The following is a 56,266-nucleotide window of genomic DNA, read 5'->3' on the forward strand; positions in this document are numbered from 1 at the left end:
GCTAGGACCATCGATAGGATAGGTTGGGTCTAATTCAAAACTGCGCCAAACAAATTCGGCTTCTACTTGCAGTTCAGTTAAGGCTTGCAATAAATTGGCTTTGCCGATATAGCAAAACGGGCAGACATAATCTGACCAAATTTCAATTTTCATCATGGTTCATTGCTTTAGTGACATCATCAAGACTCAAACATACCACAACACGCTTTAATACGCAGTTATTGTATTTAAATCAAATTTGGACATTTGTTTGATTCTGTTCAGTAGTCACAAACGGGAGTATCATGATTTTGCTAACCAATGTCATAAATGGATTACATTAAGCGCAGCAGTCAATGAAATATATAAAAATAATATGAATTGGATCAATTATCTACAAAGAGGGTTGAAAATGACGAAGCAATATCTGCATGATCTCAATCAACGTGGTATGACGGCATATATTACCCATGGTAAGTGTTTGGAACACAATATGGGTGAGGGCCATCCTGAAGGACCTGAGCGTTTGGCTGCCATTAAAGACCGTTTGATGGCTTCGCAAATTTTCGACTTTTTGCATGAAATTGAAGCACCCGAAGTCAGTGATATTCAATTATCACGTGTGCATACACCGCGTTATTTGTCTTATTTGGAATCGGTACAGCCGCATGTGGGCACGTTTCGTGTCGACACCGATACGGCGATGAACAGTGCGACTTTGAATGCTGCCAGACACAGTGCAGGAGCGGTGATTAAGGCGGTTGATATGGTCATGAAAAAGCAAGCACCGAATGCATTTTGTGCCATTCGTCCGCCAGGACACCATGCTTGCAGCGACAAAGCCATGGGTTTTTGTTTTTTCAATAATGTGGCTGTTGGGGCGATGCATGCCATTGCTGAGCATGGTTTGGAGCGGGTGGCGATTTTGGATTTCGATGTGCATCATGGTAATGGCACAGAAGAGATTTTCAAAGACGATGAACGGGTCATGTTGCTGTCTTTATTCCAACATCCATTTTTCCCGTATAGCGGCGACAAAGCCTTGGGCAGTAATCCCAATATTGTCAACACACCTTTAAAATCAGGCACGCATGGGCAAGAGGTGCGTGAAGTGGTCGCAGATTTGTGGCAATACAAATTGGAGGAGTTTCAGCCGCAAATGGTGTTTATCAGTGCAGGATTCGATGGGCATTTGGAAGACGATATGGGCAATTTTGGCTTGGTTGAAGCGGATTACAAATGGATCACTGAGCGCATTGTGAAGTGGTCAAAAAAATGGTGCGATGGGCGTATTGTGTCGGTTTTAGAAGGTGGTTATGATTTGTCCTCGTTGGCGCGCAGCGTGGCGGTACATGTCAAAGTTTTGGCAGATGCTTAAAAATTGATTGCTTAATATCCAGATATAAAAAGCGTCCTGTAAAGATTACAGGACGCTTTTTAATCATTTTAAACTTGGTTTAAGAGTTCAAAGCCTCTGCCAAATCAGCATCGTTCATCAAATTCAATGCTGCCAATGGGTCGTGGTTTTCGTCCACACCATCGATGGGTTTTTGGTCGCCATGCAATTTGATGGTCAAGCGCAAATCGTTGACCGAGTCGGCATTGCGCAAAGCCTCTTCGTATGAAATTTTGTCTTGCATATACAAATCAAACAAAGCTTGGTCAAAGGTTTGCATGCCCAATTCGCGCGATTTTTTCATGATTTCTTTGATTTCACCGGTTTCACCTTTGAAAATCAATTCAGAAATCAATGGACTATTGAGCATGATTTCAATTGCAGCTGCACGTCCTTTACCGCCTTTGCGTGGAATCAAACGTTGTGAAACCATGCCACGCAAATTCAAAGACAAGTCCATCAGCAATTGTTGGTGGCGTTCTTCTGGGAAGAAGTTAATGATGCGGTCAATCGCTTGGTTGGCGCTGTTGGCATGCAACGTGGCCAAACACAAGTGACCCGTTTCGGCAAACGCCATCGCGTGTTCCATCGTTTCCGCATCGCGAATCTCACCCATCAAAATCACATCAGGCGCTTGGCGCAAGGTGTTTTTCAAAGCAATTTCCCAATTGTCGGTATCAATGCCCACTTCACGCTGCATCACCACGCAGTTTTTGTGTGGATGTACAAATTCCACAGGGTCTTCGATGGTGATGATGTGACCGTGTGAGTTTTCATTGCGATAGTCTACCATCGCCGCGAGCGTGGTGGATTTGCCCGAGCCTGTGCCGCCCACCAAAATACACAAACCACGTTTGGCCATTACCACATCTTTTAAAATTTCAGGCACACCCAAACCATCAATGGTCGGCAATTCGGTTGGAATCACACGCAATACCATCCCTGCCGAACCTTGTTGTACAAAAGCATTGACACGAAAACGACCAATGCCATTGGGAGAAATGGCAAAATTACATTCTTTGGTGGTTTCAAATTCCTTGATTTGATTTTCCGTCATGATGGATTGAACCAATGCCAAAGTATGCGTCGCTGTTAAATTTTGCGGACCCATTTTGGTCATTTTGCCATCAATTTTCATAGCAGGAGGGTAGTTCACCGTAATGAATAAGTCACTGCTTTTTTTGGATAACATGAGTTTGAGCAATTCACAAACATATTGATAGGCTTGCTTGCGATCCATAGGTGGGATTTCCTTTACATTGATACAGCATTATTCCAGTAATACAAGTTTTATTTTGATATTTCGGATGGGATATTACTGGCAATTTTGGAAGTTTTAAATGAGTGGGAGTGATTTTTTATGAAAAACATATGGCGCTGATCGCTACCATTAATTAATTTGTCATTAATTAAAGTATTTTTAATATTGGATTTGTTTAATTTTGATTAAAAATCAATGCTTTAAATTCAAATAAAGCATGATGTTAAGTTGAATGGAAAAAAGAACAAATACCAATATTTGTTGCGGTATTTGTTCTTTTTTTAAACCGATGTGATCGATTAATGCATGTGCCAACCATGGCTGGCAATAAACGATTGCCCTGTTAAGGCTGAAGTAGGAAAGGCGGCTAAAAACAATGCCAATTGGGCGATGTCATCGGTGGTGGTGAATTCGCCATCTACGGTTTGACCGAGCATGACATTTTTAACCACTTCTTCTTCGCTGATACCACGTTCAAGCGCTTGTTCGGGAATTTGTTTTTCCACCAACGGTGTCTTAACAAAGCCCGGACACACCACATACGAACGCACATTGTGTGGTGCACCTTCTTTGGCCAAAGTCCGCGCCAAACCCAATAAACCATGTTTGGCGGTAACATAAGGCGCTTTTAAGGGCGATGCCAAATGCGAATGCACCGAACCCATGTAAATGACTGTGCTAGGTTCTGTTTGTTGGTGCATGTGTTTTAAGGCCGCTTGCGTGGTCAAAAATGCACCGCCTAAATGAATATTCAGCATTTTTTGCCATTGCGAATAAGGCATGTTGGCAATCGAATCGATGATTTGGATGCCTGCGTTGGATACCAAGATATCATAGCGACCAAATGCGTCGACCAATTTTTGTGTACCCGCTATCACTGCTTCTTCATTGGTGACATCCATTTCAATGGCAATGGCTTTGCCGCCTGCTGCGTTGATGGCATCGGCGGTGGCTTGTGCGCCAGCCAAATTCAAATCGGCAATGCCAACGGCTGCACCTGCTTGTGCAAAAGTTTCGGCAATGTCACGCCCAAGACCGCTTGCAGCACCTGTGACCAATGCTACTTGCCCTTGTAATTGAGTGCTTAATTGTGTTGGCATAAAGCTTCCTTTTTCAATATGTGAATGACAGTGCTTTGAGTATCAAACTGGCAATTGAGCGTCCTGTAAAGCTTACAGGACGCTTGATGGCTTGAATTTAAACTAAAACAGGGACGGCAGTAGCATTTTGTAAGTCTTCCAAACTCACGCCTTCTGCCAACTCTACCAATTTCACACCTTCAGTGGTAATGTCTAACACACCCAAATCGGTGATGATGCGGTTGACCACGCCTTTGCCGGTTAAAGGCAAAGTGCAACTTGGCAAGATTTTGGATTCGCCTTTTTTGGTGCAATGCTCCATCAACACAATCACGCGTTGTACGCCGCCTACCAAATCCATCGCACCGCCCATGCCTTTGACCATTTTCCCCGGTATCATCCAGTTGGCCAAATCGCCATTGCCCGCGACTTCCATCGCGCCCAAAATCGCCAAATTCACCGCACCACCGCGTATCATCGCAAACGATTCTGAGCTTGAAAAAAAGCTTGCGCCTTGGCGTGCGGTCACGGTTTGTTTGCCTGCATTGATTAAGTCGGGGTCTATGGTGTCTTCGGTAGGAAATTCGCCAATGCCCAGTAAGCCGTTTTCAGATTGCAACCACACATCCACGCCTTCGGGAATGTGATTGGCGACCAAAGTCGGCAAGCCTATGCCCAAATTCACATAAAAGCCGTCCTGTAATTCTTGTGCAGCGCGAGCTGCCATTTGATCGTGTGTCCAAGCCATTGTGTATCCTTTCTTAAGCGTCACGCAAAGTGCGTTTTTCGATGCGTTTTTCAGGGTGGGCATTCACCACAATGCGTTGTACGTAAATGCCGGGCAAGTGAATGTGGTTGGGGTCTAATTCGCCAATTTCCACAATTTCTTCCACTTCCACAATGGTAATGCGTCCGCTCATGGCACATTCTGGGTTGAAATTTCGTGCCGTTTTATTGAAAATCAAGTTGCCCGCTTTATCGGCTTTTTGTGCTTTGACCAAAGCCACATCCGCGGTTAAGGTTTCTTCTAAAATGTATTCTTGACCGTTGAATATTTTAACGTCTTTGCCTTTGGCAATTTGTGTGCCTACGCCTGTTTTGGTGAAAAAGGCAGGGATACCAGCGCCGCCTGAGCGCAATTTTTCCGCCAAAGTGCCTTGTGGCGTCAATTCTACTTCCAATTCGCCTGCCAAATATTGGCGTTCAAATTCCTTGTTTTCACCGACATAAGAAGCAATCATTTTTTTAATTTGGCGGGTTTCCAACAGCAAACCCAAGCCAAAACCATCGACACCTGCGTTGTTGCTGATGCAAGTTAAATCGGTTTTGCCACTGTCACGCACTGCCACAATCAGACTTTCAGGAATGCCGCACAAACCAAAACCACCCACAGCCACAGTCTGACCGTCGGCAATGACATCAGCCAAAGCAGTGGCTGCATCAGGATAAAGCTTATTCATTCAGACTCCTCAATTTCTTTGATTTTCTTTGTAGGTATGAATTACGCAAAGTATTTTGCCAACTTTACTAGATGGAAACCTTAACACCGAATCAACAACATGGAAACCGTCTTATACAATTTCGATACATATTGTATCAAAATAAAAAGCCACTCTTGCGAATGGCTCAGTCGGTTGCTGTTTAAAAGCAGATGGATTAACGCTCGCTGACATGGCTCACAGCAGGCTCTGCTTGTGGCACAGGTACAGTGCTGTTTTTATCAGCCACTTGGCGGCGAGTGTGTTGTAAGGCTTGAAAGTTTTGCATTCTGCGACGGTGTTGCATGATCTCTATCCTTTTCTTATTTATTATCATTAATGGTTCAGATGCGTGGCATCTTAACCGTCATTGATGACAAAATCGTGACCAAATCAGTCTATAAAATCAATTGTCTGTCATCAACAGTTGGTTGCGCAGCTGTCTTGCTGCATCAATCAACTCTGTTGCTACCATACCAATAGGTCCAATCTGTTGTAAAGACAAAATTTCAGCTGCAACGCCATGTAACCACACAGCTGCGCAAGCCGCTTGAGCGCAATCCATGCCTTGAGCAAGCAAACTGACCATCATGCCAGCCAAAACATCACCACTGCCTGCCGTTGCCAAACCTGCATGACCACTTTCATTTAAATAGTATTGAGTATCAGTGATTTGTACCAAAGTTTGATAGCCTTTTAAGACGCTGATACAGTGGTATTGCTGATATAAATTTAAAGCAGCGAGCGTCCGCTGTGCTTGAATCTCAGCGGTTTGCTGTTGCAACAATCTTGCTGCTTCTGTGGGGTGAGGGGTGATGATGTGGTTTGAGTTTAATAAAGTGTGAAATTTTGTATACTTCGCCAATAAATTTAACGCATCCGCATCCCAAACAATGGGTTTGTGTAATTGATGTTCAGACAATGTTTGTAAAATATGGCAAGCATTGTTATCTGTACCCATTCCGCATCCTATAAGCCATGCGTTAATGTCTTGTTGTTGCAACAATTGTTGGGCAGTGTACAACATAATTTCAGGCTGGCTTTCCAAAACAGGCATGGGCAAGCTGTTTTGCACAAAGCCAATTTTGACTTTGCCTGCACCCAATTTCAGGGCGGCTTTGGCAGCCATAATGACCGAACCACTCATACCAACATTGCCGCCAATGATGCCAACTGTACCATGAGTGCCTTTGTGGCTGTCTTTTGCACGAGGTTTGAGCACATCAGGAAAATGTTGCTGCGCAAAACTGCGGTAAATATGCCAAGGAATGTTCATAAATGAAGCGTCCTGTAAATCAATGAGCTATAAAAAAAGCAGCCCGTAGGCTGCTTGCAAGCATACACTTTATTTTTTCAGTTGGGCATGTAAGTCTTGTGCCCATTGGTAAGCTTGATTAGCGTCCTGTGCCAATGTGGTGAAATGGCCCATTTTACGACCTTTACGAGCCGATTTTTTGCCATACAAATGCAAATGGCTGGCTGCGTGTTGTTGCAATGGCAACCAATTGGGTTCAGAACCATCTTCGCCCCACACATCACCCAAAATATTTGCCATAGTGCAAGGCGATAACAACGATGTGTCGCCAGGATTCAGGCCGCACATCAAACGCACTTGTTGTTGAAATTGATCGGTCACACAGGCATTGATGGTATGGTGTCCTGAATTGTGCGGACGAGGGGCGATTTCATTGACCACCAATTGTGCATCATCGCCCACCACAAACATTTCTACCGCCAATACGCCTACATAATTTAATTCATCTGCCAAGCGTTTGGCCATGTCTTTGGCTTGTTGTTGCAAAGATTCAGGCAAGCGTGCAGGCACAATCGAATATGCCAAAATGCCATCAATGTGTTCGTTTTCAGCAGGATCAAAACACATGCTGGTGTCGTTATTCAAACGACACACAATCACCGAAATTTCGCTACGCAAATCCACCATTTTCTCAAGTACACACGCCACGCCTTGGTGTTGTTTGAAAGCGGCCACCAATTCAGACAAGGTTTTGACACGAATTTGACCTTTGCCATCGTAGCCTAAAGTCGCTGTTTTCAAAATACCTGGTAAAAATGCTTCCGATGCATCGGAAATATCAGATTCTTGTTCTATCACTTGGTAAGGTGCAGTTTGCAAACCTGCTTTGGCAATCCATGCTTTTTCCAAAATGCGGTTTTGTGCAATCGCCACACAATCGCCACTAGGAGAGACGGTGGTGTGTTGCGCCAAAGAACGCATCGCATCGGCATTAACGTTTTCAAACTCGGTGGTCACCGCTGCGCATTGTGCCAATTGTGCCAAAGCAATGTCATCGGTGAAAGCAGCGCACAAATGTTCGTCGGCAAATTCAGCCGCAGGTGCCAATGGATCGGGATCGAGTACCACCACTTGGTAGCCCATGGTTTTGGCTGCTACGGTGAACATGCGACCTAATTGGCCGCCGCCTAAAATGCCCAAACGAGCAGGAGGTAAGATGGGGGTAGAAATGTGCATGGTGTCGTTTACTTATTCAATTTGAAAATGCAGATAGGGTTTACAGGACGCTGATGACACCGCAACGCTGAGAGTGGTCAGGTGTACAAGCGTCCTGTAAGGTCTTACAAGTCAACAGCAGGTAAATCCATGGCCAAAACCGTGTCGGTTTGTTTTTGACGGAAGTCTGCTAATTTTTGAGCCAATTCAGGGTTTTCATTGGCAAGCAAAGAAATGGCAAACAAAGCGGCGTTCGCAGCACCCGCTTCACCAATGGCAAAAGTTGCTACAGGTACGCCTTTGGGCATTTGGACAATCGACAACAAAGAATCTTCACCACGCAAATATTTACTTGGTACAGGCACACCCAAAACAGGCAAAGTGGTTTTAGCCGCAACCATGCCAGGCAAATGCGCCGCACCACCTGCGCCTGCAATGATGGTTTTCAAACCACGTTCGCGCGCTTGTTCGGCATATTCAAACATCAAATCAGGGGTACGATGCGCTGACACGACTTTGCATTCAAAAGCCACACCAAATTCTTGTAAGAAGGCGGCGGCATATTGCATGACGTTCCAGTCACTGTTGCTGCCCATAATAATGCCCACTTGTACCATTAGAGTTTTCCTTAACTTATCGTAATTGCTGCGCAGCCATACGAGCGGCGGCGCTGTGAGGATAAAGCACACGCACACGTTTCCATGTTTCACGGGCGATGTCTTTTTGCTGCATATCGTATTGGCATTGACCAACACTGTAAAGCGCTTCCGCTGCCCGAATGTGGGTAGGGAAACGTTGTTGAAATTGGCGTCCGATGGTGATGGTGGACTCACATTGTTTGAGTTGTTTGTGCGACAGCATCAACAAATACATGCCGTTAATGGCATCAGTTGAGCCACTGCCACCACTGTTGTATGGCTTGAGAGTTTGTATGGCTTGGGCGTATTGTTTTTTTTGATATTGTGCATATGCACGAGAATAAGTGGCATCGTGCGGCAAGTCGTTGTGTGTTTCGATGTCAACGGTTTTGACATGAATGCGTTGATTTTTAGCAACGTGCTCCATGTTTTGATTCAAAGCCACTTGTTGGCGTTGCAAAGCACGCATTTGTTCTTGCATTAAAAACAGATTTTGCTCTAGCAATTTCACATGCTCTTGCAAAATTTCCACTTCATCAATGTCATCCATATCATCGTGATGTGCTGGTGCTACGGGAGTCGATGCAGATGCAGTGGGCAAAGGGGGCGTATGTGTGGAAGTGTTGAACGATGAAGGCGCCGTCATTTGGCTACACGCGTTGATGCTCATCATGGTTGCCAAAATCACACTCAAACGCCTTATCATGATGTCAACCTTGTGGATGTTTAATCAGTAAAGTCATGCCATCGCCAACAGGCAAGGTAATGGCCATGTAACGAGGATCTTGCGGCATATTGCGATTGAATTGCTGCAAAATCGCGACGCTCGGTGGACTGTGTTCATCAGCGTCCTGTAACACACGACCGCCTAGTAAAACATTGTCTATGGCAATGATGCCGCCATCTCGAACCAGTTGCAAACACAAGTCTACATATTCAGGTGTGGGCGCTTTGTCGGCATCAATGAATGCCATGTCAAACGTGCCTGCCATGCCTTCGTCTAGCAACTCTTCTAAACTGAATAAGGCAGGCTGTAAACGCAATTGAATTTTATCGCTGACACCTGCTTCTTGCCATGCTTCTTGTGCCAAAGCGGTGAAGCTGGCATTCAAATCACAGGCAACAATGCGGCCATCTTCAGGCAAAGCCAAAGCCATCGCAGTGCTGCTATAGCCTGTGAACACGCCCAATTCTAAATAACATTTCACGCCTGTGAGCTTGGCTAACCATACCAATACCAATAATTGCGCTTGCTCAGGTGCCAAACTCATTTTGCCCAAGCGATGACCTTCGTTGCGCTCACGCAAGCGTTTTAAAATGTTCGGTTCGCTAGGACCAATAGCATGTAAATATTGCGCCAATTCAGGAGCAATACTCCAAGAAGCCACTGTCACAACAATTACTCAGCGCTAGGTTGGTAAGTGTAAGCTGGCTTTGGCAATTCAGCGGCTTCGAAGTCGGCTTGTTCTTCGTTTTTCAAAGTCACGTCCCACAATTTGGCACGATTGGTCAGGCGCTCAGCGGCCACATCTGGATTTTGCTCCAAGTATTCATTCATGAATTTGGTGAAATCTGATTGGTAATTGTACATAGTTGGCTCTGTCTTATCATGCTCAAGCTATGGCTTGAGCCAGCAAAAAATAAAGGCGTATTATAACCAAACTTCAGGCCACTAGGTAGCAGCTTGCAGCATAAATTGGCGTGGTTCGCATGAAAACCGAGCAATTGACGTATAATGAGCCCACTATATTTACTGTGATGCTGTTTGCCAGCATCGATACACATGAATTCAAAAAAGAAGTTATCCCCTTTGTTGACCACTGATTTACCATCGTTACCTGTCCATATTTGGGATGGTAATGAGTTTGGTTTGAGCTTGTCGCGCCTAAGCCATGCAGCGCAAAAAGTGGTCAAACAATTACATCAATCTGGCTATGATGCCATGGTGGTCGGCGGCGGTGTACGTGATTTATTGGTGGGTCAATCGCCTAAAGATTTTGATATCGCTACCAATGCCACGCCAGAAGAAGTCAAGGCAGTGTTCAAACGCAGCCGCATTATTGGTCGCCGTTTTCGCATTGTGCATGTGATGATGGGTGCTGAAACCATCGAAGTGACTACTTATCGTGGTGGCGATCAGATGCAGCAAAATGAGCAAGGTCGCATCATGCGTGACAACACGTTTGGCTCGCAAGCTGAAGACGCTTTGCGTCGTGATTTTACATGCAATGCTTTGTATTACGATGCCATCGCCAATCAGGTTATTGATTATCATCATGGTATGGCGGACATTCAAAAACGCCGCTTGGTGATGATAGGCGAGCCTAAGCAGCGTTTTCGCGAAGACCCTGTGCGAGTGTTGCGTGCTTTGCGTTTGTCGACCAAATTAGGCTTTGAATTGGATGATGCCATCGCCAACGTGATGGCAGAGTGTGCGCCGTGGCTTGCCGCTGAACCGCCTGCACGTTTGGTCGATGAGTTGATCAAATTGTTATTGTCTGGTCATGCTTTGGCGTGTTTGCAAAATGTTCGCCGTTTTGGCATACAAGCGAATGTGCATCCGTTTTTACAAGTATTGATGACACAAGACTTGAACGAGCCTTTTATTCAGTTGGCTTTGAAAAATACCGACTTGCGTATCAAACAAGGCAAACATGTGTCGGTAGGTTTTTTATTGGCAGCATTGTTGTGGCCTAAAGTGCGAGACCAGTGGCAATTTTTTATAGCAAGCGGCCTGAAAAAATCTATGGCTTTGAGTGCGGCTGTGGAATCGGTGCGAGAAGAACTCGATGGTAGTCGCTGGGGTTTGCCACATCGTATGACGGCTATGTGCCGTGAGATTTGGCAATTGCAATCGCAATTTGACAATCAAAAAGGTCAGCGTCCTTATCGCTTGATTGCACAACCACGTTTCAGAGCGGCGTACGACTTTTTGTTGTTGCGCTATGAGGTAGGAGAAGCTGATACTGAGGCGGCGCTGTGGTGGCAGCGTTTCCAAGAAGTATCGACTCATGAACGTGAGGCCATGGTGGGTACTGCGGCGCGCCCTTATTCCGAAGCGGTAGAAGCAGTGGTTATAGAACAACCTAAAAAACGCCGCCGTCGCCGTCGTCCGAAAAACACTTCTATGATTCATGAAAATTAAACTATGTTGAAATATACTGCTTTGATTGCTTTGGGCAGCAATTTGTCTGAGCCTGTTGCTCAAGTGCAACGAGCCATTGATTGCTTGAAAAAGCATAATGCAATTGACATTATTGCGTCCTCTCGTTTATACCGTACAGCGCCTGTAGGTTATTTAGATCAGCCTGACTTTATTAATGCTGCAGTGCAAATAGAAACCACGCTTGAACCCATGTTATTGTTACAACTTCTGAATCAAGTTGAAGCAGATTTTGGACGTGAGCGGACATTTCAAAATGCGCCACGTACTTTGGATTTAGATATCATTGATTACGCAGGTCAAATTTGGAATACAGAGCGTTTGACTTTACCGCATCCTCGCGCGCATGAGCGTGGTTTTGTATTGATGCCTTTACATGACATTGTGCCAAATGTTTATTTAGGTGAAAAAGGCAGTGTTGCGGATTTATTGGCGCAAGTAGATGTCAGTGACATTGAGTGTTTGCACGATGTAATGTGAAGTAAATACAATAACTTGGATAGAAACGGGAGTTGAGTGATGGATTACCGCTATTTGGTCGTAGAAGGTTCAATTGGAAGTGGTAAAACGGCTTTGAGTCGTAAATTGGCCGAGCGTTTTGAGTGCGAGCTGCTGAGTGAGGCCCCAGAGCAAAACCCGTTTTTGACCAAGTTTTACTTGAATGCGACGAATCATGGTTTGGCTACACAATTGCATTTTTTGATGGAGCGAGCTGCGGCGGCGACCATGGTTTTAGAAGAAGATCGCCAACAACAACGGGTTGTCAGTGATTTTTTATTGGAAAAAGATCAAATATTTGTGCCGATTGTCTTGCAAGATGATGAGGCGACCTTATATTGGCAAGTCAAACAGCAAGTTTTGCCTGAATATCCGGTACCGGATTTGGTCATTTACTTGCAAGGCAAGCAAGATGCGAATAAACATTCGGGTAGTACTGCACAATCAGCGCATTATAAATTATTCCCGAATGGTTATATGAAACAAGTGGATGAGGAATACAGCCATTTTTTCCATTTGTACACTCATGCACCTTTGTTGATTGCCAATACCGATGAATTGGATTTCATTCACAATGAAGACCATTTTCAAATGTTGCTCGATACCATGCACAATATGCGTGGTTCACGTCATTATTTGAATTTGAATGAAACCACCACGTATTAAAAAATATAAAGAGTCACGATGATTACTGTAAGTACTTTATTAAAAATGAAACAAGCTGGTGAAAAAATCACCATGTTAACTTGTTATGAAGCCAGTTTTGCCCGCTTGATGAGTGATACTGGTGTGGATATGTTACTCGTGGGCGATTCTTTAGGCATGACGGTACAAGGTCATGATTCTACTTTGCCAGTTTCTTTAGCAGATATGGTTTATCACACCAAAGCGGTGGCACGCGGTAATCAAAATGCGATGATTGTGACGGATTTGTCGTTTGGCTCTTATCAGCAAAGCAAAGAGCAAGCATTTGCAGCCGCTTCTGAATTGATGGCGGCAGGTGCGCATATGGTCAAATTAGAAGGTGGTGCTTGGATGGCTGAAACCACTGAATTTTTGCAAATGCGTGGCATTCCTGTGTGTGCACACATTGGTTTGACGCCACAGTCTGTGCATGCGTTTGGCGGTTACAAAGTACAAGGTAAAGGCGATGTGGCTGCCAATGCTTTGAAAGCCGATGCCCAAGCCCATGCGGATGCAGGTGCTGCTTTGGTATTGATGGAATGCGTACCAGCGGCTTTGGCTGCTGAAGTGACTGCTTCTTTGGCTTGCCCGACCATCGGTATTGGTGCTGGCGTCGATTGTGATGGTCAAGTATTGGTGATGCACGATATGTTGGGTGTGTATCCTGGCAAAACAGCACGTTTTGTGCGCAACTTCATGCAAGGGCAAAACAGCATTCAAGCTGCAGTCAAAGCTTATGTGGATGCGGTCAAAAAATCTGAATTCCCTGCTGCAGAGCATCAATTTAGCGAGTAAGATAAAGTTTATCTGAGCAAAATCAGGCTACCAATGAATCATTGGTGGCCTTTGTCTTTCATAAAAATAGGAAATCGTGATGCAAATTATCACAAGCATTCAGGATTTGCGCGCTTGGCGCAAAGCAGCGGGCGTGGTGGCGTTTGTGCCAACCATGGGCAATTTACATGATGGTCATTTGGCTTTGGTAGCCGAAGCGAAAAAACATGCTGAAAAAGTCGTAGTCAGTATTTTCGTGAACCGTTTGCAGTTTGGTCAAGGCGAAGACTTCATGTCTTATCCGCGTACTTTGGATGCTGATGCTGAAAAATTACAGGCCGCAGGTGTCGATGTTTTGTTTTCGCCAAATGAAACAGAGTTGTATCCACATGTGAGCCAACACTATAATGTCGAGCCACCAAATATTCAAAATGAATTATGTGGTGTGTTCCGACCGGGTCATTTCCGTGGTGTGGCAACAGTGGTAACCAAATTATTCAATATTGTCAAACCTGATGTCGCTTGTTTTGGCAAAAAAGATTACCAGCAATTGGCGGTGATTCGAGGCTTTGTTGAAGACTTGAATATGGACATTAAAATTGTTGGCGTGGATACAGGTCGTGCGGCGGATGGTTTGGCTTTGTCCAGTCGCAATGGGTATTTGAGTGAAGCCGAACGCGCACAAGCGCCACAGTTGTATCAAGCTTTGACACAAATGGCTGCCCAAATTCGTTCAGGTCGCCAAGACTATGCCAAACTGGAGCAACAAGCAGTCAAAACTTTGACGGAACAAGCTTGGGTTGTGGATTACGTGGAAGTACGCAATACGCATGATTTACAGGTCGCTCATGCGGGCGATGCTCACGTGGTGATTGTGGCAGCGGCTCGTTTAGGCAACACGCGTTTGATTGATAATTTAGAAATACATTTAGAAGGGTAAGTGATGAATTGCAAGCAATGGATGGTAGCGGCGGTAGTGTCGGCAATGGCTATGCCTGCATGGGCGGTGACAGAAACCAATTTGGTTGGAAGTTGGGCAATGCCCGTGCCAAACAATGCTCAATGTTCTGAATATTATCGTTTTGAAGCCGATGGAAATTTGCAAATTAACAGCGCTTTAGAGCGTATCAGCGCGCGCTATGAAGTGAAAAATACAGCGGGATTGCCGCAAATGAATGTGGTGTTTGTAGAAGACAATGGCATGGTAGATTGTTTTGGAAACGGTGCTAACCAATCAGGTCAAAGTACCACCCATTTTTTAAAATGGGAAAACGCCAATCATGTGCGTTATTGCTCTGATGCATTGGGTCAAAACTGTCCTGTGAGTTTGTACCGTCAGTAAATGTATGGATTAAACCAAGCCATCTTTGTGAAAAGGTGGCTTTTTTGTATTTTTGTACAGAAGTGTACTAAAACCATGCTTCAATCATGTTCAGTGTGAAAACAGGATTTAGCATCGCTTGTGTGGATTGCTTAAAGCATAAACAGAGGCTTATGTTACAATAACGCCATTATTTAAGACTAAAGATTTTCAGGACGCCTTATGAGTTTGAAATGTGGCATCGTTGGCTTGCCTAACGTGGGTAAATCAACTTTATTCAATGCATTGACCAAAGCCGGCATCGAAGCGGCAAACTACCCATTTTGTACCATTGAGCCTAATGTCGGCATCGTAGAAGTACCCGATGCACGCATGGATGATTTGGCTAAAATTGTGAATCCGCAAAAAATGCAACCTGCGATTGTAGAGTTTGTGGACATTGCTGGTTTGGTAGCAGGTGCGAGCAAGGGCGAAGGTTTGGGCAACCAATTTTTGGCCAATATCCGTGAAACCGATGCGATTGTGAACGTGGTACGTTGTTTTGAAGACGACAATATTATTCACGTAGCAGGCAAAGTGGACCCGATTTCTGACATCGAAACCATCGGCACCGAATTGGCTTTAGCGGATTTGGCATCGGTTGAAAAATCGATTTTGCGTGAAGGCAAAAAAGCCAAATCTGGCGATAAAGATGCACAAAAATTGGTAGCAATTTTAGAACGTCTGCAAGCGCATTTGGACCAAGGTCAACCTGTGCGTTCGGCAGGTTTGGATGCGGATGAGTTGGCGATTATCAAGCCGATTTGTTTGTTGACGGTGAAACCTGCGATGTATGTGGCAAACGTGTCAGAAGACGGTTTTGAAAACAATTCATTGTTGGATGCTTTGACCGAATTGGCGAACAAAGAAGGTGCGCCTGTGGTAGCGGTTTGTGCGGCAATGGAAGCGGAAATTGCGGATTTGGATGACGCGGACAAGAACGAATTTTTGCAAGAAATGGGCTTGGAAGAACCTGGTTTGAATCGTTTGATTCGTGCTGGCTATGATTTGTTGGGCTTACAAACTTATTTCACCGCTGGTGTGAAAGAAGTGCGTGCTTGGACGATTCACAAAGGTGATACTGCACCACAAGCGGCAGGCGTGATTCACACTGACTTTGAACGTGGTTTCATTCGTGCGCAAGTAATTGCATTTGATGATTACATCGCTTTGGGTGGTGAGGTGAAAGCCAAAGAAGCTGGTAAGATGCGCGCTGAAGGCAAAGAATATGTGGTGGCAGATGGTGATGTCATCAACTTCTTATTCAATGTGTAAAGCATTGTGAAAAAAAGCGCCTGATTGAGGGCGCTTTTTTTAATTGAAATTCAACTGAGGGAGCGGTGATGAGTACGATTATTTATTTTCATGGTTATCAATCTGATTGTAAAACGGAGAAATTTGACCGCACCAAAGCATTTTTTGCCGAGCATGGCATACAAGTGGTGGGCATGGAACTCGATTATGAAAACACTCCACCGAATGCGATTGATAAAATCATTGATTTGATTTTCAAGCGGCATGAAATCATTGGTTGTATTGGCTGTAGCTTGGGTGGTTATTGGGCCAATCGTGTGGGTGTCTTACGCAAAGTAGCGGTGGCAGTTGCCAATCCTGCTATCGAATTTTACCAAACCAAATGCAAAGACATTGAAGCTTTGGCCGAGTATAAACAAGAAAAAGCTTATACCGAATCGAATGGTGCTAAGCGTTTGGTGATGTTGGGCACTGCTGATGAGGTATTGGACTATCGTGTGGCACAAAAAGCATTCCCTGCTCAAGAAGTGAAATTAATCGAAGGTGGCTCGCATTCGGGCTATGATTTCTTAGATGCGTTTTTACAGGCCGCTTTGAAAACCTTTCAATGAATGGGTTTTTATTCATAATGAGTGAACTTTAAGTGAATTTGGTTTCTAATTCATTTTGATATCATGATGAAGGAGTATGACTATGGCAGCTTATCAAGTGGGTATGGTGGTCGGTAGTTTGCGCCAAGATTCTTTCAATTTGAAATTGGCCAAAGCATTGGCAAAATTGTTTCCAAGCGAGATTGAAATTTCTTTTGTCGATATCAGCCAGTTGCCCTTGTACAACCAAGACTTGGACAATCAGCCGACCGAAACAGTCAGCACTTTCAAGCAAGCTGTGGCTGCGCTACAAGGTGTGGTGTTTGTAACGCCAGAACACAATCGTTCTATTAGCGCAGCTTTGAAAAACGCTTTAGATCATGGCTCTCGTCCTTACGGTAAAAGCGTTTGGGCAGGTAAAGTTGCAGGTGTGATAGGTACATCGCCAGGAGCAATAGCAACGGCAGTAGCGCAACAACATTTGCGCAACATCGTGGCAGCTTTGGACATGCCGACGGTGAATCAGCCTGAAGCTTTTGTACAATGGACTGATGATTTGATGGATGCCGAAGGTGTTTTCAATAAGCGTAGCGCTGCATTTTTGCAACAATGGGTCCATGCTTATGTCGCTTTATTGAAACAACAGGCAGCGTAAACAATTTGAAGCATCATAAAGCGCGCTAAAATAGCGCGTTTTTGATTTTTAAAGTGTGAATAATGTTGACTAAAACCGCAGTGGTATTGATTTTATTGGTGTTTTCAAACTTGTTGATGACCATCGCTTGGTATTGGCATTTGAAACCTGGTGGTGCAGAAATGCCGCTGTGGAAAATCATTTTGATTTCATGGACGATTGCTTTGTTTGAATATTGCTTGGTTATTCCTGCTAATCATTTTGGCAGTGAATGGGGCATACGACCCTTTCAATTGAAAATCATGCAAGAAGTGGTCACGCTAACAGTATTTGCTTTTTTTGCTGTATTTTATTTGAAAGAAGGCTTTAAACTCAATTATTTGATTAGTTTTGGGTTTATTTTAGGGGCTGTGTATTTTGCATTTAAAAAATAAATATTTAGGCTTGAAACCATAAAGGGGAAAACCAAATGCATTATCGCGATTTATTCATTGTGTCATCGGCATTGGTCACACAATATGGTCTGTTCCCGACTGAAGAACGTTTGGCGCAAACGATGGCAACATTGGACAGCATTCGCCAAATGGCACCGCATGCAGACATTATTGTGATGGAATTGTCGCGTGAACGTATTCCCCCGCAATATGAGCAAAATTTTATGCAACATGGCGCGAACCATATTCTGCATTTCTCTCAACATCCAACCATACAACACAATTACGCCATTTGTTCGCCTGAGACAGATCCGATGGGTAATGTGATTAAAAATTTGAATGAAATGGCAGGCATGCACGGTTTATTAGAATGGGCGCGTTTGAATCAATATTTGGATGGTTATCGCCGTGTGTTTAAGGTTTCAGGCCGCTATCGTGTGTGTGCACCTTTTTCACAAGATTTTTACAACCATGAACAATTTGCCCATAAAGCCGCTTTTTTGTGTCGTACCGATGGTTTTTTACCTTTACACAATAGCGGTGGAACCAAAATGCATTATATGACACGCTTGTGGAGTTTTGACCCTGTGTTGATGCCCAAATTTGAAGCATGGTTTGAGGCCATGTGTGACATGATGTATAAGCGTTTGGAGCTAGACGGTTATATTGATATTGAACATTTATTGGCTTTGGTTGTGCCGCGCCAATACTGTGTTTATTTGTCGCGTGTTGGCGTGGCGGGCATGGTGGGATTGAATGGAAACATGATTGTTGAATAGTTTGTTTGCGCATAAGGTTAGCCCAAGTGCTCACTATCCTGTAAAATGAACGCCGTTTACATATTTATTTACAGCTTTCAGGTCGCCTGAAAGCTTTTTTAACACTGTTTTTGAAGATAAGTTAACGATGAGCGGATTGATCAATGAATTACAACAACGTGGTTTGATTGCACAGACTACGGATGCTGAAGCCTTACAACAATTGTTAGACGATGGCCAAATTTCTTTGTATTGCGGCTTCGATCCTACTGCTGACAGTTTGCACATCGGTCACTTATTGCCAGTATTGGCTTTGCGCCGTTTTCAATTGGCAGGTCACAAACCGATTGCATTGGTTGGCGGTGCGACAGGCATGATTGGTGACCCAAGTTTTAAAGCAGTAGAACGCAGTTTGAATACGCCTGAAACCGTGGCAGGTTGGGTGCAAAAAATTCGCAATCAATTGACGCCATTTTTGTCGTTTGAAGGCGATAATGCGGCGGTGATGGCGAACAATTACGATTGGTTCGGCGGCATGGGCTGCTTGGACTTTTTACGTGACATCGGTAAGCATTTTTCTGTCAACGCGATGATGAACAAAGAATCTGTGAAGCAACGCTTGAACCGTGACGATGTCGGCATTTCGTTTACCGAATTTGCATACAGCTTGTTGCAAGGTTATGACTTTAGCGAATTGAACAAACGCCACGGTTGTAAATTGCAAATTGGTGGCTCTGATCAATGGGGTAATATTACCGCAGGTATTGATTTAACCCGCCGCTTGAACAAAGACAGCGTGTATGGTTTGACTTTGCCATTGGTGACCAAATCTGACGGCACCAAATTCGGTAAAACCGAAGGTGGTGCGGTGTGGTTGGATGCTAGCAAAACCTCGCCTTACCAATTTTACCAATTTTGGTTGAAAGTGGCCGATGCGGATGTTTATAAATTCTTGAAGTTCTTTACTTTCTTGAGCGTAGAAGAAATCAATGCGATTGAAGCTGCTGACCAAGCCAGCGGTACTAAACCTGAGGCGCAGCGCATTTTGGCAGAGCAAATGACGCGCTTGATTCATGGCGAAGAAGCATTGGCAGCTGCCAAGCGTATTTCTGAAAGTTTGTTTGCTGAAGACCAAAGTGCATTGACCGAAAGCGATTTTGAGCAATTGGCATTGGATGGTTTGCCTGTGTTTGAGATGACTGGCAATGTGAATGTGGTGGAAGCATTGATTGTCAGCGGCTTGGCGAAATCCAATAAAGAAGGTCGTGGTTTTGTTGCCAGTGGTGCGGTGGCGTTGAATGGCGCGGCTGCTGCGCTTAACAATCCTGAACACGCACCTGAAAAACCAGACGATGCTTATTTGTTGACCGATGAGCACAAACGCTTTGGTCGTTATACCATCATTCGTCGTGGTAAAAAATTGCATGCTTTGTTGGTGTGGCAATAAACATTATTGTCATATTTGAATGACATCATAAAGCGTCCTGTAAAGTTTACAGGACGCTTTTTATTGTTAACCAAGAGTAAAAGAGCATTGCATCAATCCAACTTGTTGATTGGCGCAAAACCGTTTACATTACTTAGTTTGTGTCATATATTTTGTTTGTAGCAACACATGTTGCAGTGACCACCATTACCATACTAAAAAAGGACGTTCTCATGAAAAAAAGTGCATTATTGGGTTTGGCAACAGTGTTGATGACTGCGGCTTTGTCTGTGCAAGCTGCGCCAGTGAAATATGAATTTGACCCTGAACACACTTATCCAAGTTTTGAAGCCGATCACATGGGTGGTTTGTCGGTTTGGCGTGGCAAGTTTAATAAAACCAGTGGCTTTGTCACCATTGATACCGCGAAAAAAACGGGTGAATTAGAAGCGGTTATTGACATGAATTCTTTTAATTCAGGTCATGAGGGTTTTAATACCCATGCCAAAAGTGCAGACCTTTTGGATGTGGCAAAATACCCAACCGCGGTTTACAAAGGTCGTTTAACCGATTTTGAAGATGGCAAACCAGGCAAAGTAGTAGGTCATTTGACTTTGAAAGGTGTGACCAAACCTGTGAATTTGGATATTGAAAACTTCAAATGCATGGAAAATCCGATGACCAAAGCTTACACTTGTGGCGCGGATGTAGAAGGTGAGTTTGACCGTGATGCATTTGGTGTGGATTATGCTAAGAAGTTTGGTTTTAACATGAAAACCAAATTGAAAATTCAAGTAGAAGCCATTCGCAAATAATAGATGGCTTTTTAGTCTAAAACAGGGTGTTTGCCAGAGGCAAGCACCCTGTTTTTATGATAATAGCCAGTGCAATGGATTTCATATTCATTTCACGCAGGACTATGCTTGCTTCATGTTAGGATGGAACATCTTTTTACCTTGGCACAAGGAGTGGTTATGTATGTGCGCAAACGCAGTACGTATCTCAATTGGGTGGTTGGCTTTGTCATTGTATTGATATTAGGCTTTCTCGTTCACCAGTTAAGTACCATTTTAACGCCTTTCATTGCTGCAGCTATTTTGGCTTATATTTTAAATCCTGTGGTCAATCAATTGACTAGGCGTAAATTGAGCCGCAACTTTTCGGCCATTTTGGTGACTTTATTTGCTATTTTTATTGTGGTGAGTCTCATTTTGTTCATCATTCCGATGATGTTGAAGCAATTTGAGGCAGCATGGCAAAAATTGCCTGATATGGTGCGTTATATTGAAACGGCTTTGTTGCCATGGGTGAATCAGACTTTCCATGTTCAGTGGGGTTTGGACAGTAAATTTGTCATCAAATATGTGACTGAAAATGGTGAGCAAATCCGCACAGGTGTGACCAAAATCATGCCATTTTTGGCCAATCAAGGTGGACATTTGGTCGTGATGCTGGTGAATTTGTTTTTATTGCCGATTTTACTGTATTACTTTTTAGTGGATTGGCCACGTTGGTCGGCAGGACTGGTGAAGATGATTCCGCGGCGTTATTTAGAGCGTTTTAGCCGCATTGGTCATGAAATCGATGAAACCTTGAGCGAGTATTTGCGTGGTCAGTTGTTGGTCATGATTTTGGTCGGTTTGATTTATGGCGGTGGTTTGGCTTTAATCGGATTGGATTCGGGCTTTGCCATTGGCATGATTGCAGGTATGTTGGTCATTATTCCTTATTTGGGTGCGTTTATAGGTTTATTGTTGGCTACCATGGCAGCTTTATTGCAGTTTGGTAATTTGAGTGGCTTATTGTCTGTTTGGGCGGTATTTTTAGTGGGGCAAAGTTTAGAAAGCTATGTCATTACGCCAAGATTTGTAGGTGAGCGCATAGGCTTATCACCATTGTTGGTGATTTTTGCATTGATGGCTTTTGGTCAGCTCATGGGGTTTGTCGGTATGTTATTGGCTTTGCCGTTGGCCGCTATTTGTTTGGTCTTATTCCGCGAATTGATGCAAAACTATTATAAAAGTCATTATTATCGTCGTTAAGATGTTTCTTAATAGGATGGCGTGCGGTTGCTTTGCTAGGGGGCGCACGCTACAATAAGCCTCATGTGTTTCTTTTTATTTCATGAAATCTCTATATTGTGTCTCAATTGATTTTGAATTTTGAGCATCAAGTTTCTCCTGATTTTACCAAATTTTTAGGACAGGCGAACCGCGAACTTTTGCAAGTCTTACAAGATCAGCAAGAGCGTTTGATCTATGTATGGGGCGCAGAGGGGCGGGGAAAAAGCCATTTCCTCAAAGCATGGGTGGCTCAGGCTGTGAGTCAAGGGCATTCGGCACAATATTGGGATGCCAAGACCAAACCTTTTGCCCTCGCATCGGCTCAAGCCCAATATATCGCCATTGATGCCATTGAGTTTCTCGATAGCACCGAACAGCAAGATTTATTCCATTTATTTAACCAAATTCGTGATGGCGGGTTTGGTTATTTGTTAATGTGCGCCAACATTCCACCGTTACAATTGTCTTTGCGTGAGGATTTGCGCACCCGCATGGCTTATGCTTTGGTCTATGAGCTTAAAGCCATCAACGACGATGAAAAGCTGGCGGCTTTACAAGATTTGGCGCAATCTCGCCAATTGGCCATTAGTGACGATTTATTCAAATTTCTGCTGTTGCATTGGCGCCGTGACATGGATTCATTGGTGACGATGGTACAGCAACTGGATGATTACTCCCTGATGACGGGACGACACATTACTTTACCTTTACTGAAAAAACTGCTTGAAGACCAAAATGAATCTAGCCATATTTGACCTTGACCACACTTTAATTGCCAGCGATTCAGACAATGAATGGCCAAAATATTTGATGCACAAAGGCATCGTTGACAAAGCCTTCGTAGAAAAGAAAAACGATTATTTTTACCAGCAATATTTGCAGGGTCGTTTGAATGTGGATGAGTTTTTAGAGTTTCAATTAGAACCTTTAACCCATTACAGTATGGAACAGTTGGCGGTGATGCATGAGGAATTCATGTGTGAGTTCATTCGTCCAACCATTACTGAGGTGGCGCGCGAATTGGTGGCTAAACACCAGCGAGCGGGTGATGATTTGTTGCTGATTTCGGCAACCAACGAATTCATCATTACGCCGATTGCGAACGAATTTGGCATTACTGAAGTCATTGGTGTGACTTTAGAAATTGGTGTAGATGGGCGTTATACAGGCAATTATATCGGCGTGCCGAGTTATCAAGGCGGTAAAATTGTTCGTTTAGAGCAGTGGCTACAAGAAAAAGGCAAAACGCGTTCTGATTATGACGATATTTATTTCTACAGCGATTCACGCAATGATTTGCCTTTGCTGCAAGATGTGAGCCGTCCTGTAGCGGTCAATCCTGATGACATTTTATTGGCACATGCCACCGAACACGGTTGGGAGATTGTGCACACACATTAAAGGTGAATGAACATGGCACGCAGACTGTATCGACAAGGGTTATGGGCTGTGTGTTGTGTGATGGGTAGCATGTCTGCATGGGCGAGCGATTTGCCATGTGAGGCGCAAGTGTTACAAGGTTTGGGTTGGCAAGCAGTTTCGCAAGCGGTGCAACCTCGCTTACAGGACGCTTCCATATGCAATATGCCCCATTTACAAGCCGCTCAAAGCCAATCAAGTCTGCATTATCCCAGTCATTGGCATCAGAATGTCGCAGTGTTACAGGCCGCTTTGAACAGCCAAGCCAGTCGCTGCGCTTTTCAATTTAAGATGTCTGCGGCGGTTCAGTCTGCCACACAAAAATTAAGTTTGAATACAGGTTTTCGTTTTACTGCTGTGCAAGCCTCTTGGGTCAATTTTGGCGCAAATGAGCGGTTGTTATGGCGGCAAACACAAAGTTTTGGGCGGCGTTTTGAGCCTCAATATACCCATAGCGACGCTTTTGAAGTATTTTATTCTGGCAAAGTGCGTACCGAATGCAGTACAGGCCGCCAAATTGCCCAAATAGCTACTTTGCGTGAATTGTTTGGAGATGAAGATTTCAATCGTGTGTTTACTGCTGCAGAATTAAGCATAGGCAGGTCAATTTCTTTGCATGACACTGACAGTATTTTATTGGGACGCCATAAAGGTGAGTGGTTTCAGGATGGCTCTGGTCGCAAAACGGCTGCTTTAGGGCGGCAGGCATGGCTAGGTGCACCGGGAATGATTGTGCATGTAAAAGATGCTTCGTATTTGGATGATATCAGCAATCAAGCAGAGAATTTTGTTGTGGTGGCGGTCAGTGCTGCTGCGCAGCAGCAATTGTCAAAAGGGCAAGGTTTGATACGATTTCAACGTGACAATTTAAAATTGTGGCATTTGTCACAAAGTATTAACCAAGTGGACAGGCGTTATTTTCAACGTTTGCTCATCGAAAAAGATTCCAATTTGTGGCAAGCACTGCCTCAAGCACAACGCCAAATTGCCAATCAAATGTTGGCTTTGTTGCAACAGCCGTTTTATCAGGAATTTTTGATTTATGTGCATCCGATGGGCATTCAATCGGTAGGGTTTCATATGGCAAGGCTGTTAGACCGAAACCCTCGTACGCCTTATACGATAGAATTGGCGTTGCACAATATTCCAACTGAAATTTACCAACGTTGGCTACAAGCACAATTACAAAAATGTCATATTCATCAGCGTTTACAGGACGCTGGGTCTGCATCTTGAAAGGAAAAAATGAGCGAATTTAAAATCAAAACCATCAATACTTTTTTCAAACGTGCGGTGTCGGTTTTGGAGCGTTTGGATGCATTATTGCCACAAGCATTGCAAGAGCCTAATTGGGCAGCAGTGGCGTTTCGTTGGGAAAAAGTAGGTCAACAAGGTATTTTGCAGGTTTTACCAACGCCACATACTTTCCCATTGTCACGTTTGGCGGCAGTGGATGGGCAGATGCAAAAATTGGTGCGCAATACGGAGCAGTTTTTAGCTGGTCGTCCTGCCAATAATGTGTTGTTGTCTGGAGCGCGTGGTACGGGTAAATCTTCTTTGGTCAAAGCTTTATTGCATGAATATGCTGAGCAAGGTTTGCGTTTGATTGAGGTGGATAAAGAGGATTTATCGAGTTTGCCAAGCTTGTTGAATTTGTTGGTTGGGCGTCCTGAAAAATTTATTGTGTTTTGCGATGACTTGTCATTTGAGCAAGGGGATCATGGTTATAAAGCCCTGAAAACGGCTTTGGATGGTGGTTTGTCACAGCGAGCGGACAATGTGTTGGTTTATGCCACCAGCAACCGTCGTCATTTATTGCCTGAGTATTTCAGCGAAAATACAGGACATACGGGTATAGGCGGCGAAGTGCATCCACAAGAGGCTATCGAGGAAAAAGTGTCTTTATCGGATCGTTTTGGGTTGTGGTTGAGTTTTTACCCGTTTGATCAAGTGGCATATTTGCAAGCGGTGGAAAATTGGTTACATGCTTATGATGTGGCATACGATGATGTGGCAAGACAAGCTGCTTTGAATTGGTCTTTGAGCCGGGGCGGACGTTCAGGACGGGTTGCATGGCAATTTGTGTGCGATTGGGTAGGGCGTGTACCTGAAAATAGAATTTTAGATTAAAAATTCACACATTGAAATCAGTCTTAAGTGGCTGATTTTTTGATATTTAAGGGTTTAAATAGAGACAGGTTATGGAATCTTTACTATAAATAGTAATAATTATCATTTACAAAGTGAAAAACTTAGATTACTATGTTTCCAGCTTAAGACGAACAAGCTAAGGGGAAGCAAACAAGCCATCTGATTGTGACTATTCATTGCAGTTGCAATCTAAATCAAGCGTCAATAGTTTGGTTTTAAATGGGATGGGTCTTGTGAGTAATGACTGAAATTCATACGCCACGAATGGGTTTTTCGAGTGAAATGATTTTGCTGCAACAGGTCATGGTCAGTGAAGTTGTGAAGATTGGACAACCGATTCGTTGGTGTATCAGTTCCTCAAATTGTACGCCTTAGTCCTTTTTCTGTGTCAAGATGCATGGTTGATGCATCTGACCAAAAGTCAAAAACCGATTGCGAGGCAATCGGTTCGTACGGAGTTTATGAGGTGTGTTCCGTTAGCCCCCGTTCATTCGGGGGCCTTTTTTTTGTGTGCTCATTATCATGTTTATCGCGCTGCTTGTCAAATTTCTAATCGATAAATGACTTTAAACAATAGGATTTTGTAGTAAATTATGCGCGTAATAGACCAAGCCCAAAGCCAGCCAAAACATCAATACACCAATGCCAAAGTCCAAAACTTGCCATGTTTTGGATTTGGAGAACCAAGGCAGCAATAGTCTAGCGCCAAAGCCCACACCAAAAAACCAAATCAATGACGTGGTTAGCGCACCTGTGAGAAACCACCATTTTTGTTCTAAAGTCAAAGTCCCTGCGATACCGCCTATGATGATGATGGTATCTAAATACACATGTGGATTTAAAAAAGTCAGTGCAAAAGCCATCAAAGCAACCTTTTTGTGGCTGTGCAATGTCACTTGATCGGCCTGTAAATGCAAGGCAGATTGTCCTGTATAAGCACTTTTCAAGCAGCGATACGAATACAATAACAAAAAGATGGCACCGACAATCGCTAACATTAAGCTCAGTAAAGGAATGCGCGTCAACATGCTGCCTGCGCCCAAAATACTGAAACTCATCAAAACCACATCACCCAAAAAACAAATCCCCGCCACGGTGGCAATGTATTGTTTGCTCAAGCCTTGCTTGATTAAAAAAGCATTTTGCGCCCCAATCGCTATAATCAAGCTGGCACCTACGAATAAACCTTGCCAAAAAACCACCATTGATTGTCCCTTATGACTGTTTTCTTTGAGAAGAGATTGTGTGCTGTGTGCCAATTAAATGAAACAAAAGTGAATAAATTTTAGTAAGATTAAATTTTACTTCATTTAAGAGCAAATACATGCAGCCATTAGACAGCAAACAAACCGAGGCTTTGCTTGCCGTATTGGATAGTGGCAGTTTTGAATTGGCCGCTACACAATTGCGTTTAACACCTTCAGCAGTATCACAAAGAGTCAAGGCATTGGAAGCGGGCATTGGTATGCCTTTGGTTGAGCGTACTCGACCTTGTCGTCCTACGGCTTCAGGACGCATGTTGTTGCAATATTTGCGGCGGCGTAAGCTCTTGGAAGAGGAGTTTGCAGCCAATTTTGCGCACAACGAATATTTCATGCATGCACCGATTGCCACCAACCATGACTCCTTAGAAACATGGTTACTGCCTGCTTTGGCACCTGTGGCGATTGCGGAAAATGTGTTGTTGCAATTGAGTGTGGACGATCAAGAATTTACCCATCAAAAACTGCTCGATGGTTCGGTTGTCGCTGCCATTTCATCGAAAGACACGCCGATTAAAGGCTGTGCGGCGACACCTTTGGGTACGGTGCGTTATCGATTGATGGCCAATGTGGCGTTCCAGCAGCGTTATTTTTCTCAAGGCTTGACGCATGCTGCTTTGAAAGCCGCGCCTTTGGTGCGTTATAACCACAAAGATTTGTTGCAACATGATTTTTTACATCGGTTTTGTCATTTTAATGCCGATGCATGCCCACAATTGATGATTCCGTCTACCCAAGCATTTTATAAAGCGGTGGAATTGGGGTTGGGTTATGGCATGATTTTGGATGTGCAACAACAACAATTACAGGGCGCTGTGTTGGATTTGATGCCCGGAGCATTTGTGGATGTGCCTTTGTATTGGCATGATTGGCGTTTGCAATCGCCTAAAATGCAGCGTTTGAACCAAGCTTTGATTGAACATGCCAGTGCTTATTTATTGCCTTTGTCTCAATAAATACAGATACAAAAAGCGTCCTGTAAGTTTACAGGACGCTTATAAGAGGTGTTTTAAGCGTTGGCTTGCGCCAAAACTTTGTCTAAAGCATCGCTGAACAATTGCACTGAACGTTCGATGTCTTCTAATTTGTCTAAGCCAAACAAACCAATGCGGAACGATTTGTAAGAAGCAGGTTCATCGACTTTCAAAGGCACGCCTCCTGCAATTTGTACGCCTTCGGCGATGAATTTTTTGGTGTTGGAAATGTTGTCGTCATCGGTGAAACACACAACCACGCCAGGCGCTGCAAATTCGTCTGCCGCCACGCTGACAACGCCACGTTGTTTCATGACATCACGAATGCGCTCGCCCAATTCTTGTTGCTTGGCTTTTAATTGTTCAAAACCAATTTGTGCCGATTCTTGCATCACATCACGCAATACCACCAAAGCATTGGTAGGCATGGTTGCATGATAAGCATGACCGCCATTTTCATAAGCTTGCATGATTTCCAACCATTTTTTTAAATCCATTGCAAAACTGTTGCTTTGGCTGGTTTGCACAGCTTGCTTGGCCGTTTCATTCATCATTACCATGCCGCAGCAAGGTGGTGCTGACCAACCTTTTTGTGGTGCAGAAATCAAAATGTCGACACCCAAATCTTTCATATCCACCCAGATGCAGCCTGAAGCGATACAGTCTAAAACCAATAAACCACCAACTTCATGGGTTGCAGCCGCAATTTGGCGGATGTAGTCATCAGGTAAAATCATGCCTGCTGCGGTTTCGGTATGTGCTGCAAATACCACTTGTGGTTGGTTCGCGCGAATGGCAGCAACGGCTTCTTCGACAGGAATAGGGGTGAATGGTGATTGTGGATGGTTGGCATCTATTTGGCGTGCTTTTAAGACGATTTCTTCTTGTGGTAAGCGCGCCATTTCAAAAATTTGGCTCCAACGGAAGCTGAAAAAACCATTGCGAATGACCAAGCAAGTTTTGTTTTGTGCCAATTGGCGTGCCACGGCTTCCATGGCGTAAGTGCCTGATCCTGGCACGATGGCGACTGCATCGGCTTGGTAAACTTGTTTTAATGTGGTTGATAAATCACGCATCACTTGTTGAAATTTTTGTGACATGTGGTTGAGTGAGCGGTCGGTATAGACCACTGAATATTCCAACAAACCCTCTGTATCAATGTCGTTGCGTAAGGCTGGCATTGTTTTTCCTCTGTTATATGTGTGTCAGAAAGACTAGCTTAAACGACTTTGAGGTCGCTTGTCAGCTTAATAACGACGGGTAAACTGTGGTTGATAAGGACAATAGGGGCCAGCTACCAATTTAGTTTGCTGTTTTTGCATATATTTCCAGTTGTACCATCCATAAATGGCGTTGATGATTTTCAGTAGCCACATGGCAACAAATATCCAAGCAGCATCATCTCCGGGTGTAAATAGCAGTAACCAAACGGCTGAATTGACGATATTGATACAAATCCAAGCCACCCATTGTTCTACAAACCGCCAAGTCATGAGCAATTGTCCCGTTATGGCCATAATCATCAATACGCTGTCCCACGGAAAATAGTCGGCTTGGTAGTAAATTTGTAAGACTTGTATATAGATTAAGGACACAATGATGAGGGCAATTAAGATGGCCAACCAACCACGAGGAAAGATTTCTCGAATCACAATGTGTTCGTGTTTGATGGCGTACAGCGGCTTGTGTTTAGACCACACTTTCCACCCAACCCATTGCAAGGGTAGATAGAAACACAAATACAATCCTGTCATGAAATATAAGCCATATTTAAAACTGATATAAGCATGTAATGTGACATAAACCGTGCCAACATAAAAATTGGATAAATGCCCTTTCGCAACCAAAAAGACGCACCACATACCTAAAATGGTGGCAGACATGTTTAGCAATGGCGTATTTTTAAATACTGCCACGCCCAAACCGACCACTGTGAACGTGATGCACCACCACTTTTCAAAAGTGCTGCATTGTTGCCAGAAAGTGCGGATAGTGTTCATGGTGTGGTGGTAGCATTCTATCAATAAGGGTTAGCAAACAAATGAGTCATGTAGCTAGCAAAATTGTGTTATGGGTTGGTTATTTTTCCTACTTGAGGGATGGGTTTTTGAATATTGGAGGCCAAACGCAAAGAGCAATAAGGGCCGACAAACATTTCATTTTGCAATTGACTTATTCGATTCCAACGGTAACAGCCATAAAGACAATTGACTAAAAAAATACCCATCATAAAGCCTGAAATGTAAATAGGTGGGCTGAGCATGGAGGTATAAGCCCAATAACCAATGTTAAAGACATTGACTGCTATCCAAGCGACCCAACACTCTACGAAGCGTGCCAACATCAAAACATTGGCGATGATACTGAAAATAACCGCAATTATCACCAAATTAGGCATGCCATTGCCCAAACTGTAAATGACTTGTGCAGTAAAAGCTGCAATTAAAATCATGCCCAATACAATGGCAATCCACGCATTGGGAAACAAGCGCCGCAGTAAAATATTTTCTTGTAAAGTAGGATGACCAATGCTGTTTTTTTGCCAGAGATAAATACCCAAAATTTGTAGAGGCAGATGAAAGCAAAGGTGTAAATACATCGTCAATTCGTCATTGACCAAATAGCAATGTAAGGCATATAAGAGGTTGTAAACCACGCCGCAGTAAAAAGTGATGGTTTTGGCTTTTGCTGCAAAGAAGATACACAAACTACCAGCGCATGCGATGACCAACGACAGTCCGTCGAGTTGCTCTAAGGCAAACAGAGCTAAAAATGAAATGATACAGAACACCAACCATGACTGCTCAAAGTGGGTGCACTCTTTCCATAGATACATGGTGAAACCTTGTGTGTGTTTTAAGGTGTTGTTGTGTGGGACATCACCTTTAGTGTGTCTTAAAAAGCAAGCATCTATTATGCCAAGGTTATGTTTTGTGTGATGAGAACGAGTTAATAACTGGGTTTATTGTTTTATATCAATGTTTTTATTTAAAGTAAAAAAAGCGCCCTGATTCACAGCAGGACGCTTTTTAAAAGTCAGATTGAATTAAGCAACGTATACAGGACGCTTAGCGCACAAAGCCGTTACTTTCACTGCAATCGCTTGCAACGCAGCATCATCGTTTGGTGTATCCAAAACGTCCGCAATCAAATGAGCCAATTCGCGCGTGTCGTTTTCGTCAAAACCACGAGTGGTGATGGCAGGTGTACCCAAACGGATACCTGAAGTCACGAATGGTTTTTCAGGGTCATTAGGAATGGCGTTTTTGTTCACAGTGATGTGTGCTTTGCCCAAAGCTTCTTCTGCCGCTTTGCCGGTGATTTGCTTAGCACGCAAGTCTACCAAGAATACATGGCTTTCGGTGCGGCCTGAAACAATGCGCAAACCACGCTCGGTCAACACTTCAGCCAAAACTTTGGCATTGGCTTTCACTTGTTTGGCGTAATCTTTCCAAGATGGATCCAAAGCCTCTTTGAAAGCCACCGCTTTGGCAGCAATCACGTGCATCAATGGGCCGCCTTGCAACGATGGGAAAATCGCTGAGTTGATTTTTTTCGCCAAAGCTTCGTCATTGGTCAACACGATACCTCCGCGAGGACCACGCAAGGTTTTGTGAGTGGTAGAGGTCACAAAGTGCGCGTGAGGCACAGGGTTAGGGTATTCGCCAGCGGCAATCAAACCCGCGTAATGCGCCATATCAACAAACAAATACGCACCGACTTTGTCTGCAATTTCGCGGAAGCGTTTGAAATCGATTTCCAACGCGTAAGCCGAAGCACCTGCCACAATCATTTTAGGTTGGTTTTCGATGGCCAAGCGTTCTACTTCATCGTAGTCAATTTCTTCGGCATCATTCAAGCTGTAAGGCACAACTTTGTACAATTTGCCCGAAATATTCACCGATGCGCCATGCGTCAAGTGACCGCCATGCGCCAAATTCATGCCCATGATGGTGTCGCCTGGTTGCAAAACCGAAGTGTAAACCGCTTGGTTGGCTTGTGAGCCTGAATGTGGTTGAACATTGGCAAACTCAGCACCAAACAATTGTTTCAAACGGTCAATCGCCAATTGTTCAGCCACATCGACAAACTCGCAACCGCCATAATAGCGTTTGCCAGGATAGCCTTCTGCGTATTTGTTGGTCAATTGTGAGCCTTGGGCTTCCATAACGGCTGGTGAAACATAGTTTTCAGAAGCAATCAATTCAACGTGGTCTTGTTGACGTTCTACTTCTTGGGCAATGGCTTGCGCCAACTCTGGATCAAATGATGCAACGGTAACACTGCGAGAAAACATGACTATCCTTCCAATGAGAGTGCATAAAACAGGTCAAAAACCTGAATCAGGAATGGTATTTTAGCCCATCTTGAAGGTTTTTGCATGGGCTGAAAATACTTGCAATGCGCAATTGTTTATTTATTCGGAACAAATCTTTTGTAAACAGACATTTTGCAAGGAACAATCATTTTTGCATTGAAAATGACATGTCGGTTTATGAAGCATTTTAGCTAGAATTGGGTAGGTTGGTATCAAACCGATTGTGCCGTAATATGTGCCAATAAAGGTTTACAGGACGCTTGTAGCAAACGTTTGGTTTCTTCAAAGTCACCCGTATGCCAAGGATCGGGTACGCCTTGTGGATAGTTTAATTCAGGAAGCAAATCGGTGATGACAAACATGTGTTGGGCATCTTTGGTGAGTAACTGCTGCAAGGTTTGTAAATTGTTGGCATCCATCGCCACGATATAATCGTATTTTTCCGCGTCTTGTGGGCGCACTTGGCTGCTGACAAAGCCGCGGCTGTCTATGTTCAATCCGTCTAAAATATCCGCAGTGCCACAATGCATGTCTGCGCCATTGTGCCAACCTGATGTGCCTGCGCTGTCGATGTGAAACAAATGGCTTTGCCCTTGTTCTGTCAGCCATTGTTTCATGATAAATTCTGCCATCGGTGAACGGCAAATATTGCCCAAACAAACAAATAAAATGTGCGTCATGACCAGCTCCATTGGTTTACAGGACGCTTGAAGGCGTCCTGTAAATGTTTTAGTTAGGGAACATCGGATTGTGGCTTGGCATGTTTACGGCTCTGGCATAGCTAGGCAAAACATCTGTGTCTTGTAAAGCTTCATGCAAAATGCGAATGTGTTCTACTTGGCATTCGACCATCAAATCAATGAAATTGGCCAAAATCAGATTGATATCGTCATTCGGTGCCAAAGTCCATGTGAAAATTTGTGGTGCCAAACTCATGACTTCGTCGGTTGAATTAAAGCCAAACAAAATTTTGCCGCCTTCTTGTGCTACCACCACCACACCTGCACGCGGGCTTTGTAAACGAATGGCGCGCAAAGCATTGGCAGCAAAGACATCCAAAGCCATGCGTGTGCGCAAAGCCGAGCCTTGTTGCAAGGCCAACATCGGTGTGGTCGGTGCCACGGGATTGGCAAAAACGGTGACGCCATTGCCATGTAAATGCTCAATCCACAATTGCATCAATGGCATTGCAGCTTCTTTTAAGGCTTGGTTCAAAGCGTCCTGTAAGTGTTTTTGACCATAGCCAACAGCATAAGCCACAACCACTTCTTGGCCTGCGGCAAATTGCAATGAAGCACTTGGAATTTGTGCTGCCAATTGTTCCGATGCCGCCATGTTTTGTTTGGCAGCATACCAAGCGTCCGATTTGAAATAAGCCAAATCAGAGCCGTCGATTAAATTGGGCAACCACGTTGTTTGTTGTAAGGCGGCAAATTGTGGGTATTGCGCAAAAAAGGCATTCAAATCAGGCAAGCTTTGTTTCAATTGCACAGGTTGTTTGCTACCGACCACCAAAATCACTGGCATGGCAATCCATTGAATTTCTTCTTCGGTTTGCGCCAATAACACTTGGTTCAAAGACAGCCACAATTGTTGGTAAACCGCTGCGTCCGGTGCCATAGACATGGCGACTGACAAGCCTAAAATGTGGCGTTGGAACAACATGTCAGAAATTTGATGGCGCAATTGTTCGCCTGCCAATTTGCCTTGGGCATTGTTAGGATTGGCAGCCATTTGACCTGCATACATCAACAAGTCATTTTTAACTGGGTCAGTTGGGAAGGGGCGGGTATCAGGGAGTAATGTGTTCACAGCGGTCTACATCCAAAAAGATTCAGACCGCTATTTTAACAGACGCAAGCGCAGAGGTTAAATAAGGCTGCGCTATTGTGCATTAGCCTCGGCTATTTTCATGACTTCTAAGTCTTTTTTGGCAATCGGTTGCAGCCATTTGTTTGCAGGCGTCAAATGTGGATCATGGTGCATGCGCCATTCATGTAATGCAATCATGGCACTTTGATGGTGAAAACCACTTTGGCGTTGACTGCGAATGTGCAACGCACCCGATAAAACCAAACTTAACAACATCATATAAACCGATTGATGAATGTCAGGTACGGCTTTGAATTTGGTTTCCAGTAGCTCTAGCAATTTTTTAACTGCCAAAGTGCAGTTAGCATGGTAAACATGGTTGATGGATTCTAGCAACATGCTGTTCAAAATAGTGGCACTGACGGCGATTTGTGGATTTAAAGTGCTGCGCCAAATGGTTTGCTCTTGCTCGAGTTGAAAATGACCTGAGATGTGTAGTGAATCCAAGCTTTCATACATATCCTCATGCGAAGGCAGTCGAAATTGCAGCAATTGTGCAATCGGCATGATTAAGCTTGCGCGGCTGCTTTGATGGGTGAGTAAGTCGTATAAATTCTCACTTAAATGTCTGTTTCGGCCGCAGTGCGCTTGGATATCATCTGGTAAAGGTTGAAAATAATAGCGGGAAATATCGCTGTCGCAAACATAACCTAATTTTAATTCATGTAATCGGTGTAAAAAATCATCTGCAGTTTCCGTCTGAGCTTGTTTGAGTGACCAATAGCCATTGAGGCTCGGATGGGTACGCAAATTCATTTTTGGCATGATGTGGTTGAGTTGATGGCATAAAGGATGACTGGTCGGTAAATACCGATACAGCAAATTAATGCTTTGATTGAACGTGGTTTCATCAATAGATTGCAAATTTTCTGCTGGGTAAATTTGCGTCAATATATATTGCATGTTTTCAAAAGCTTGCCAGCCTGATGTGGTTAAATAATCAATGTAAACCATGCCTTGTGGATGTATCACTTTGGCAATTTGCGCAGTATGGCGTTGTTTTTCATCATCCGATAAATAACTGTAATAACCATGACACAGTACGTAGTCAATTGGTGTTTTAGGAGTGAAGTCTAACCATTTAGATACAGAAAGTATGCGCACATTTTTTATTTTTAAGTGTTTGCATGCTTCCTGTATTCGTTGGGCATACACAGCAGCACTGGCCACCGCAATGATTTTTGCGTTCGGATATTCACATGCTAAGGCCAAAGCATTGGCACCATGGCTGACACCCAATAAAACAATTTGCGCTTGTTCAACCGGTTGGGGTTGTGGCAATTTGAATAAGACACTCAACGCACGTAGGCGGTCTGGGTGTAAGTCAAATTTGGGCTGGTCGTCAGGCAAGTGCATGGCTTATTCTTTCTTTATTTTATGGTTATATCTTATGGTTAAGAAACCTGCTTGAAATAATTTATGTTAAATGGCATTTATTGTAATGCCGCAATGCAATATATTGATATGTTAAGTCAATTTTTAGCAATGCTTAACCGCTTGAGAGCGGATGGTGATATCCATTTTGGTTAAGCTAAATAACTGAGTCATTTGTTTGCTAGCATTGTCATTGGCCAGTTGCAAAATTTTTGCTTGGCAAGCAGATTGTTGGATTTGAACCTTCGCAGCATTTTGTGCTTGTTGGAGTAGATTGTTATCCAATGGTTCTAAATTCATCCAACCTCGTTGGTGGTCGTAAACTTGAATATTGGAAATTTGGGTGGAAAAAACTTCCGCAGCAGGCAAATCGACAATCATTTTTTGACCATCGGCCGAAACTGTGACATCACTGGCATCTAATTTTGATAAATCCACACCTGCCACCACTTGTCCTTTGACAATGAACAAACCTTTGTAATGACCTAGCACTTTCTGCACAAGTCACAAGCTTAATCGATAGACTTCAGTAGGAGTTTTCATACCCAATGCCTGATGAGGTCTTCGTTCATTGTAAAACTGTATCCAATCGCTCAATACACGATTGGCATGTTGCAAACTCTCAAAGCGGTAGCGATGAACGCATTGCTCTTTAATGGTGCGAATCAATCTTTCCACCATGCCGTTTTGCTGTGGGCAATGCGGTGTGATGAATTCTTGCTGCAAACCATAACTGCTCACCAACGCAGTATATTTGCGACTGGTAAACACCAAACCATTGTCTGAACGCAATAAGAAACGTTCAGGCACCTTGCCCAAACAGCGAAAGCGGCTGATCAAAGCGTGTTCCAATGCACTCACAGCCGTACTGGCTTTACCAGTTTTGGAAAGTTGCCAGCCCAATAATTCACGGGTATGGCAATCCATTACCAAAGCCAGACTGAGCCAACCATCTTTACCACCCCAAACCCGACACAAATCTGTAGACCAACGTTGATTTGGCTCCTGTGCTTTGGATGGCACCGCTTGAATCCGAGGTCTGCGACCGACTGAGCGTTTACGTACTTGCCAACCTTTGAGCTGAAACACACGTTGGACAGTGTTTTTATTCATACTCAGCAAAGCAGCAACCGTCCTGTAACCAAATGATGGTTGTTCTTCAATCAATTGTTTAATCGGTTCTGAATAGCATTCTTTTACCACTGGCTGTTTGCGATGTGGTCGGTAATACACTGAACGACGAGCCACACCAAACCAAGCACACAAGCGGCTGATGCTGACGTGAACACCATCAGATGCAAACTGTTCATGCAAACGCCAAATCAGTTCTCGTCCCGCTCCAACCATTCCTCCAACTTTTTTCGCGCACGCAGCTCCAACATCGCTTCACCATAAGCGGCCTGTAATTGGTGAATTTGCTTTTCGTATTGCTGACGCACATCACGAGGTTTGGCTCGCAAAGCGTTTTCCATACCTTCTTTAGCTTGATCAACCCAGCTTTCCAATTCAGATGGCGTTAAATCAAATTGCCGAGAAGCTTCGGCTACCGTGGTCTTACCTTGGATGATTTCCAATACCAATGCACTCTTGCGTTTGGCACTCCAACGTTTGTTTTCATCACTCATTTGGCTACTCATTTTAGTATCTCCTAGATGGAATAATACCTGAGCAGAAATTTAGTGGGTCATTACACCTTTTTCATGGTCTTGCCATAATTTATACCAATTGCCTTGTTTCTCAGAATGCACCACGGTGTCGATGTGAAAAGCCATGGTTTCTAAGCGATTGAGTTCTTGGATTTTGGTTAATACGCCTTCATGCGTGATGGTCACGTGTTGTTGCTGGCTGATTTGTTGCTGTTTTTGATAGAAAAAATAAGCAGAATAAGCTGCGGCTGCGAAGATGACAAGCAAGCTGAGAACGAGCAACAGTGAAAAGAGTTTTTTCATGTATTTTGAGTGCGGACTTTGGGAGAAAGGCTGCATCATAAAGCTTTGTGATTATAAATAGGGTTTGTACAGGTAAAAGTGGTTTAAAGCGTGTTTAAAAAGCGGATTAAAAAGCGTCCTGTAAGATTTACAGGACGCTGGTGAGACATCAACGTGAGAGCATTAGTCTAATTTTTTGAAATGACGACGGCGTTCGGTTTCGCTCAAGTAGCGTTTGCGCAAACGGATTGATTGTGGTGTGATTTCTACCAATTCATCATCGTCGATGAATTCAACCGCGCTTTCCAAAGTCAATTTCATAGGTGTGGTCAAACGAACCGCTTCGTCAGTACCAGAGGCACGAACGTTGGTCAATTTTTTACCTTTTAATGGGTTAACCACCAAGTCGTTGTCACGGCTGTGAATACCGATAATCATACCTTCGTACAATTTGTCGCCTGGGCTCACAAACATACGACCACGGTCTTCCAAGTTCCACAATGCGTAAGCCACGGCTTCGCCTTGTTCTTGAGAAATCAACACGCCATTATGACGACCTGGCATGTCAGCTTTGACAGGACCGTAATCGTCAAAGACGTGAGACATCAAACCCACACCACGGGTCATGGTCATGAATTCGCCTTGGAAACCAATCAAGCCACGTGCTGGGATTTTGTATTCCAAACGAGTGCGGCCTTTGCCATCACTTTCCATGTTCACCAATTCACCACGGCGACGACCCAATTCTTCCATTACCGCGCCTTGGGTGTTGTCTTCCATGTCTACGGTCAAGTTTTCGTAAGGCTCAGATTTCACGCCATCGATGTCTTTGAATACCACGCGAGGTTTGGCAACAGCCATTTCAAAACCTTCACGACGCATGTTTTCCAACAAAATGGTCAAGTGCAACTCACCACGACCAGACACACGGAAGATGTCCGCATCGGCAGTGTCTTCCACGCGCAATGCCACATTGGTCAACAATTCGTGAGTCAAACGGTCACGGATTTGGCGAGAGGTAACGAATTTACCTTCAGTGCCTGCCAAAGGTGAAGTGTTCACCATGAAGTCCATGGTCAAAGTCGGCTCATCCACAGACAACATTGGCAAACCTTTAGGGTTTTCTTTGTCAGAAATGGTCACACCGATGTTGATGTCGTCCAAACCTGAAATGATGACGATGTCGCCAGCTTCAGCTTCTTCCAAAGGCACACGATCCAAACCTTTAAAGCCCAATAATTGGTTGATACGGCCTTGAGCGATTTGTGTATCAGCTTGCATCACAGACACGATTTGACCTGGTTTGATACGACCGTTCAAGATACGACCAATACCCAAGCGACCTGTATAGGTTGAGTAATCCAATTGTGAAATTTGGAATTGCAACACTTCGTCAGCCGAACCAGCTGGCTCTGGAGTGTGTTTCAAAATGGTTTCAAACAAAGGACGCATGTTGTCTGATTCGTCTTCTTCTTGCAATTTGGCAAAGCCAGATAAGCCAGAAGCGTAAACAATTGGGAAATCCAATTGTTCGTCGGTTGCGCCCAAGTTGTCGAACAATTCAAATGTTTGGTCAATCGCCCAGCTAGGACGCGCACCTGGTTTGTCTACTTTGTTTACTACAACAATCGGGTGCAAACCCAAAGCCAAAGCTTTTTTGGTCACAAAACGGGTTTGTGGCATAGGACCTTCTTGCGCATCCACCAACAATACCACGCAGTCAACCATACCCAATACACGTTCAACTTCACCACCGAAGTCCGCGTGTCCTGGAGTGTCAACGATATTGATGTGGTAACCTTCGTAATCAATGGCAGTGTTTTTTGCCAAAATGGTAATGCCACGTTCTTTTTCGATGTCGCCATTGTCCATTACGCGTTCATCTACTTGTTGGTGAGCGCTAAATGTACCTGATTGACGTAATAATTGGTCCACTAATGTGGTTTTGCCATGATCGACGTGGGCAATGATGGCGATATTGCGAATTTGTTTGCTCATAATCTCGTTGATATCTAATGAATTTTTTGTAACAGTACATTATAGCACCATTCAAAAAACCATGATGCAATTTCTATTGCACCGCAATGTAATAAAATTTTATATTAAAAAATAATCAGTTAAAAAAATTCAAATGACCGTTGACGGTGTTTTGATTCAATACAAAGGGATAAATATGCGCATATTACAGCTTGGACGTTTGTCAAATGATGTTAATGAAGCTTTGGCCAGTGGCTATGACACCACATTTTTGTGGCAACAAACACAAGCGGACGAATATTTGCGCCAAAATGGCAATCGGTTTGATTTGGTGGTGACATCGGCACAGTTTGGTTTGACTCAAACCCAATTAGAATACTTGCCGAATTTGAAAGCAGTGTGCAGTTTTGGCGTGGGCTACGATGCCATCAATGTGGCAGATTTGCAAAAACGCGGCATTGTTTTGAGCAATACGCCCGATGTATTGACCGATTGTGTGGCTGACTTGGCATGGGGATTAATCTTAGATGTTGCCAGACGCATCAGTGCGGCAGACCGCTATGTGCGCAGTTTGTCTTGGGGTGGTAAACAGCGTTTTGGTAACAGTACGCGTGTCAGCGGCAAACGCTTGGGTATTTTGGGTTTGGGTCGCATTGGTAAGGCAGTTGCCAAGCGAGGCGAAGGTTTTGGTATGAACATTGCCTATCACAATCGACAAGCTGTGGCGGATGTGGCGTATGCTTATTTTAATGATTTGTCTGAATTGGCAACTTGGGCTGATTTTTTGGTGATTGCTTGCCCGGGCGGCAATGAAACGCGCAATTTGGTTGATGCAAGCGTCCTGAAAGCTTTGGGCGAAAACGGTTTTTTAATCAATATTGCTCGAGGTTCTATTGTTGATGAAGTGGCGTTGATTGAGGCTTTGCAAACCAAGCAACTGGCGGGTGCGGCGTTGGATGTGTATGCATACGAACCTAATATACCGACTGCATTGTTGCAAAATGGTACGGTGGTATTAACGCCACATATGGGCAGTGCGACTTTGGAAACCCGTCAAGACATGGATACGTTGTTGTTGGACAATGTGGCCAGCTTTATGCAAACAGGACGGTTGTTAACTGCGGTAACATTGTAAACTATGGTTAGCTCGTGTTCAGTGCTGTCTAGGTGTAAAGGAATGGTGCAATGGTCAATTTATATGAGTTATTAGACATACCAGAAAATGCAGATCGCTTGACTATCGAGCGAGCCATTCGGTTGGCAAGAAGCCAAGGCAATGTGGAAGAGCGTTATTTGCAATTGGCGAGCAATTATTTATTACATGATAAAAGACGAGCTCAATACAATCAAAAAATGGGTATTAAGGCGCGTACTCGTGAAAAAAATCGATTGTCAGTAGGAACGGATTGGCGTTATGTGGGTGGTGGCGTGGCTTTGGTGTTGTCTTTGTTCATACCGCTTGGTTATGTGATGTTAGGACAGCAAAAAGCGGCCGAACAATTGTATCAAAATCCAAATAGCGAATATCAAAAAGCACAAGAATCCATGCAAAAAGCGTGGTCCAACCATCCTGCACAGCCAGATGAGTTACAACACAAAGCCATAGAGCGGCAATTAAATGAGGCGGCTGAGGCGCATCAGAAAAAATTAGAGCAGATGCAATAACTATAGAGTCAATGCAGTATAAGTATTGGTAATGTTTCCAAAACACGGTAATATGCCACGATATTTAACTTGAAGGAAACATATCATGACCGTTGAGAATGGCAAAGTAGTTAGCTTCCATTACACCTTGACCAATGCAGCTGGTGAAGTTTTGGATAAATCTCAAGAGCATCCTATGCCTTACTTGCACGGTGCAGGTAACATCATTCCTGGTTTGGAAAAAGAGTTGGCAGGTAAAGTCGCTGGTGACAAATTGACTGTGAATGTTCCTGCTGCAGAAGCTTACGGCGAATACCATGAGCAATTGGTTAACGAAGTGCCGCGTGAAGCATTCCAAGGTGTGGATGTGATTGAGCCTGGTATGCAATTTCAAGCAGGTACACCAGAAGGCGTGCAAATCATCACTGTTAAAGCCGTAGAAGGCGACTTGGTGATTGTGGACGCTAACCACCCATTGGCTGGTGAAGATTTGACTTTTGAAGTAGAAATCGTAGAAGTGCGTGAAGCGACTGAAGAAGAAACTGCTCACGGTCATGTACACGGTGTAGGTGGTCATCACCACTAATTAAACTGAGTATTCGGTTTTTAAAGCGTCCTGTAAACATTTACAGGACGCTTTTTTATGTCTGACAAATCATTTGATTTTCTTGTGTTGCAATGGCAATAAACGCCCGTTGCGTTTCAAACTCATCATCACCATATTCGATTGTATGTCACGCACACCTTTGATTTGATTCAAAGTGTGGACGATGAATTCTGAAAAATGCTCAAAGTCTTGCGTACGAATGTGTAGCAGATAATTGGAGCCACCTGTAATCACATAAGCATCAGAAATTTCATCCAATTGTTCGATTGCATCTTGGAAACATTGATGCCAATCGTCTGCACCTTGATCAATGCGCACTTGTACAAAAGCTTCAACGGTATAGCCTAATTTTTTCGCATTGAGCAAAGCATGGTAGCCCTGAATATACCCAGCTTGTTCCAATGTTTTGACGCGGCGCAAGCAAGCAGAAGGGGATAAAGCAACCATATCGGCCAAATCTTGATTGCTGAGTCTGCCATTGGTTTGTAAGTGGCGAAGGATTTTAAAGTCAGTTTGGTCTAACATCATTACTCCTGCGAAAAATAAGCTATTAATTAGAATATTATTTGAAAATACTATTTTCCATGTCATATATATGCAATATTCTGCATGAAGGCTTATGCTACACTGATTTATGATTTTGTAGTAAAAAATAAAAATTTTTTAAGTGAATTTAATATCTTATTGAGATTATGATGAAAAATGAACGCCCGCCTGTTTATTATGCAGAATACTTGCAATTAGAGAAAATACTCAATGCTCAAGCACCTGAAAGCGTCAAAGAGGGTGTGCGTGCTGATGATGAAATGTTGTTCATCATTATCCACCAAACTTATGAGCTTTGGTTTAAGCAAATATTGCATGAAATCAACATTGTGCGTGATATTTTTGCGCAGCCCAATGTGTCTGATAATGCGCCTGATGTTTACAATGCAGTGAGTCGTTTAAAACGGGTGTGTGAGATTTTAGAAGTATTGGTCAAGCAAATTTCAGTTTTAGAAACCATGACGGCATTGGATTTTTTGGATTTTCGCGATTTTCTGCGCCCAGCATCGGGTTTCCAAAGCATACAGTTCAAAATCATTGAAGCCTTATTGGGCTTGCAATACCAAAGCCGACACGGGCAAGAATATTATTTGTCGCAATTGAGTGAAGAAGATCGTGTGCGTGTGCAAGCGGTAGAAAGTGAAACGTCATTATTGTCCTTGCTCAATGTTTGGTTAGAACGCATGCCTTTGGCCGAACATCACAATGCATGGGCTACAAGCCATGAGAAAGATTGGGGTTTTTGGCAGCAGTTGCGTCATACGTATGCCAAAGATTTGTCTGAGGGTGAGCAAAACAATTTAGCGGTGTTTGATCAATTGTTTATGACGCAAGACACTTATCCGACAGAACGGCGTTTGAGCCAATTGGCGAGCAAAAATGCGTTGTTCATCATGATGTACCGTGACCATCCTTTGTTGCAATTGCCATATGAATTGCTCAATTTGTTGTTGGAAATTGACGAACAATTGTCTTTATGGCGTTATCGCCACATTCATATGGTCGGTCGCACAATAGGCAAACGTGTGGGTACAGGCGGCAGCACTGGTGCAGGTTATTTGAAAGCCGCTGCTGAAAGCCACATGATATTCAAAGAAATTTCAGAATTAACCTCATTTTTGATGCCAAGACACAAATTGCCACAACCGCCACAAGAAGTGGTGGCATGCATGTCTTTTGCATCGAACCGTTGAAAAACGATTTAAATCACACATTCCATTGAGAAATAGAGGAAAAGAGTATGTTGACATTAGAATATTGCCGCCAATTGGACGAGACAGACGTTTTGGCGTCGATGAAATCTGAATTTGCATTGCCTTCGAACACCATTTATTTGGACGGCAATTCGTTAGGGGTGCGCCCACATGCTGCTTTAGAGCGTGTTAACCACATTGTGCGCCAAGAGTGGGAACAAGATTTAATTGGCAGCTGGAACACGCATGGTTGGTGGGAGCTGCCTTTGCACATTGGTAACAAAGTGGCGCAATTGGTGGGTGCGAAAGCGGGTGAAGTGGCTGTGACCGATACTACCAGCTCTAACTTATTCAAAGTGTTGGCAACAGCTTTGAAAATTCAACAAGATGACAGCAAACGCAAAATCATTTTGGCTGAACGTGAGGCGTTTCCAACCGATTTGTACATCATTCAAGGCATGACAGCATGGTTAGAGCGTGGTTATGAGTTGCGCTTGATTGATGGCCCACAAGATTTACAGGACGCTTTGAGTGATGAAGTGGTGGCAGTGGTGTTGTCACATGTGAATTATCGCAGCGGTTATTTATGGCCTATGCAAGAAACCACCGCTCAAATTCATGCTCACGGTGCTTTGGTTATTTGGGATTTGTGTCATTCTATTGGTGCGGTCGAAATTGATTTGAATGGCAGCGATGCTGACTTTGCTATTGGTTGTACTTATAAATATTTGAATGGTGGCCCTGGTGCGCCTGCGATGGTGTGGGTGCCTGAAAAACACGTTAACCAAGTCGGTCAGCCTTTGTCTGGTTGGTGGGGACATGCTAAGCCGTTTGATATGGCGACCGATTACACGCCTGCTCAAGGCATACGCCGTTATTTGAGTGGGACACAGCCAATCACTTCTTTGGCATTGGTGGAGTGTGGCGTGGATGTGTTCTTAAAAACACAGATGTCCCAAATCCGCAGCAAATCTTTGGCTTTGACCAATTTGTTCATTGATTTGGTAGAACAAGAGTGTGGTGAGCATGGCTTGATTTTGGTGACACCGCGTGATGAAAGCATTCGTGGTAGCCATGTGAGTTTGCGTCATGAACATGGCTTTGCCATCATCCAAGCATTGATTGAGCGTGGTGTGGTGGGAGATTATCGTGAGCCTGAAGTGATGCGTTTTGGTATTACACCACTTTATTTGAGCCATGAAGACATTTGGGATGCGGTACAACATTTGAAAAATATTTTAGACACAGGCAGCTGGAATCAAGCCCATTTTCACCGTCGTGGTGCTGTGACTTAATCTGATTCAATCAAAAGCGATGGTTAACAAATAAGCATCGCTTTTTTTTGTAGCAATACTACAAAAGCAAAAAGCAAAATTACAAAATGTCAGAAGGAAGTTTAGATGAGTCAATTTGATAAAATTCAAGCCCGTGAGGCGGGCTTGCACAAAAAGCTCACTGCACGGCAAATGAGCATGATTGCCATCGGTGGCGCCATTGGTACGGGTTTATTCTTGGGCAGTAAGTTTGCCATCAGTTTTGCAGGGCCTGCGGTGATTGTCAGTTATGCCATTGGCGGTGTGATTGCTTTGTTATTGATGGCATGTTTGGCTGAAATGACGATTGCCCATCCTACTTCAGGTTCGTTTGGTGCTTATGCCGAGCATTATATCAGTCCGTTGGCGGGTTTTTTGGTGAGGTATAGTTATTGGTCGTGTATTGTGTTGGCAGTGGGTACAGAAGTGACGGCAGTGGCGGAATACATGAAAATGTGGTTTCCTGATGTGGCTTCATGGTGGTGGATTGTGGGTTTTTCTGCGGCTTTGATTGGTGTGAATGCTTACAGTGTGAAAGCTTTTGGTTCGGTGGAGTATTGGTTTTCATCGGTGAAAGTGTTTGCAATTTTGGCGTTCATTTTATTGGCGGTGATTGTGTTGTTTGGTCAACATGGCATCAGCGATGGCATGAAGAATTTGACCGCACATGAAGGTTTTGCTCCGAATGGTTTTTGGGGTATTTGGGTTGGTGTGATTATTTCGATTTTCAGTTATTTGAGTATTGAGATGATTGCGGTGGCAGCAGGCGAAGCTGAAAACCCAGAAGAGTCGGTGCGCAAAGCTTTTCGTGCCACTGTATATCGTTTGGTAATTTTTTACTTGTTATCATTGAGTTTGATTGTAATGTTGGTACCTTGGACGGCATTGGTGGCTAAAGGTGCGAGCAGTCCATTCATTACTGTGATGCAAGAGTTGGGTATTCCGTTTGCTGATGGCATTTTGAATTTTATTGTGATTATTGCAGCTTTGTCAGCGATGAACAGTATGTTGTACATTTCTACTCGCATGATGTTCAGTTTGTCACGCGCAGGCGATGCGCCGAAAATGTTCGGTAAAATCAAAGCCAATGGTGTGCCGATGAATGCGTTGATTTTGTCAGCCAGCGGCATTGCGGTGGCTTCTATTGTGTATGGCATCAATCCTGAGGCGGCTTTCCCAGTGATGATTTCTTTGTCGATGTTTGGGGCGATGCTCACTTGGGGCATGATTTTTGTGACGCATTTCTTTTTCCGTCGTCAAATTGAAAAAGAAGGTCGTGTGTTGAGTTTCCGTGTCCCTGGTTTCCCTGTTGGTACGATTTTGGGTGCGGTGTTGATGTTGGCGATTATGTTGACCACTTATATGACTGATGTATTCAAATCCACTTTGTTGTTTGGCTTACCATTCACCATCGCTTTGGTCGGTTTGTATTATGTGTTGCGTCGCAAACCACAAGCACCTGAAACTTTGACTCAAGCAGAGCAAGAGCAAGTTTAAGTCATTCATTGGATGGTTTGATTTTACAGGACGCTGAGTCACATCAGCGTCCTGTATTATTTATGCTTGAGTTATTTCCAATAAGCGCGCCAATGTAGCATCGGTCGTATTGAAGATGTTGTCTAAAATAGTGTAATGGTTGGTGTGAGTCATCGGGTGCACGATGGGATGAAAACCTTGTTGCATCAGTTGTTCAGCATAATGACTCGATTGCCATTGCAACTCGTCTAGTTCTTCCAAGCCATAAGCAATGTGCAAAGGCTTGGTACTGGCTGTGTGGCGACTTGGGCTGTATTGCACAATATCTTGTTTACTGAGTTTCAAAGCTTCGTTCAAATGGGTATGCACCAAAGGTTGTAAATCATACAGGCCGCTGATGGCAATAATATGATTGACCCAAGCATGGTGTTGCCATTGTGCGCTTAAATGTCCGCCCGCAGAATGACCACACAAATACACTTGGCGGTTTTGCCATTGTGGCTGTTGTGCTAAAAAATCCAAACCTTGTCCAACGCTTTGAACCAATTGTTCAAACGAGACATCAGGTGTTAATGGATATTCCAACAATAAAACATCCAAACCTGTGGCCAATAAAGATGGCACGATAAAACCAAAATCCTCTTTGCAGCACCACTGCCAATAGCCTCCATGAATAAAAACCAATACGGGCGCTTGTTCACGCGCGCATTCAAATACATCTATGTTTTGGCGTGGGTGGGTGCCATAAGTCAGTGTGTGGTTGGGATGGTTTTGGTAAACGGTGCTACTGCGTTGTTGAAAATCCACCAAAATGGCATCTTCATTGGCTACAGTGCGGCTGTTGTCGTATAAACGCATGCAAAATCCTTTAAAAATGGGCTTTCTTGTATGGCTATGTTAGGAAGCGGTAGAGATTCTGTAATAATGCAGGTTGGTATTTGTTTAACATGATATTGGAATGATTTATGAAATCCATAATGGCTTTGTCTTCATTGTTTACCTCGGTCTCGGTGTTGTTCATCGGCGTCGGTTTGTTCATCTTTTTTTCCAATATTGAGTTGGCCAATGCAGGTGTGAGTTCTGAAAAAATTGGCTTAATCAATGCAGGTTTTTATTTTGGTGCATTGCTCAGTGGCATTGCCGCGCAGCGTTGGGTGGCCAAAGTGGGTCATATCCGCGCTTTTGCATTGTTTACGGCATTGGTTGTCATCAGTATTTTAATGCATGTTTTGGTTAAAAATGAATATGCTTTGGTGGGTTTTCGTGTGATATTGGGTTTTGCCGATTACAGTTTGTTAATGGTGGTGGAAAGTTGGCTCAATGCCCGTTCTACCAACAAAAACCGCAGCAGTATTTTGGCAGTATATACCATGGTTTTTTACATGGCGTTCATGGTCGCATCATTGGTCATTGCTTATCCTATTGGTGCCGCATCTATGTATGTTTTGTGTGCCATATTGGCGGTGGGTGCCATCATTCCCATCATGCTCACGCGCACCGAACAGCCTGAGTTACCCCATAAAATGGGCATCAGTTTTCCAAAATTGTGGGAAGTCGTGCCATTGGCCTTGCTTGGGACGGTGGTAGCGGGTTTCTTGGTCGGTGGCTTTATCACGATGGCGCCTGTGTATGTGTCTTTGCGTGGCTTGGACAATCAAGTGGCATCGTATTTTATTTTGGCAGCCATGACCGCAGGTTTGATGATTCAAATTCCAATGGGGAAATTCTCGTATCGCTTTGGTCGTCGAGCAGGTTTGATTTTGGCTTCATCGTTTGCCATTGTGGCGGCTGCTTTGATGTGGACCTTGGGGCAATATGAATATGTATTAATTGGTTCGGCATTTTTGATGGGTTGTGGCGTGTTTACCATGTATTCATTGAGTTCCGCTCGAGCCAACGACAGTATTCCTGCGCACTCCAATGTGGTAGAGGTTGGTCGCAGTTTGTTGTTCAGCTATTGTATTGGTTCATTTTTATCGCCTTTGTTATTGGGCTTTTTGATGAAATATATGGGTGCAGAAGGCTTTGTATTGCAATACTTGGTATTGGCTGGGATTTTGTTGGTCTTCGCTTTGACTCAAGCCGTGATTCCTTTGGCAAAACGGGGTCGTTATGTGTCTATGCCAGTGAATGCAGGCATGGGCAGCGTGTTGGTCGCGCAGGAATTAGAAGATGTGCAAGCACAGCAAGCGCAAGAATCAGCAGATGCCGCTTCTGCTGGTGAATCGGAGACAATCGTGACAGCGTCAAGCCCAGTTAGTCAAGAGACTCAGAAGGATAATACTGTTTTACAGGACGCTTCTATTGTATCGGATGAAAGCCTTAAAGCTGAAGCAATCATCATAGAAGATACAAAGCCTATGATGATGGAAGAAGGTGTTGATAAGTCTGAAAACGCAGATAAAAACAGCTTAACCACGCTTTAATTCACAACAATTTATGGGTGCGGCTCTTGTAATTTGAGTTTGCACCCATATTTGTACCCCATTCTCAACCATTTAGCCAAACCAACGAACATGAGTCAACGTGATTTTTATGAAGTGTTGGGTGTATCGAAAAGCGCCAGCGATGAGGAAATTAAAAAATCCTACCGCAAATTGGCGATGAAATACCATCCTGACCGCAATCCAGATAACAAAGAAGCTGAAGAAAAATTCAAAGAAATTCAGAAAGCTTATGACATCTTGTCCACGCCTGATAAAAAAGCAGCGTACGACCAATATGGCCATGCCGGTGTAGATCCTAATATGGGCGGCGGTGGTTTTGGTGGCGGCTTTGGCGGTGGTGGTGGTTTTAATGGCGATTTTGGCGATATTTTCAGCCAAATGTTTGGTGGCGCAGGTAGCGGTGGTGGTCGCTCGCGTCAACCTGATTATAGTGGTGCTGATTTGCGTTATGATTTGCGCATCACTTTGGAAGAAGCCGCGCATGGCGTGAAAAAGCAAATCACGTTTGCCACACACGATGAATGCGATGTTTGTCATGGCACAGGTGCCAAAGCTGGTAGTACACCTACAACTTGTCATACTTGTCATGGTTCAGGTTCGGTACACATTCGACAAGCGATTTTCCAAGTACAGCAAACTTGCCCGACTTGCCAAGGCGCAGGCGTGGAAATCAAAGACCCATGTATCAAATGTAAAGGTCATGGCAAAGTTCGCACCAGTCGCACTTTGGATGTCAATATCCCCGCTGGCGTGGATACAGGCAGCCGTATCCGTTTGAGCGGTGAGGGCGAAGCAGGTACGCACGGTGCGTCTTCAGGCGATTTGTATGTGTTTATTGAAGTGGCTGAACACAAGATTTTCGAACGTGATGGCATTGATTTGCATTGTGAAGTGCCGATTGGTTTTACCACCGCAGCTTTGGGCGGTGAAGTGGAAGTGCCGACTATTGACGGACGTGTGAAATTGAAAATTCCACCAGAAACCCAATACGGTCGTAAGATGCGCATTAAAGGCAAGGGTATCAAATCATTGCGCTCAAGTTCAGTCGGCGATTTGTATTGCCATATTTTGGTAGAAACGCCAGTGAATTTGACCGAACGTCAACAAGAATTGTTGGAAGAGTTTGAAACCATTTCAACGGGTCAAGAGCGTTCACAAACCCCGCGCCAAAAATCATTCATGGATAAATTACGCGATTTGTTTGATTGATTCATCAGTATTAAAAAAGCGTCCTGTAACTGTTTACAGGACGCTTTTTATTGGCTTGAAAATGTTTATTTAATCGTCCAATGGAATATCCACGCAGAACAATTTTTTAGCACTGTCCCAAGTCGCAGCATCGGTGTTTTCCACGCCTTGATTGAATAATTTGGTGCTGGTTTTAATTTTGCTCAAAGTTTTGGCATTGTCGCTGTCATTTAAAGATACAAATGCAACGCTGGTATGTTCAGAGATGGCTTTGATGGTTTTGCCTAATTTGACCCATGATGTCGGGCGCACTTGGCTTGGGTAAATCAAGACATCGGCCTGTAAGCCTGCGTATAAATCTGCATGCAAAGCATGGATTTCATCGCCAAACGCAAAAGAAACTTGATGACCACGCACATTCAATACTCGTTTTTTGTTGATGCGCTTGATGAATTTGTCGCCTTGTTGGGTGATTTCTTCAATGCTACATTCACGACCCAATGAATCCACATCTTTGCGGCTGACCAACACATGTTTGGGTGCGTGACCGACACGCACTTGCTGGCAATACACTTTTTGGCCTTTGTGTAACACGGCTTGAATTTCTTCCACACTTGGGTACTCAAACACATAGTCACTATTGATGTGACTTAGGCTTGGGTTGTAAGTTGGCAAAACCACCAAATTTGCAGACGTTTCGCTAATGGCTTGCAAAATTTGTTGCTTGGTTGAGAAGAAAGAAGGTGAAATCAAACGCACCATACTCATGCTTGTTTTCCTTAGTATTATTTTGGTTACTGAACCTTAAATGGTAACCTGTTTGTATGGCAGTGTGTGATAAATCTGATTATTTCCATCTTGTGCCTTGATTTCAAAGCAAGATGATTCTATGAAAGAGGTCGTAAAAATGGAGTCTGAACACAAAAAAGTGCAAGTTTACCAAGATGAACCACACAATACCTTAGCGATTATCAGCTTGGTCGCAGGTGTGGCGGCTTGGGTGATTATTCCTATTTTAGGAGCGATTGTGGGTGTGATTTGTGGCCATTTGGCCAGAGGGCAGTTATTAGAAAGACCACATGAGACCAGTAGTATTATGGCTTTATTAGGCTTGATTTTGTCGTATGTGCAATTGGTTTGTGTGACTTTGCTCATTGGTTTTGTCGTTTGGTTTGGTTGGGCTTTGATACAAGGCGTGACATGATAAAGACTGGGTGGTTTTATTGAAATTTTAGCGTATGAAAATTTTAATTATTGCCATTTTTTTGACAGATAAAATTAAAGCCATGAACATTAATTGGCTTGTGTTTTCGTGTGGTTAAGGACTACATTGTTGGTCGTTTGTGAATGATGTTGATGGCGTGAAGATGGGTTTGCATGAGGTATTTTGTGAGTTGAATGAGGAATAGTTGGTTGATGTCATAAGATGGTTTTCGCTGTATGACTGGTTTAGATGGCTTTGAATGTAGTCTATAAGAGCCATATTCACGGTTGTTGCTTGTTTTAATTTGTTTAATTGTAAAATGTTTCGGATTTTTATGTTTTTTGGTGTAAAATATTACGTTAATTGATGTAAAAAATAACGATAATACTGCCCATGATTCAAAAACCCAAATTGAACAGCCATATTTATTTATGTGTGTTGTTTACCCTCTTGTCCTATACCATCTTGCCGATGATCGCATCATGGGCAGGCGTGTTGAGTGGTCAATCGGCATTGCGCGAAATCTCTCAAAATCCTGAAACATTTTATGGCGAACAAGCAGCAAGAATTGGCATATATGCTTCTTATTTTTCAGCTGGTATGTGGTTTTGTTTGATTGTTGGTTACGCCATATTCAGCTTGCTTAATACCAATATTGTGTAAGCTTTTTGCAGGCTTAAGCATTTTTAGGTAACATACTTGTTTTATTGTAAAGATTTCGGACAGTACCGAAATCTTTTTTCTTTTGGTGATTTGTGTCCGTGAACCATTCTGATATCCCTGTTACAAAATCGAAATTGAGCGACAAACAACTGTCTTTATTATTGGCTTTGCTGGTCGCCATTATGCCGTTTTCTATAGATACTTATTTGCCTGCCATGCCTATGATGGCAGAGGCTTTGAACAGCAATGTACATACCATTGAAAAAAGTTTGAGTGTGTATTTAGTGGGTGCCGCTTTAGGGCAATTGTTTGGGGGCTCTTTGTCAGATTTGAAAGGGCGCAAACCGATTTGTTTGGTGGGTTTGTTGATTTTTGTCATCAGCACGGCATGGATTACACAAACCAGCCAAGCCGACCACTTGATTGCATTGCGCTTGATTCAAGGTGCGGGTGCGGGTATGGCAACGGTGATTGTGCCAGCGATGGTGCGTGATCGTTATACAGGTTCCCAAGCGGCGCAAATGTTTGCCACCATTGGCATTATCATTATGATTGCGCCTGCGATTGCACCAATGGTCGGTGCTTTGATTCAAGGAATTTGGGGTTGGCAAGCAATCTTTGGTTTTTTGCTATTGTATGGTGTGGCTTTGCTAGGATGTATGTACCAATATTTGCCACACAATAAGCCACAACGAGAACCCAATGAAGCGTTTTGGAGTGGTGTTTTTAGCCGCTATCAAAGCGTCCTGAAACACAAAGAAGCCATGGGATTTTTGTTGTTACAAGGCTTTTGTTTCAGTTGTATGTTTGTGTTTTTGACGGAGTCGTCTTGGGTTTACCAACACCATTATGGTTTGAATCAGACCCAATATGCATGGGCATTCATGTTCAATATCATTGCAATGGCAACGTTTAACCGAATGACGGCTTGGCGTTTGAAAAAAGGCTCAGCCCCAAAAAACTTATTGCGTGCGGGCTTGGCAGTGCAAGTGATTGCAGCAAGCGTGTTGCTGGGATGGAGTTTGGTGGCTTTGCCGCCATTGCCACTTATGGTTTTATTGTTGATGCTAACTATTGGTGCACAAGGCTTGATTGTGCCATCCAATCAGGCAATTTATATGTCTTACTTTAGTCGCGAAGCGGGCAGCGCCAATGCATTGTTAGGTGCGTGTATGCAGATGATTGCGGCTTTGATTGGTTGGAGTACTGCTGAATTGCATGCAACAACAGCAGGCAATGTGACGGTGATGCCTGCAATGATGTTTGCATCCACTTTGTGCGCCATCATTGCCATTAGCGTGTTGTCTCGTTCGGCGTTTAAAGTGTCATAATCAGCCTTTGATCATAAAATTGCATATGCTTTTTGAAAGCATTGTTTTATTCTTCTCAATGAAACAATGCATTATCAATGGTATTTTTCTGTTGAGCATATGGATTTAAAATCTGTTTTTAAATCCATATGCTTTTTTGAGTATATAGGTATGAAATAAAGTTCCTTTTTTCTTGTACAAGCTTCCTATATGATGTTAGTAAATAATATATTAACATCATAAATTGGAGCTCAAGAATGTCTCGTTTAACCATCAATACCGTTGCCACTGCCCCTAGCGATGCCCAAGCCCGTGTAGAAGCGGTTGAAAAAGCCAATGGTTTCATTCCCAACTTAATTGGTGTGTTGTCTAACGCACCAACGGCTTTGGAAATGTACCAAGAAGTGGGCAAAATCAATGCACGCACCAGCTTGTCTGCCGCGGAAATCGAAGTGGTACAAATCACGGCTGCTCGCATCAATGAATGTGGTTTTTGCGTGGCAGGTCACACCAAAATCTCAACGCTTAAAAAATTGTTTGCTGAGGAAGTATTGACTGCCATTCGCGCGGTAGAAGACTTTGCGGCGCAAGAACCTAAATTGAACGCTTTGGCACGTTACACCGTTGCGGTGATGCAAAACAAAGGTGCAGTGAGTGACGAAGAATTGGCTGCGTTTTTTGCCGCAGGTTACAACCAACAACAAGCCGTTGAAGTGGTGTTGGGTGTGGCTTTGGCAACGCTTTGCAATTACACCAACAATTTGGCTCAAACTGAAATCAATGAACAATTGCAAGCATTTGCTTAATTGATGCATTGATTGTGTGAGCGTCCTGTAAAACGCTTACAGGACGCTTTTTTATTTGTTGTCTTTGATATTTGTTTTTTGAAAGAACACCCTCCATGACTCGTGAATCTTTGATGCAAGCGGTGAGTTTGCATGCTCAAACTCAATTGCGCCCTTTGGTTGAAAAAATCGACCGCGAAGGTTTTTATCCTGCTGATTATTTGCGTGGCGTGGGTGAATTGGGTGGTTTTGCGGCATTGGGAACGGTGGCTGAAGGCGGTTTGGGTTTGGGCTTGGCGGCGCAAATTGAAGTCATTCGCCGCATCGGTCATGAGTGTGGTTCTACAGCATTTATGGCGTGGTGCCAAAGCGCATGTGCTTGGTATTTACACCAAAGTCAAAATGCTGGCGTGTGTGAGCGTTATTTGAAAGATGTGTTGCAAGCGAATGTATTGGCAGGCACAGGCATGTCCAACACCGTCAAACATTTGTCTGGCATTGAAAAACATTTGCTCAAAGCACAAAAAACCGATGATGGTTATGTGGTCAGCGGCATGTTGCCGTGGGTATCTAACATTGGTGAAGGTCATGTTTGGGCAGCAACAGCGCAAGTGAGTGAAACCGAATTTGTGATGTTCATGACGGGCACGCATATGGATGGTGTGACTTTGCGTGATTGTCCTGAGTTTTGCGGCTTGGAAGGCACGCGCACTTTGGGTGTGAAATTCAAAGATGTGGTGATTACCGAAGCCGATTTATTGGCAGACACACATCAATTTGCTGATTTCATCAAAGCGATTAAACCGGGCTTTATTTTGTTGCAAATTGGTATGGGTGCGGGTGTGGTGGATGGTTGCATCGACATCATGCGTGAAAGCAATGTGGTCACAGCACATGTGAATCAATATTTGGACGATGGCGAAGCCGAAACAGCAGCACAATTGGCTGACAATTGGGCAGCGACGGTGCGCTTGGCTGAGCAAGCCGATGCAGGCGATGTGTCGATGTTGGAGGTGTGCAAAACCCGTTTGGAGGCGTCTGAATTGTCATTGGCTGCGGCACAGTCGGCGGCGTTGCATGCAGGTGCTAAGGGTTATTTGATGCGCCATCCTGCGCAGCGACGCAACCGTGAAGCGATGTTCGTGGCGATTGTGACTCCTGCCATCAAACATTTGCGCAAAGAAATTGCCAAGCTCGAATGCGAGTTGATACAAGCGGCAACAGCAGAAAGTTAAGATAAAAATGGCACGTTATATTTGTGAGCCTTGTGGCTGGATTTACGATGAAACTGTGGGCGACCCAGAACATGGTTTGACTGCAGGCACGTTGTTTGAAGACATTCCTGAGGATTGGGAATGCCCTGATTGCGGTATCGACAAAGAGTTTTTCACCCGTTTACCCGATTAATTGCTTGGAATCCGTTTCATGACTGTTTTACATGCTCACAACATCAATCTTGGCTATCAGCAAAAAGATGGTCAATTCAAGCGCATTTTGCAAAACTTTGATTTGCAATTGGCTCAAGGTCAGTTGGTGACTTTGCTTGGCCCCAGTGGCGTGGGCAAATCATCGTTGTTGCGTGTGATGGCGGGTTTGCAGCGTCCTGAAAGCGGTGAAGTGTCGTTATTCGACCAAAAAATTACCCAACCACATCCTCGTTTGGCATTTGTGTTTCAAAACCCGTCTTTATTGCCGTGGTTGAATGTGCGTGAGAATGTTGGTTTTGGTTTGCGTTTCAAAGACCAACCGAAAATCAGCAAAGAAGAAGCCGAGCAGCGCATTACCGAAGCTTTGGCAGATGTGGATTTGGCACATGCGGGTGCTTTGTATCCGAGCGAATTGTCAGGCGGTATGGCGCAGCGTGTGGCTTTGGCACGTGCTTTGGCGCGTCAGCCGCAAATCATTTTGCTTGATGAGCCATTCAGTGCGCTGGACGAAATCACGCGCACACAAATGCAAGGTTTGCTCACGCGTTTGATTGACAAACACCAAGCTGCTGCTGTGCTGGTGACGCATGACATTGATGAAGCTTTGCTCGTGTCGCAGCGCATTGTGTTGATTGGTAAAATGCCCGGCCGCACGATTGGTGAATGGACTGTGCATCGCCAAGGCGAGGGTGAAGAGGCTTTATTGCAATTGCAACACGAGCGCGCAGACATTTTGCGTACCTTACAAAGTGCCAAAGGCGAGCAATTGCAAACGGCCACTGTTGATTTTGTGATTTAAGGACGCTTGCTCATGATGCCAAGAAATCGCCGTGAATTTTTAAAGCTCGCCAGTTTGTTCAGTATGGCAGGCAGTTTGCCGCTCTTACAAGCTTGTGGACAGCGTTTTGCCCAACAACCGAATGCGCCGCTGAAAATTGGTTATCTGCCGATTACCGATGCCACGCCTTTATTGGTTGCTTTAGACCAAGGCTTGTTTGAAAAACGTGGTTTGGAAGTTGAGCGTGCGGCAATGTTTCGCAGTTGGGCGCAATTGGTGGAAGCGTTCATTTCAGGCCAAGTCAATGTGGTGCATTTGTTGTCTCCCATGACGATTTGGACGCGTTACGGCTCAACTGCACCTGCCAAAGTGGTGATGTGGAATCACATGGCAGGCTCGGCTTTAACCGTTGGTTTGGACATCAACAGCGTCCAAGATTTGGGCGGCAAAACCGTCGCCATTCCATTTTGG

General features: G+C 43.9%; 64 protein-coding genes (2 of these 64 cut by a window edge). 36 read left to right on the plus strand and 28 right to left on the minus strand.

Annotated features, from left to right (window positions below; translation table 11 throughout):
• Positions 1 to 156, minus strand: partial view of a DsbA family oxidoreductase gene (locus ADP71_RS02540; protein ID WP_104931424.1) — the beginning only. 513 nt of this gene lie to the left of the window's left edge; 156 of the gene's 669 nt are visible here — the first part of the coding sequence; the start codon lies at positions 154 to 156; its stop codon lies off the left edge, out of view.
• A gap of 235 nt (positions 157 to 391) precedes the next feature.
• Between ADP71_RS02540 and ADP71_RS02545 the strand changes: the two genes are divergently transcribed.
• On the plus strand, positions 392 to 1,357 hold the full coding sequence (locus ADP71_RS02545) for a histone deacetylase family protein (RefSeq protein ID WP_019957389.1): 966 nt from the start codon (positions 392 to 394) through the stop codon (positions 1,355 to 1,357).
• A gap of 79 nt (positions 1,358 to 1,436) precedes the next feature.
• Here ADP71_RS02545 and ADP71_RS02550 read toward each other — a convergent pair whose 3' ends face one another.
• The 11 genes from ADP71_RS02550 to ADP71_RS02595 all read right to left on the minus strand — a co-directional run bounded on the left by ADP71_RS02550 (position 1,437) and on the right by ADP71_RS02595 (position 9,892).
• Positions 1,437 to 2,615: a PilT/PilU family type 4a pilus ATPase gene (locus ADP71_RS02550; protein ID WP_104931425.1), complete on the minus strand. Its 1,179-nt coding sequence runs from the start codon at positions 2,613 to 2,615 to the stop codon at positions 1,437 to 1,439.
• Between the two features lie 320 nt (positions 2,616 to 2,935).
• Positions 2,936 to 3,736 (minus strand): 3-hydroxybutyrate dehydrogenase, encoded by an 801-nt coding sequence (locus tag ADP71_RS02555; RefSeq protein ID WP_019957391.1) that lies wholly within the window; start codon positions 3,734 to 3,736, stop codon positions 2,936 to 2,938.
• A gap of 97 nt (positions 3,737 to 3,833) precedes the next feature.
• Entirely contained in the window at positions 3,834 to 4,463 is a 630-nt protein-coding gene (locus ADP71_RS02560) for a 3-oxoacid CoA-transferase subunit B (RefSeq protein ID WP_019957392.1), read from the minus strand.
• Between the two features lie 13 nt (positions 4,464 to 4,476).
• The gene (locus ADP71_RS02565; RefSeq protein WP_171460867.1) at positions 4,477 to 5,175 is read right to left on the minus strand and encodes a CoA transferase subunit A; all 699 of its coding nucleotides are present in this window, start codon (positions 5,173 to 5,175) and stop codon (positions 4,477 to 4,479) included.
• 196 nt (positions 5,176 to 5,371) lie between these two features.
• A complete protein-coding gene (locus ADP71_RS13105; RefSeq protein WP_019957394.1) occupies positions 5,372 to 5,500 on the minus strand; it encodes a hypothetical protein in 129 nt (42 codons plus the stop codon).
• Positions 5,501 to 5,599: 99 nt separating this feature from the next.
• On the minus strand, positions 5,600 to 6,469 hold the full coding sequence (locus ADP71_RS02570; protein WP_019957395.1) for an NAD(P)H-hydrate dehydratase: 870 nt from the start codon (positions 6,467 to 6,469) through the stop codon (positions 5,600 to 5,602).
• A gap of 69 nt (positions 6,470 to 6,538) precedes the next feature.
• Positions 6,539 to 7,684: a 5-(carboxyamino)imidazole ribonucleotide synthase gene (locus ADP71_RS02575; protein WP_104931426.1), complete on the minus strand. Its 1,146-nt coding sequence runs from the start codon at positions 7,682 to 7,684 to the stop codon at positions 6,539 to 6,541.
• Positions 7,685 to 7,788: 104 nt separating this feature from the next.
• A complete protein-coding gene (purE, locus tag ADP71_RS02580; protein ID WP_104931427.1) occupies positions 7,789 to 8,280 on the minus strand; it encodes a 5-(carboxyamino)imidazole ribonucleotide mutase in 492 nt (163 codons plus the stop codon).
• Between the two features lie 16 nt (positions 8,281 to 8,296).
• Entirely contained in the window at positions 8,297 to 9,007 is a 711-nt protein-coding gene (locus tag ADP71_RS02585) for a tetratricopeptide repeat protein (protein ID WP_081619526.1), read from the minus strand.
• 4 nt (positions 9,008 to 9,011) lie between these two features.
• The gene (locus ADP71_RS02590) at positions 9,012 to 9,695 is read right to left on the minus strand and encodes a class I SAM-dependent methyltransferase (protein WP_104931428.1); all 684 of its coding nucleotides are present in this window, start codon (positions 9,693 to 9,695) and stop codon (positions 9,012 to 9,014) included.
• A gap of 5 nt (positions 9,696 to 9,700) precedes the next feature.
• Positions 9,701 to 9,892 carry a DUF3460 family protein gene (locus ADP71_RS02595; RefSeq protein WP_019957400.1) on the minus strand — a complete coding sequence of 64 codons (192 nt, stop codon included), beginning with the start codon at positions 9,890 to 9,892 and terminating at the stop codon, positions 9,701 to 9,703.
• Positions 9,893 to 10,084: 192 nt separating this feature from the next.
• On the opposite strand from ADP71_RS02595, the gene pcnB reads away from it, so the two are divergent.
• The 18 genes from pcnB (at position 10,085) to ADP71_RS02685 (ending at position 25,488) form a co-directional block, all read left to right on the plus strand.
• Complete coding sequence (gene pcnB, locus ADP71_RS02600) at positions 10,085 to 11,446, plus strand: polynucleotide adenylyltransferase PcnB (RefSeq protein ID WP_155970376.1); 1,362 nt, start codon at positions 10,085 to 10,087, stop codon at positions 11,444 to 11,446.
• 3 nt (positions 11,447 to 11,449) lie between these two features.
• On the plus strand, positions 11,450 to 11,944 hold the full coding sequence (gene folK, locus ADP71_RS02605; protein ID WP_019957403.1) for a 2-amino-4-hydroxy-6-hydroxymethyldihydropteridine diphosphokinase: 495 nt from the start codon (positions 11,450 to 11,452) through the stop codon (positions 11,942 to 11,944).
• A gap of 39 nt (positions 11,945 to 11,983) precedes the next feature.
• Positions 11,984 to 12,628 (plus strand): deoxynucleoside kinase, encoded by a 645-nt coding sequence (locus ADP71_RS02610; protein ID WP_019957404.1) that lies wholly within the window; start codon positions 11,984 to 11,986, stop codon positions 12,626 to 12,628.
• Positions 12,629 to 12,646: 18 nt separating this feature from the next.
• Positions 12,647 to 13,441 (plus strand): 3-methyl-2-oxobutanoate hydroxymethyltransferase, encoded by a 795-nt coding sequence (panB, locus tag ADP71_RS02615; protein WP_171460868.1) that lies wholly within the window; start codon positions 12,647 to 12,649, stop codon positions 13,439 to 13,441.
• Between the two features lie 79 nt (positions 13,442 to 13,520).
• Entirely contained in the window at positions 13,521 to 14,360 is an 840-nt protein-coding gene (gene panC / locus ADP71_RS02620) for a pantoate--beta-alanine ligase (protein WP_171460869.1), read from the plus strand.
• A 3-nt stretch (positions 14,361 to 14,363) separates the two neighbouring features.
• On the plus strand, positions 14,364 to 14,762 hold the full coding sequence (locus ADP71_RS02625; RefSeq protein ID WP_019957407.1) for a hypothetical protein: 399 nt from the start codon (positions 14,364 to 14,366) through the stop codon (positions 14,760 to 14,762).
• 201 nt (positions 14,763 to 14,963) lie between these two features.
• On the plus strand, positions 14,964 to 16,055 hold the full coding sequence (gene ychF / locus ADP71_RS02630) for a redox-regulated ATPase YchF (RefSeq protein ID WP_019957408.1): 1,092 nt from the start codon (positions 14,964 to 14,966) through the stop codon (positions 16,053 to 16,055).
• Between the two features lie 68 nt (positions 16,056 to 16,123).
• Positions 16,124 to 16,645 carry a YqiA/YcfP family alpha/beta fold hydrolase gene (locus ADP71_RS02635; protein WP_171460870.1) on the plus strand — a complete coding sequence of 174 codons (522 nt, stop codon included), beginning with the start codon at positions 16,124 to 16,126 and terminating at the stop codon, positions 16,643 to 16,645.
• Positions 16,646 to 16,727: 82 nt separating this feature from the next.
• A complete protein-coding gene (locus ADP71_RS02640; protein WP_019957410.1) occupies positions 16,728 to 17,279 on the plus strand; it encodes an NADPH-dependent FMN reductase in 552 nt (183 codons plus the stop codon).
• Positions 17,280 to 17,341: 62 nt separating this feature from the next.
• Positions 17,342 to 17,692, plus strand: a complete 351-nt coding sequence (locus ADP71_RS02645; protein WP_019957411.1) for a DMT family protein — start codon at positions 17,342 to 17,344, stop codon at positions 17,690 to 17,692.
• Positions 17,693 to 17,727: 35 nt separating this feature from the next.
• Positions 17,728 to 18,471 (plus strand): hypothetical protein, encoded by a 744-nt coding sequence (locus ADP71_RS02650; RefSeq protein ID WP_019957412.1) that lies wholly within the window; start codon positions 17,728 to 17,730, stop codon positions 18,469 to 18,471.
• A 127-nt stretch (positions 18,472 to 18,598) separates the two neighbouring features.
• Positions 18,599 to 19,897: a tyrosine--tRNA ligase gene (gene tyrS / locus ADP71_RS02655; RefSeq protein ID WP_019957413.1), complete on the plus strand. Its 1,299-nt coding sequence runs from the start codon at positions 18,599 to 18,601 to the stop codon at positions 19,895 to 19,897.
• A gap of 212 nt (positions 19,898 to 20,109) precedes the next feature.
• Positions 20,110 to 20,691 (plus strand): YceI family protein, encoded by a 582-nt coding sequence (locus ADP71_RS02660; RefSeq protein WP_019957414.1) that lies wholly within the window; start codon positions 20,110 to 20,112, stop codon positions 20,689 to 20,691.
• A gap of 159 nt (positions 20,692 to 20,850) precedes the next feature.
• Positions 20,851 to 21,918 (plus strand): AI-2E family transporter, encoded by a 1,068-nt coding sequence (locus ADP71_RS02665; protein ID WP_019957415.1) that lies wholly within the window; start codon positions 20,851 to 20,853, stop codon positions 21,916 to 21,918.
• Between the two features lie 98 nt (positions 21,919 to 22,016).
• Positions 22,017 to 22,694: a DnaA regulatory inactivator Hda gene (gene hda / locus ADP71_RS02670; RefSeq protein WP_019957416.1), complete on the plus strand. Its 678-nt coding sequence runs from the start codon at positions 22,017 to 22,019 to the stop codon at positions 22,692 to 22,694.
• On the plus strand, positions 22,675 to 23,340 hold the full coding sequence (locus tag ADP71_RS02675) for an HAD family hydrolase (protein ID WP_019957417.1): 666 nt from the start codon (positions 22,675 to 22,677) through the stop codon (positions 23,338 to 23,340). Before hda ends, ADP71_RS02675 begins: the two co-directional genes overlap by 20 nt.
• Positions 23,341 to 23,352: 12 nt before the next feature.
• Positions 23,353 to 24,594, plus strand: a complete 1,242-nt coding sequence (locus ADP71_RS02680) for a hypothetical protein (protein WP_104931432.1) — start codon at positions 23,353 to 23,355, stop codon at positions 24,592 to 24,594.
• 9 nt (positions 24,595 to 24,603) lie between these two features.
• Positions 24,604 to 25,488 carry an ATP-binding protein gene (locus tag ADP71_RS02685; RefSeq protein WP_019957419.1) on the plus strand — a complete coding sequence of 295 codons (885 nt, stop codon included), beginning with the start codon at positions 24,604 to 24,606 and terminating at the stop codon, positions 25,486 to 25,488.
• A gap of 587 nt (positions 25,489 to 26,075) precedes the next feature.
• On the opposite strand, the gene ADP71_RS02690 is transcribed toward ADP71_RS02685, so the two are convergent.
• Positions 26,076 to 26,714: a LysE/ArgO family amino acid transporter gene (locus tag ADP71_RS02690; protein WP_019957420.1), complete on the minus strand. Its 639-nt coding sequence runs from the start codon at positions 26,712 to 26,714 to the stop codon at positions 26,076 to 26,078.
• Between the two features lie 119 nt (positions 26,715 to 26,833).
• Here ADP71_RS02690 and ADP71_RS02695 point away from each other — a divergent pair, with 119 nt between their 5' ends.
• Entirely contained in the window at positions 26,834 to 27,727 is an 894-nt protein-coding gene (locus ADP71_RS02695) for a LysR family transcriptional regulator ArgP (RefSeq protein ID WP_019957421.1), read from the plus strand.
• 53 nt (positions 27,728 to 27,780) lie between these two features.
• Here the strand turns inward: ADP71_RS02695 and ADP71_RS02700 are convergent, their stop codons facing one another.
• The 12 genes from ADP71_RS02700 to typA all read right to left on the minus strand — a co-directional run bounded on the left by ADP71_RS02700 (position 27,781) and on the right by typA (position 39,235).
• Positions 27,781 to 28,926 carry an aminotransferase class V-fold PLP-dependent enzyme gene (locus ADP71_RS02700; protein ID WP_019957422.1) on the minus strand — a complete coding sequence of 382 codons (1,146 nt, stop codon included), beginning with the start codon at positions 28,924 to 28,926 and terminating at the stop codon, positions 27,781 to 27,783.
• Between the two features lie 66 nt (positions 28,927 to 28,992).
• Positions 28,993 to 29,745 (minus strand): nicotinamide riboside transporter PnuC, encoded by a 753-nt coding sequence (pnuC, locus tag ADP71_RS02705; protein WP_104931433.1) that lies wholly within the window; start codon positions 29,743 to 29,745, stop codon positions 28,993 to 28,995.
• Positions 29,746 to 29,813: 68 nt separating this feature from the next.
• Positions 29,814 to 30,581 carry a nicotinamide riboside transporter PnuC gene (gene pnuC / locus ADP71_RS02710; protein ID WP_081619527.1) on the minus strand — a complete coding sequence of 256 codons (768 nt, stop codon included), beginning with the start codon at positions 30,579 to 30,581 and terminating at the stop codon, positions 29,814 to 29,816.
• Positions 30,582 to 30,791: 210 nt separating this feature from the next.
• The gene (gene glyA / locus ADP71_RS02715) at positions 30,792 to 32,042 is read right to left on the minus strand and encodes a serine hydroxymethyltransferase (protein ID WP_104931435.1); all 1,251 of its coding nucleotides are present in this window, start codon (positions 32,040 to 32,042) and stop codon (positions 30,792 to 30,794) included.
• Positions 32,043 to 32,275: 233 nt separating this feature from the next.
• Entirely contained in the window at positions 32,276 to 32,743 is a 468-nt protein-coding gene (locus tag ADP71_RS02720; protein WP_216604031.1) for a low molecular weight protein-tyrosine-phosphatase, read from the minus strand.
• A gap of 49 nt (positions 32,744 to 32,792) precedes the next feature.
• Entirely contained in the window at positions 32,793 to 33,875 is a 1,083-nt protein-coding gene (locus ADP71_RS02725) for a conjugal transfer protein (protein ID WP_237343036.1), read from the minus strand.
• A gap of 72 nt (positions 33,876 to 33,947) precedes the next feature.
• On the minus strand, positions 33,948 to 35,291 hold the full coding sequence (locus ADP71_RS02730) for a class I SAM-dependent methyltransferase (protein WP_171460871.1): 1,344 nt from the start codon (positions 35,289 to 35,291) through the stop codon (positions 33,948 to 33,950).
• Positions 35,292 to 35,414: 123 nt separating this feature from the next.
• Positions 35,415 to 35,810, minus strand: coding sequence for a DUF4230 domain-containing protein (locus ADP71_RS02735; RefSeq protein WP_171460872.1), 396 nt, complete (start codon positions 35,808 to 35,810; stop codon positions 35,415 to 35,417).
• Positions 35,811 to 35,813: 3 nt separating this feature from the next.
• Entirely contained in the window at positions 35,814 to 36,656 is an 843-nt protein-coding gene (locus ADP71_RS02740) for an IS3 family transposase (protein ID WP_104931415.1), read from the minus strand.
• Entirely contained in the window at positions 36,632 to 36,946 is a 315-nt protein-coding gene (locus ADP71_RS02745) for a transposase (protein ID WP_104931416.1), read from the minus strand. Before ADP71_RS02745 ends, ADP71_RS02740 begins: the two co-directional genes overlap by 25 nt.
• A 39-nt stretch (positions 36,947 to 36,985) precedes the next feature.
• A complete protein-coding gene (locus ADP71_RS02750; RefSeq protein WP_158667080.1) occupies positions 36,986 to 37,258 on the minus strand; it encodes a hypothetical protein in 273 nt (90 codons plus the stop codon).
• 162 nt (positions 37,259 to 37,420) lie between these two features.
• Positions 37,421 to 39,235, minus strand: coding sequence for a translational GTPase TypA (gene typA / locus ADP71_RS02755; RefSeq protein WP_019957430.1), 1,815 nt, complete (start codon positions 39,233 to 39,235; stop codon positions 37,421 to 37,423).
• A 175-nt stretch (positions 39,236 to 39,410) separates the two neighbouring features.
• Here typA and ADP71_RS02760 point away from each other — a divergent pair, with 175 nt between their 5' ends.
• The 3 genes from ADP71_RS02760 (at position 39,411) to ADP71_RS02770 (ending at position 41,444) form a co-directional block, all read left to right on the plus strand.
• Positions 39,411 to 40,349 (plus strand): 2-hydroxyacid dehydrogenase, encoded by a 939-nt coding sequence (locus ADP71_RS02760; RefSeq protein ID WP_171460873.1) that lies wholly within the window; start codon positions 39,411 to 39,413, stop codon positions 40,347 to 40,349.
• Between the two features lie 50 nt (positions 40,350 to 40,399).
• Entirely contained in the window at positions 40,400 to 40,879 is a 480-nt protein-coding gene (locus ADP71_RS02765; RefSeq protein ID WP_019957432.1) for a hypothetical protein, read from the plus strand.
• Positions 40,880 to 40,964: 85 nt separating this feature from the next.
• Complete coding sequence (locus tag ADP71_RS02770; protein ID WP_019957433.1) at positions 40,965 to 41,444, plus strand: FKBP-type peptidyl-prolyl cis-trans isomerase; 480 nt, start codon at positions 40,965 to 40,967, stop codon at positions 41,442 to 41,444.
• A 69-nt stretch (positions 41,445 to 41,513) separates the two neighbouring features.
• Here the strand turns inward: ADP71_RS02770 and ADP71_RS02775 are convergent, their stop codons facing one another.
• Positions 41,514 to 41,990: an Lrp/AsnC family transcriptional regulator gene (locus ADP71_RS02775; protein ID WP_104931446.1), complete on the minus strand. Its 477-nt coding sequence runs from the start codon at positions 41,988 to 41,990 to the stop codon at positions 41,514 to 41,516.
• A gap of 170 nt (positions 41,991 to 42,160) precedes the next feature.
• Here ADP71_RS02775 and ADP71_RS02780 point away from each other — a divergent pair, with 170 nt between their 5' ends.
• From ADP71_RS02780 to ADP71_RS02790, 3 genes are all read left to right on the plus strand, one after another.
• Positions 42,161 to 43,204: a tryptophan 2,3-dioxygenase family protein gene (locus ADP71_RS02780; protein WP_171460875.1), complete on the plus strand. Its 1,044-nt coding sequence runs from the start codon at positions 42,161 to 42,163 to the stop codon at positions 43,202 to 43,204.
• A 47-nt stretch (positions 43,205 to 43,251) separates the two neighbouring features.
• On the plus strand, positions 43,252 to 44,499 hold the full coding sequence (gene kynU, locus ADP71_RS02785) for a kynureninase (protein ID WP_104931447.1): 1,248 nt from the start codon (positions 43,252 to 43,254) through the stop codon (positions 44,497 to 44,499).
• A 105-nt stretch (positions 44,500 to 44,604) separates the two neighbouring features.
• The gene (locus ADP71_RS02790) at positions 44,605 to 46,014 is read left to right on the plus strand and encodes an amino acid permease (RefSeq protein ID WP_019957437.1); all 1,410 of its coding nucleotides are present in this window, start codon (positions 44,605 to 44,607) and stop codon (positions 46,012 to 46,014) included.
• A gap of 60 nt (positions 46,015 to 46,074) precedes the next feature.
• Here ADP71_RS02790 and ADP71_RS02795 read toward each other — a convergent pair whose 3' ends face one another.
• Positions 46,075 to 46,851: an alpha/beta hydrolase gene (locus ADP71_RS02795; protein WP_104931448.1), complete on the minus strand. Its 777-nt coding sequence runs from the start codon at positions 46,849 to 46,851 to the stop codon at positions 46,075 to 46,077.
• Positions 46,852 to 46,958: 107 nt separating this feature from the next.
• Between ADP71_RS02795 and ADP71_RS02800 the strand changes: the two genes are divergently transcribed.
• On the plus strand, positions 46,959 to 48,419 hold the full coding sequence (locus tag ADP71_RS02800; protein WP_171460876.1) for an MFS transporter: 1,461 nt from the start codon (positions 46,959 to 46,961) through the stop codon (positions 48,417 to 48,419).
• A 90-nt stretch (positions 48,420 to 48,509) separates the two neighbouring features.
• Entirely contained in the window at positions 48,510 to 49,649 is a 1,140-nt protein-coding gene (gene dnaJ / locus ADP71_RS02805) for a molecular chaperone DnaJ (protein ID WP_026353404.1), read from the plus strand.
• Between the two features lie 69 nt (positions 49,650 to 49,718).
• On the opposite strand, the gene ADP71_RS02810 is transcribed toward dnaJ, so the two are convergent.
• Entirely contained in the window at positions 49,719 to 50,396 is a 678-nt protein-coding gene (locus ADP71_RS02810; protein WP_019957441.1) for a hypothetical protein, read from the minus strand.
• Between the two features lie 139 nt (positions 50,397 to 50,535).
• Between ADP71_RS02810 and ADP71_RS02815 the strand changes: the two genes are divergently transcribed.
• The 8 genes from ADP71_RS02815 to ADP71_RS02850 form a co-directional block, all read left to right on the plus strand.
• On the plus strand, positions 50,536 to 50,832 hold the full coding sequence (locus ADP71_RS02815) for a DUF4190 domain-containing protein (RefSeq protein WP_019957442.1): 297 nt from the start codon (positions 50,536 to 50,538) through the stop codon (positions 50,830 to 50,832).
• A gap of 393 nt (positions 50,833 to 51,225) precedes the next feature.
• Positions 51,226 to 51,495, plus strand: coding sequence for a hypothetical protein (locus tag ADP71_RS02820; RefSeq protein WP_104931452.1), 270 nt, complete (start codon positions 51,226 to 51,228; stop codon positions 51,493 to 51,495).
• Between the two features lie 98 nt (positions 51,496 to 51,593).
• On the plus strand, positions 51,594 to 52,826 hold the full coding sequence (locus ADP71_RS02825) for a multidrug effflux MFS transporter (protein WP_051082966.1): 1,233 nt from the start codon (positions 51,594 to 51,596) through the stop codon (positions 52,824 to 52,826).
• A 236-nt stretch (positions 52,827 to 53,062) separates the two neighbouring features.
• A complete protein-coding gene (locus tag ADP71_RS02830) occupies positions 53,063 to 53,611 on the plus strand; it encodes a carboxymuconolactone decarboxylase family protein (protein ID WP_104931453.1) in 549 nt (182 codons plus the stop codon).
• Between the two features lie 95 nt (positions 53,612 to 53,706).
• Positions 53,707 to 54,825 carry an acyl-CoA dehydrogenase family protein gene (locus ADP71_RS02835; RefSeq protein WP_104931454.1) on the plus strand — a complete coding sequence of 373 codons (1,119 nt, stop codon included), beginning with the start codon at positions 53,707 to 53,709 and terminating at the stop codon, positions 54,823 to 54,825.
• Positions 54,826 to 54,832: 7 nt separating this feature from the next.
• A complete protein-coding gene (locus ADP71_RS02840) occupies positions 54,833 to 54,997 on the plus strand; it encodes a rubredoxin (RefSeq protein ID WP_104931455.1) in 165 nt (54 codons plus the stop codon).
• Between the two features lie 18 nt (positions 54,998 to 55,015).
• Entirely contained in the window at positions 55,016 to 55,816 is an 801-nt protein-coding gene (locus ADP71_RS02845; protein ID WP_019957448.1) for an ABC transporter ATP-binding protein, read from the plus strand.
• 12 nt (positions 55,817 to 55,828) lie between these two features.
• On the plus strand, positions 55,829 to 56,266 hold the start of the coding sequence (locus ADP71_RS02850) for an ABC transporter substrate-binding protein (protein ID WP_019957449.1). Its footprint extends 741 nt past the window's final position; 438 of the gene's 1,179 nt are visible here — the first part of the coding sequence; the start codon lies at positions 55,829 to 55,831; its stop codon lies off the right edge, out of view.

This window comes from Vitreoscilla sp. C1, from assembly GCF_002951955.2.
Lineage (GTDB): Bacteria > Pseudomonadota > Gammaproteobacteria > Burkholderiales > Neisseriaceae > Vitreoscilla > Vitreoscilla stercoraria.

Bases quoted from the DNA above. Each gene is read 5' to 3' on its own strand.
- ADP71_RS02545 (WP_019957389.1), top strand. From the start codon at position 392: ATGACGAAGCAATATCTGCATGATCTCAATCAACGTGGTATGACGGCA.
- ADP71_RS02550 (WP_104931425.1), bottom strand. From the start codon at position 2,615: ATGGATCGCAAGCAAGCCTATCAATATGTTTGTGAATTGCTCAAACTC.
- ADP71_RS02555 (WP_019957391.1), bottom strand. From the start codon at position 3,736: ATGCCAACACAATTAAGCACTCAATTACAAGGGCAAGTAGCATTGGTC.
- ADP71_RS02560 (WP_019957392.1), bottom strand. From the start codon at position 4,463: ATGGCTTGGACACACGATCAAATGGCAGCTCGCGCTGCACAAGAATTA.
- ADP71_RS02565 (WP_171460867.1), bottom strand. From the start codon at position 5,175: ATGAATAAGCTTTATCCTGATGCAGCCACTGCTTTGGCTGATGTCATT.
- ADP71_RS13105 (WP_019957394.1), bottom strand. From the start codon at position 5,500: ATGCAACACCGTCGCAGAATGCAAAACTTTCAAGCCTTACAACACACT.
- ADP71_RS02570 (WP_019957395.1), bottom strand. From the start codon at position 6,469: ATGAACATTCCTTGGCATATTTACCGCAGTTTTGCGCAGCAACATTTT.
- ADP71_RS02575 (WP_104931426.1), bottom strand. From the start codon at position 7,684: ATGCACATTTCTACCCCCATCTTACCTCCTGCTCGTTTGGGCATTTTA.
- purE (WP_104931427.1), bottom strand. From the start codon at position 8,280: ATGGTACAAGTGGGCATTATTATGGGCAGCAACAGTGACTGGAACGTC.
- ADP71_RS02585 (WP_081619526.1), bottom strand. From the start codon at position 9,007: ATGATAAGGCGTTTGAGTGTGATTTTGGCAACCATGATGAGCATCAAC.
- ADP71_RS02595 (WP_019957400.1), bottom strand. From the start codon at position 9,892: ATGTACAATTACCAATCAGATTTCACCAAATTCATGAATGAATACTTG.
- pcnB (WP_155970376.1), top strand. From the start codon at position 10,085: ATGAATTCAAAAAAGAAGTTATCCCCTTTGTTGACCACTGATTTACCA.
- folK (WP_019957403.1), top strand. From the start codon at position 11,450: ATGTTGAAATATACTGCTTTGATTGCTTTGGGCAGCAATTTGTCTGAG.
- ADP71_RS02610 (WP_019957404.1), top strand. From the start codon at position 11,984: ATGGATTACCGCTATTTGGTCGTAGAAGGTTCAATTGGAAGTGGTAAA.
- panB (WP_171460868.1), top strand. From the start codon at position 12,647: ATGATTACTGTAAGTACTTTATTAAAAATGAAACAAGCTGGTGAAAAA.
- panC (WP_171460869.1), top strand. From the start codon at position 13,521: ATGCAAATTATCACAAGCATTCAGGATTTGCGCGCTTGGCGCAAAGCA.
- ADP71_RS02625 (WP_019957407.1), top strand. From the start codon at position 14,364: ATGAATTGCAAGCAATGGATGGTAGCGGCGGTAGTGTCGGCAATGGCT.
- ychF (WP_019957408.1), top strand. From the start codon at position 14,964: ATGAGTTTGAAATGTGGCATCGTTGGCTTGCCTAACGTGGGTAAATCA.
- ADP71_RS02635 (WP_171460870.1), top strand. From the start codon at position 16,124: ATGAGTACGATTATTTATTTTCATGGTTATCAATCTGATTGTAAAACG.
- ADP71_RS02640 (WP_019957410.1), top strand. From the start codon at position 16,728: ATGGCAGCTTATCAAGTGGGTATGGTGGTCGGTAGTTTGCGCCAAGAT.
- ADP71_RS02645 (WP_019957411.1), top strand. From the start codon at position 17,342: ATGTTGACTAAAACCGCAGTGGTATTGATTTTATTGGTGTTTTCAAAC.
- ADP71_RS02650 (WP_019957412.1), top strand. From the start codon at position 17,728: ATGCATTATCGCGATTTATTCATTGTGTCATCGGCATTGGTCACACAA.
- tyrS (WP_019957413.1), top strand. From the start codon at position 18,599: ATGAGCGGATTGATCAATGAATTACAACAACGTGGTTTGATTGCACAG.
- ADP71_RS02660 (WP_019957414.1), top strand. From the start codon at position 20,110: ATGAAAAAAAGTGCATTATTGGGTTTGGCAACAGTGTTGATGACTGCG.
- ADP71_RS02665 (WP_019957415.1), top strand. From the start codon at position 20,851: ATGTATGTGCGCAAACGCAGTACGTATCTCAATTGGGTGGTTGGCTTT.
- ADP71_RS02675 (WP_019957417.1), top strand. From the start codon at position 22,675: ATGAATCTAGCCATATTTGACCTTGACCACACTTTAATTGCCAGCGAT.
- ADP71_RS02680 (WP_104931432.1), top strand. From the start codon at position 23,353: ATGGCACGCAGACTGTATCGACAAGGGTTATGGGCTGTGTGTTGTGTG.
- ADP71_RS02685 (WP_019957419.1), top strand. From the start codon at position 24,604: ATGAGCGAATTTAAAATCAAAACCATCAATACTTTTTTCAAACGTGCG.
- ADP71_RS02690 (WP_019957420.1), bottom strand. From the start codon at position 26,714: ATGGTGGTTTTTTGGCAAGGTTTATTCGTAGGTGCCAGCTTGATTATA.
- ADP71_RS02695 (WP_019957421.1), top strand. From the start codon at position 26,834: ATGCAGCCATTAGACAGCAAACAAACCGAGGCTTTGCTTGCCGTATTG.
- ADP71_RS02700 (WP_019957422.1), bottom strand. From the start codon at position 28,926: ATGCCAGCCTTACGCAACGACATTGATACAGAGGGTTTGTTGGAATAT.
- pnuC (WP_104931433.1), bottom strand. From the start codon at position 29,745: ATGAACACTATCCGCACTTTCTGGCAACAATGCAGCACTTTTGAAAAG.
- pnuC (WP_081619527.1), bottom strand. From the start codon at position 30,581: ATGTATCTATGGAAAGAGTGCACCCACTTTGAGCAGTCATGGTTGGTG.
- glyA (WP_104931435.1), bottom strand. From the start codon at position 32,042: ATGTTTTCTCGCAGTGTTACCGTTGCATCATTTGATCCAGAGTTGGCG.
- ADP71_RS02720 (WP_216604031.1), bottom strand. From the start codon at position 32,743: ATGACGCACATTTTATTTGTTTGTTTGGGCAATATTTGCCGTTCACCG.
- ADP71_RS02730 (WP_171460871.1), bottom strand. From the start codon at position 35,291: ATGCACTTGCCTGACGACCAGCCCAAATTTGACTTACACCCAGACCGC.
- ADP71_RS02740 (WP_104931415.1), bottom strand. From the start codon at position 36,656: ATGGTTGGAGCGGGACGAGAACTGATTTGGCGTTTGCATGAACAGTTT.
- ADP71_RS02745 (WP_104931416.1), bottom strand. From the start codon at position 36,946: ATGAGTAGCCAAATGAGTGATGAAAACAAACGTTGGAGTGCCAAACGC.
- ADP71_RS02750 (WP_158667080.1), bottom strand. From the start codon at position 37,258: ATGAAAAAACTCTTTTCACTGTTGCTCGTTCTCAGCTTGCTTGTCATC.
- typA (WP_019957430.1), bottom strand. From the start codon at position 39,235: ATGAGCAAACAAATTCGCAATATCGCCATCATTGCCCACGTCGATCAT.
- ADP71_RS02760 (WP_171460873.1), top strand. From the start codon at position 39,411: ATGCGCATATTACAGCTTGGACGTTTGTCAAATGATGTTAATGAAGCT.
- ADP71_RS02765 (WP_019957432.1), top strand. From the start codon at position 40,400: ATGGTCAATTTATATGAGTTATTAGACATACCAGAAAATGCAGATCGC.
- ADP71_RS02770 (WP_019957433.1), top strand. From the start codon at position 40,965: ATGACCGTTGAGAATGGCAAAGTAGTTAGCTTCCATTACACCTTGACC.
- ADP71_RS02775 (WP_104931446.1), bottom strand. From the start codon at position 41,990: ATGTTAGACCAAACTGACTTTAAAATCCTTCGCCACTTACAAACCAAT.
- ADP71_RS02780 (WP_171460875.1), top strand. From the start codon at position 42,161: ATGAAAAATGAACGCCCGCCTGTTTATTATGCAGAATACTTGCAATTA.
- kynU (WP_104931447.1), top strand. From the start codon at position 43,252: ATGTTGACATTAGAATATTGCCGCCAATTGGACGAGACAGACGTTTTG.
- ADP71_RS02790 (WP_019957437.1), top strand. From the start codon at position 44,605: ATGAGTCAATTTGATAAAATTCAAGCCCGTGAGGCGGGCTTGCACAAA.
- ADP71_RS02795 (WP_104931448.1), bottom strand. From the start codon at position 46,851: ATGCGTTTATACGACAACAGCCGCACTGTAGCCAATGAAGATGCCATT.
- ADP71_RS02800 (WP_171460876.1), top strand. From the start codon at position 46,959: ATGAAATCCATAATGGCTTTGTCTTCATTGTTTACCTCGGTCTCGGTG.
- dnaJ (WP_026353404.1), top strand. From the start codon at position 48,510: ATGAGTCAACGTGATTTTTATGAAGTGTTGGGTGTATCGAAAAGCGCC.
- ADP71_RS02810 (WP_019957441.1), bottom strand. From the start codon at position 50,396: ATGAGTATGGTGCGTTTGATTTCACCTTCTTTCTTCTCAACCAAGCAA.
- ADP71_RS02815 (WP_019957442.1), top strand. From the start codon at position 50,536: ATGGAGTCTGAACACAAAAAAGTGCAAGTTTACCAAGATGAACCACAC.
- ADP71_RS02820 (WP_104931452.1), top strand. From the start codon at position 51,226: ATGATTCAAAAACCCAAATTGAACAGCCATATTTATTTATGTGTGTTG.
- ADP71_RS02830 (WP_104931453.1), top strand. From the start codon at position 53,063: ATGTCTCGTTTAACCATCAATACCGTTGCCACTGCCCCTAGCGATGCC.
- ADP71_RS02835 (WP_104931454.1), top strand. From the start codon at position 53,707: ATGACTCGTGAATCTTTGATGCAAGCGGTGAGTTTGCATGCTCAAACT.
- ADP71_RS02840 (WP_104931455.1), top strand. From the start codon at position 54,833: ATGGCACGTTATATTTGTGAGCCTTGTGGCTGGATTTACGATGAAACT.
- ADP71_RS02845 (WP_019957448.1), top strand. From the start codon at position 55,016: ATGACTGTTTTACATGCTCACAACATCAATCTTGGCTATCAGCAAAAA.